Genomic DNA, 57,671 nt, shown 5'->3' on the forward strand with positions numbered 1-57,671 from the left:
TTGCTTGGGCAGTTTCCCAATTATAGTGTCTTCTGACTCCACTATTACGTCTTATCTCACGAGACACTGTACTTGCACTTACATTTATCGCCTTGGCAATATCTTTTTGTTTCGTTCTATTTTGGAGTAGCACAGAAATTGTGTACCTTTGCTCCGAGGTTAATTGTTTGTACATTGCAATGCAAAATTAATTAATCTTTGGGAGACAGAGGTCTCCCTTTCTTATTTTTATGCATTGCTTGTTGATTTTCTTCTCATGGGGGCTTCTCGCCCCCAAACCCCTCGGTGTTTTCAGGTATAGATTATTAAGCTACACCAGCACTTGGGATTGCAGTTCTATGTTGAACTTGCGTACCTTGTATTTACCCAATATCTTACCTTATTAGCAATCAAAAACTTTATCTACTCCCCCCCTATTCCACCATCTTTTACCATCGTATTGATGCCTAACACCAATGGTGTTAACGCCTAACACCAATGGTGCGAACCATGAGCACGCGATGTGCGGAGGGCTAAACACCAAAGAAGTCATCATATAAAGAAGTGTCCTATGACGTTAGAAAAAACATATAAAACAAAAAGTAAGTCTACTTAATGTGATAAGAAGACTTACTTTCTCAAGGTTTATACACCGCTAAATATAGGATATTACATAGAAAAATGTATGCTTTTCTCTTTTTATATGATAGCTTTACTTACTTTACAACTATCTTCTTGCCAGCATGGATATAAACGCCACGCTGTGAAGGCTTACCTGTGAGTCGCTGACCAGAGAGTGTGTAATAATACTTATCGCCCCTGCTCTGTTTAGTATCAACCTCAACTCCCTCAATACCAAGAACTTCGCTCGTCACGTTATTGACTACATACTTACCATTCTCCTTTGTTGATGAGATAACAAGGTAAGACGTTTTCTTCACGCGCTCGATGTCTAAACTTTGATTACCACTGGCATTTGAAGCCGTACCAATACTAAACACAAAGTTCACATAGTCATCTGCTTTTGTGAGCGTATAATCCTTATAGAACCAAGTCTTACCATTCAGGATTGTCTTTGAAGTAACCTTATCACCCGGCCATGACGTTGCTGTGTGCGTACCACCCCATGAATGATAATTCACGTATGCCTTCCAATTCACCTGATCAGCATTCACATAGACACGAATCGTCTCTGGTGTGAAGGGGACTGGAGCCGTAACCTGATAGCTGCGAGTGATAACCTTGCCCACTACACCACCTGCCAACAATGCCACCTTCAAGGTTGTTTCACCCTCAGGGAGAGTTATCTCCGTTCCAGAAGCCACCTGCGCACTCCTTGCCGTTGGTTCTTTACCATCCGTTGTATAAACAAGTTTAGCTCCCGCATTGGCAGACACCGCAGTTAGTTTAACCTTTAAGTTCTCTACTTCATACTGACCACTCGCCTTATCAACCCAAGGCATCTCTGCATCATTAGCCAAATAATAAGCATAGTGATAACCACTCAACAACTTAGTATAACGTGAAGTAGGAACTATTAGTTGGTTAGCATTGTTACCCACAACGACCAAGAGTTTTCCATTCGTACCTGTCACAACATTGGCATAATAATCTTTTGAAGAGCGATAGACCTGATAACTACTCGTATTCGTTACCCCAGCTAACTTACGAGCATCGATCATTGACTTTATTTCCTTTGGATAAGCAAGATAATGAGTATAGAAAACACAAGGTGTTCCAGGCATTGCCAAGAGATAAGCATTGGCTGCTAACGTATCTTTACGGATAGGATCTGGGCTGTAACCGCTCGTCGTACCCCTGTCTTGAACATCATGATTTTCAACAAAGGTAACAGCATATTGCTTATAAGAACCATTATCAATATTAAGCCCCGTAGGTCTTGTATCACTAAGAACACGCCAATCATTCTGATTGATAGCATCACGAACAGCATAGCGGAAAGCAAAGTCGAAGGCTGCACTACGTTTTCCTGTGGCATCAATCCATGCCTTTACCGTATTCGCATTGCCGTCCCAATACTCACCTACAGAGTACTTTACGTTTGCTGCTGTATTATAATCACCAACATGAGAAGCACCAAATCCCTTCACCATATCATATCGGAAACCAGCATATCCGAGGTCGTTAAGCAAATAGTTTTCGTATGCCTTAACAATCTTCTGTACGTTACCACTCCTGTGATCAAGGTCGCGCATACCGCCCCAACCTTCTCCTTCGTCATTGTTCTGACTAAGTTGAGTGCCCGTTTTTCTCGCTTCTGTAGCAGCCGCTCCACCGTCATCATCAGCACAAACATCCGTAGAAAGGTTTTGATAAGTTACTCCCTTATAAACTTCTGCAGGGAAACCAAACCATCCATTATTCGTTCCATGGTGATTGATAACCACATCGGCAATCGTACCAATCTGCTTGTTCTTAAAGGTAGTAATCATACTCCTCAACTCCGCCTCCGTACCGAACGATGAGTTCTGATTGAAGTAATAGAGTGGATCATAACCCATCGACTTCGTTGCAGCAGCCTTACCACTCTGCGGAACCCATACAAGGTCGAAGTAACCCGATAGGTCGTCGGCTTTCTTTTCAAGCACTGTCCACTGCGAATCGTCGAACGAATCCCAATAAAAACCTTGTAACATCACACCGCCATAACTGCTTGGCCAACCTTGTGCCATCGCACAGATGCAACATAAAGAGGCACATAAACTTGTCAAAATACGTTTCATATAGATTTCGATTTTAGTTATCTCTTATTGATAAATACAAAGTTAGTGATTTTCAATACATAATATTGCCACCCACCACACGTCTTTCATTATTTTTCATGCAATCGTTTGCACTTTAAACATAGGTTTATTAAGTAAAGAACTAACATCAGGTTCTCACCCTCATCATCAACCATTTCTGCATAAAACATGCTTAACTTTGATTAAAAAAATAACATTCCAATTCATTACAAAAGGCTTGTAACACCCTTACCGAAGGCTTATAATATAGATAACAACTGCTATGCCTTAAACGAACAATGTATACTAATAACGAAAAAGACTACCATTGAAGAGAGAAGATAAGTCATAATGATATACAAACAGCGTACTTTAACGTTTTTCTTGATAGTAAACAGCTTATTAAAGTATAATCGTTACCTTTGTAATCTAATACAATAAAAATCATTGTTAAGCTTTACATTTCCACCTTCTGAGCTGTAAGAATAGTGTATGATACATGAAAATACTGACATAGAAAGGCTTTTCAAGCGTTATTACCAACCGATGTATCGGGTGGCAAAAGGGATTCTCTACGATCAAGATGAATGTAAAGACGTGGTGAGTGGCGTGTTTGCCAAGGTCTTTGAAGAGGGTATAATACTGCTTCCAGAGACGGAGGAAGGCTATTTGATAAGGGCTGTTCGCAATCGTTGCCTGAATATTATTGCACATAAAGACATACGAGAAAGGACCTCAAAACTACTTTTGAATGATGCAGAGACTATTCTCTCCGAACATGACGAAACCCTACTTGACCGCCTAATGCTACTCATTGAACATTTAGAGCCACCTATTCGTCGTCAGATTCTGCGCCTACGTCATGTGCAAGGACTACCCTTTCAGCGTATTGCCGATGACTTAGGAGTGAGCAGAGTAACTGTGTATCACCATCTTTCAGAGGCTATTAACATCATTAAAAGGCAACTTAACCAAGCAAGACAATGAACAACAAGCAATCAGAAGAGAAACAAAGGATATTCCTCAACATGCTGGATCATCCTGAGAAATACACCACGAAAGAGATAGAAGCACTGCTTGCGGATGAGGAGATAAGCTCGTTTGCATCCAATCTGGCTATGACTAAACGTGCTATGAAACGTCATGAGGAGGAGGACATAGACGTTAATGCCGAGTGGGAACGCTTTTCGATAGAACATTCTATACCACAAAGACGTAACTGGAAGCGGGTTGCGGCATCTACTATCGGTATCATCTTCATATCAGGATTAGCGTTTGCTGCTACAGTTCAGTTGGGTATTCTGCCTTTCTTTGGTAGTAAAGAGGAGGTTGAAACACACCCAAAAACTCCTCATATAACGGCTACAGACTCTATAAAGAAGGCGCAGGCAGAACGCAAAGCAGTTTCAGACAGCCTTAACCGAGTACTCCTTCACAAGACAGATAGTATTCCTCCGCAACCAGTTGTGTTTGAGGATACATCCTTGAAGACTATCGTTGATGCTATGGCAGCATATTATCATGTCGACGTGAAAGTGCTAAATCCAGTATCAACACACATCCGTCTCTACTTCAAATGGGATAGACAGTGTAGCCTTCAACAGAATATAGAACTGCTGAATGCCTTTGACCGCGTAAAAGTTAGCTATTCTGATAACACATTAACAATAGAGTAAAGCTATGGAAAAGTTTCTTATTATTCTGCTACTCCTCATCGGCTCGCATGGAGTATCAGCCCAACGTATCAGTCGACAATATAATAATGTATCCATGGCACAGGCGTTGAAGGAGTTAAACCAACTGCAAAACCGATACACCGTGAACTTCATTTACAACGACTTAGAGGATTTCCGCATCACCACTAACATCAAGAACAAGAGTGTTCCAGATGCTATTGAACAACTCATAGGCTTCTATCCCATCCGAATGACACGTCGCGGAGACGTTATCATGGTGGAATGCACACACAAGACAAGGCGACATCTGACAGGAAAGGTCATTGATGAGACTGGACATCCAGTGCCTTACGCTAATGTTCTACTATTGTCTGTTGTCGACTCCACTACTATATCAGGTGGAGTTAGTAATGAGAGTGGTATCTTCGTAGTACCATTCGAGCCATCAAAGGTCATCGCCCGCATTAGTTACGTGGGTTATAAACCTGTTTATCGTACCTTTTCTACAGAGCAAGCAGGTATCATTCAGCTTCAACCCGATGCCCTAAAGCTGAAGGAAGTGACCATTAAAACGTCCCATCCACTATACAAACAGACCAGTGGAGGGATGAGTATCAACGTCGAAAATTCCCTTTTATCGAAATTAGGAACAGCTATGGATGTCTTAGGACAGCTCCCTCGTGTCACAACCAATGGTGATAATGTGCAGGTGTTTGCCAAGGGTACACCGCTTATATACGTCAATAATCGCAGAATAAGCGACATGAAAGAACTCACGGAACTAAAGTCTGACAACATAAAGAGCGTAGAAGTCATTACAAGTCCCGGCGCGCAATACGATGCACAAGTACAGTCTGTCATCCGAATCAAAACTATTCGTAGGCAAGCTGACGGTCTTAGCTTTCGCAATGATACTCGGATAGAATACAATGGAAAGTGGACAGGTTCGGAGGCAACCAAGTTTACCTATCGAACTAAGCACTGGGAGCTTTTCAATAACCTCACTTGGATGAACTATAAAGACCAAGAGAAGAATTATCTCTGCTCTCAAATACATACCAGTAGAGAGGATATTGAGGCGCAACAACATATCAGATACAAGGCTAACCATAATATCTTTTCCGAAAATATTGGTGCTTCTTACTTGATAAATGATAGCAATACCATCGGTGGAACTTATCGTTATTACACCGACTATCACATGGATGGGTCTATAGATAACAACCAAAACATCTATAAGAATGGTACTTTAAAAGGAACAATAGCACAGAAAGGAGACGTGGAAGTGCGTGTTCCTGCTCGACATCAAGCAGACTTGTATTATGTGGGACGGCTTGAAAAACTTAGCATAGACTTCAATGCTTCTTACATGAGTATAGGCACAAAAGAAAGACATGCCCAATCGGAACACTCCAACGAGTTCCCTAACCGTGAAGTACACTCCACGGGTAATCAACACAGCAACCTCTGGGCAGGGAAACTGGTTCTTAGTCACCCGTTATGGGGCGGAAATATATACTGGGGAACGGAACTTTCCAGCACAAACTCACGTGGAGATTTCAATAACAAAGAGCAGATTGTAGCGGCATCAGAGACCAATATCAAGGAGAGGTATCATGCGCTATTCACTGAATATACCCATTCTTTCGGCAATTTCACACTTAACACAGGACTAAGATATGAGCATGTAACCTCCAACTATTACTCTTTTGGAGTGAAACAAGACGATGCCAGTAAACATTACAGCAATCTCTTCCCTTCCTTTTCCCTATCATGGAATCACGAGAAGTGGAGCTTTCAACTCAATTATAACAGTAAAATCCATCGTCCAAGCTACCGTACTCTGCGCAACTTCATACAGTATAACAATCGTTATGCCTATGAAGGGGGTAATCCGGAACTGCATCCTGAACAGATACACAACGTAGAAATAAACGGGATATATCGTTGGTTGAGTCTCTCGATAGGCTATAAGTACTACAAAGACGTGATGTTCTGGACTCATAAACTATACAATAATCAGGCTATCTCATTCTCTTCAACCTACAACTACGACCATTCTGAGAACCTTTATGCAAGTATCTCAGCTTCTCCTAAGTTCGGGTTATATCATCCAACAGCACAGTTTCATTACATGCAGCAGTGTTTCCACGCACCATCAGACGATGGAACATTAGTGAAGAACAGCCCTTGTTTCATCTTCTCATTAAACAACACGTTTGCTTTCAGTAAGTCTTTCATAGCAAGCATATACTTCAGAGCACGCACGAAGCTGTACGATGGATTCCAAACCATCAATGGATTCGCAAAGACCAATATATTTCTTCGCAAGTCATTCTGCAACGAAAAACTCATATTCACAATCTCGGCTGACGATATCTTCAAGTCCGAACGTGAGCGATGGACGCTTCATGGCTATGGAACAACATTAGACAAAGATTGCTACAACTACTCCCGCGCTGTCTCACTGACCGTCACTTACAACTTTAATGCTAAGCGAAGTAAATACAAAGGTACGGGTGCTGGCAATGCAGAGAAGTCCAGACTGTAACCAAGCAGAACTCATATAACGACATTACCAGCGCATGGTAATGAGAGTTTCAAGACTTGAGACTGTGTGTTTCAGAGCCTGAAACTCTGTGTCTCAAAGCCTGAAACTGTGGGTCTCATGGCTTGAGACAATGCGTTTCATATATTGAAACCCTGCGTTCCATGTATTGAAACCCTGCGTTCCATGTACTGAAACCCTGCGTTCCATGTATTGAAACCCTGCGTTCCATGTACTGAAACCCTGCGTTCCATGTATTGAAACCCTGCGTTCCATGTACTGAAACCCTGCGTTCCATGTATTGAAACCCTGCGTTCCATGTACTGAAACCCTGCGTTCCATGTACTGAAACCCTGCGTTTCATGTACTGAGACGATGAGTTTCATAGACTGAAACAGGAATGAAACATATCTGATACGAGGGCAGATATACACAAGGAGCATGAAAAAAGTGCGTTGGTTAACAACGAACCAACGCACCTTAAATATATAATTAGAAATTCAGAGTCTATGGAACAAGCTCCATTGTGCAGTGTGACTTGCTGTCACAAGAGAGATACAACTTGATGTTGTACTTGCCAGCTGTTACGTTGATATTACCGCCCTTAAAGGTGATATTATCCAAAGAACCACCCCAGTCTAACACCCAATCACTATTCGCACGGAACTTCAACTCACCTGTTGTCAGGGTTACGTTATCAAGTTCCCAGCACTTTTGAGCCGCATTGTAAGTCATTGCTGCATCAGAACTCCAACCATTAGGAGTGGCAGAACCAATGAGACCAACACTATTGATTGCGGTGTAAGTAATGGTTTGTGAGGTCAGATCAAGGTCTACCTTATAGAAACCAGCAGGCTCAGTCATTACGATGTTAGCACCCTTTTCTACAAGATCCTGACCATAGTCAGTACCATTCCAATCCTGTTGGGTAGCAAACTTAAAGCCGTTCTGATTGAGATACATAAAGCCAGTGTACTTGCCATCGGCAGCTGGACTATAGAGCGGATTGCTGAATGACCAACCATTAGCGTCGCCCGACATATAGAGATACTGGGTGAAGGCAGGAGCAACACAAGTGACCTTTGCCTTTACATTCTGCGACAGACTATAGCCCTCGCCACGCTGTAATTTAATCTTATTGGTCACCGCCATGGCAACTTCATGCTGGTCGCCATTCTTACCATACAGGTTCTCTATGGCAGAAACCAGTTCTGTACTCTTCACCTTTCCCGCTTCGCTAACATTCAAGGTTGCCGTCTTATTGTTGTTAGAAAGTACGGCAGTCAAGGTCTGTTCAGCAATAGCATCAGTTGAAACAACTGATGGAGTAAAGAGCAGAACAGAGTCGGCAGTCACCGTATTGAAGTCGATTGCGGGTGCTTCAGCTACAGTGAACTTCACAGAGTTAGCTGTCTCCTCAGCATTAGACTGTGGCTTAGCCCACTCTTCATATTCATTGCTACCACAAGAAGCAAGGAGCAGTGCAGTACTTGCTAAGACTAATATCTTCTTCATATCAATTCTTGTTATTAAGAAGAAGGTGTGCCCTAAGGTTATGCCCATAGGCACACACCCTCTAAAAGGTATCTTTTATTTATTATTGTTTTACGAAAGAATACTGACCAGTGATATCGTTGAAGTAAACTGTGTACGTTCCCTTCAAGTTACGAACGTTCTTGCCACCCTTAGTTGCAACACCGTATGGGAAGTTTTCAGCACCCCAATTTACGTCCCATGTGCCATTGGCAGCAAACTTACAGCCTTCGCCATCAGCACCAGTAGACTTCTCTGTGAATGTCACTGTAGCCTTCCAATCGTGGTTCTCAACAACAGAAGTCTCTGCTGTCATTGGTGTACCACCTGCAACAGTCCAGCCATCGTGCTTGCCTGGCAATGCCATTGAAGTATAGACAGTAGGTGCAGCACCAGTGTAAGGTACAATCTTTAACTTAGGATTCTTTGTATCGAATGTAATCGTATAGTAGCCTGCTGTTGGCACTTTAATATCTGATGAGCCGCCATCGTTATATTTGAAATCACCAAAGCTTGCGCCCTGACCAACCTGACCATCATCCCAACTTGCAGGGTTCTTCTTCAACTTGAAGCCTGCTGTTGACAGATAACCAGTCCAAGAGATAACGCCCTTACCCGTCTTCTTGTCATACTCCTGACCTTCCTGTGGGAGCAATGGTACAACCTGACTATTGCCCCATGACCCATCACCGAAGCTACCACCAACGAGATACCAGGTCTCAACAGGAGCATCAGATAGCTCAACATAATAAGGAGCAACGTTCACTTTAACGGCATTTGAATAGATGGTATCGCCATTAACGAGTGAGTAAACACGTGCATAGAGGTCTTGACTTGCTGGCACATGACCTTCCTCATAACGCTCCATCTTCTCTATTGCGGTCGCAAGTTCGGCTGCGCTAACCGACGTACTACATGTTCCTGTTGGTGTTCCTACTGGTGCGTAGTCGCCACGTTCAGCATCCATATCAACCACCTTGTCGACTGATTTAGTCCACTTATTGGTAGTTGAGAATTGCATACCATACTCGGCAGCTATTGGAGCACCGTATTCTGGCTGTGACCAAGTGAAGTTCAACTTATCAGCAACCTTTAGGTCAACAGTCTGTGCAGCATAGGTAGGAGTATTCAGCTTAAATGTCTTTGGTGTTTGAAGGGTTGGATTATGATCCAAGTCCTTGTCACAAGCAGAGAACAACGCTACACCTGCACACAATAACAATGATGACTTTATTATTGATTTCATATTAATTATCATTTAATCATTTATGTTCTATTCGATTGTTCAATCTTCTTTCTATCCAATACTTAGCTTCTGGTGTATGCCATCAGCTAAGTATTGGCATATACCTTAATTATATCCTTGGTTCTGAACAAGATTTTCGTTGGCAGTCAAGTCAGATGAAGGAATAGGGAAGAGATTGAGGTGAGTATCAAAGTTACGGCCGTTCTTTACGCCACCCTTCCAACTCCAGTTATAGTTAACATTACCTCCAAAGTAACCGAAACGTATGAGTGTTGTGCGACGGAGACCCTCGAAGTAGAACTCACGGCTCCATTCGTCACAGATCTGACGCAGAGAATAAGCGGTATGAGTGGTAGCGTGCGCACGACGACGTACGTCGTTGATATACTGTGCACCATCAGTTGTTGTCGTTCCACCATTCATACGAGCATCAGCCTCTGCATATATCAGATAAGCTTCAGCAGCACGCATGAGGAAGAAATCGGTATCTGGGAAACTTGAGTTATGGCCAGCAGAACCGTCCGTCTTAAAGTTAGTGAACTTACAAACGGCAAATCCGTTGGTAAACACTTTCACATCAGTTTCATTATTACCATTATCTACGTTTCTTCCATCACCATCGAAGAGCGCACGATCATCATCGGCAGCAGCTGGCATAGCGTATGCACCAATATTAGGAGCGTCATTGTTAGGGAAGAACTTCTGTACTAAGTCTGGGCGCATGCGGTTACCACCCCATCCAGCTGCAGTGTTGTTACCCTTTGTAGTAGCATCCTTTATATGCTCGCTGTTGTCATTTGAGCCAGCCATGAGGTAAAGAGTTGTACCGTATGAGGTAGTTGTCTTACCATCTTGGAGGATTGGGAAGATAGCCTCAACAGATGCTCCACTCTCGCCATTATCGCCCATGAAAAGCTGTTGATAAGCACTCCACTGTCCCTTCTTAGTTGTGTAGAGCTTATAAGGAGAGTCGATGACCTTCTTTGCATATAGCTTAGCATTAGCCCAGTCAGCTGTACCTGTATAAACCTCAGCATTCAGATAAAGACGAGCTAAGAGCATCCATGCAGCAGCCTTATCAACACTACCATAGCCAGCAGTTGCTGATGTCTTTGGTTGTGGTTCGCCTAACTTAGGCTCAACATTGGTCTTTAGTTCATCAACAAGCCACTTGTAAAGATCAGCACGTTCAATACGAGCAGGATTACTAGACGATATTGCAGTCGTAAATGGTACGTTACCGAACTCATCCAAGAGGTAATAATAATTCAAAGCACGGAGGAATCGAGCCTCAGCAGACATCTTTTCGTTATAGTCACCATAGTCAGCAAGATACTGATTACAGTAAGTAATACCTGCGTAAAGACGGCTATAAAAACCCTTCAACATAGGATGTGAGGCATCGTAAGTATTGAAGTTAAAGTTAAGAATACCTTCATCACCACCCCAAGCACAGATGGCTTCGTCGGTTGTAAGCTCTTGTGTATTGAACAACTGACGGATATAACCACTCGTACCACCATCTATACCATCGACATCACTATCACCATTAGCTCCTCCATTACCTGCCATTGCGATGGTGGCATAGCACTTGTTTAAGGCGCTTTCAGCCTTTGTATTAACCTTTGTCTTTAGGTTTGGATCAATTGGATTAACATCCAAATCACCAACACAAGAGGTTAGTCCTACAGACAGCATAAAGGCTGCTGCAGAGAATATATATTTAATGTTATTCATTGTAACTACTCTTTAATATGGATTAGAAATTCAAGTTCAGACCCAAGATGAATGATATTGGACGTGGATAGAGGTTATTGTCAATACCATTGAATACCTCTGGATCAAGTCCCTTATACTTAGTAAGACAGAACACATTGTTCACTGTACCATAAACGCGACCAGAGATACCATTCCATGTACCCTGCTTCATGAGGTTACTAAAGCTATAACCAAGTGTAACATTATCCATCTTTAAGAATGAAGCATTCCGTACCCAGTAATCAGTCTGTATAGACTTTGTCTCTGTTGTCTGCCAGTTGTCTGCCAAGACGTCCGTTGGACGGTTAACAAGATACTTACTCTTTGAGAACAACTCAGAGTTTGACATATTGGCAACACTTGCGAAAGCATCATTGTAAACATAGTTACCAAGACTTGCACGGAGGGCAAAACCGAGGTCCCAGTTACGATACTCAAAGCGAGAAGCAAAGCCCATGGTTACTGGAGCAGCAGGTGCCTTGTAATAATACTTATCTGCATCTGTAATCTTACCATCACCGTTGCGGTCAACAACCACACCTTCTATTGGCTTACCACTCTTATCATATACCTGCTGGAAGACGTGGAATGAGTTGACAGCATTACCTACATGCTGTGCCTGAATATTACCACCTGTACCAGCAGAGATACCACCTGTTGGAACAAAATAGTCTGCATCATTACCACCATTAAGGTTAGTAATCTTATTATAATTATAGGTGAAGTTGTAATCCATTGTCCAATTGAAATCCTTAGCGTTCACTGCTAACCAATGGATACTTGCTTCAACACCCGTGTTATACATCGAACCGATGTTACTCATTACCTGGTTACGGAAGTTTGAACCAGCTGACACTGTTGCACTATTAAGTAGATCGCTTGTCTTACGATAGTACCAATCAACGCTACCAGTAAGGCGCTGCTTAAGAATACCCCAATCCAATCCTACATTATAAGAGGTAGTTGTCTCCCACTTCAGACTTGGGTCGTATGCCTTTGGACGTGCTAACGTACCATCGCCATAGACTGGATAGTAAGACTCGATACCTGTATTCATCTCATATACAGCGAAGTAGTTGTAATCGCCAATACCTTCTTGCTGACCAGTCATACCCCAGCTAAGACGTAACTTGAGGTCAGACAACCAATCAATCTGCTTCAATAGGTTCTCTTCGTTCATACGCCAAGCGAAAGCAAATGATGGGAACAATGCCCAATGATCCTTGAAACGTGAAGAACCATCCTCACGTACGGTTGCTGTTACCATATAACGACCATCCATCAAAGACCAGTTTGCACGACCAAAGAAGGATACGAGGTAGTTCTCTGTCGCATAGTCATACTTGGTGCGGTTGCGTTCTGTACCAGCAAGTGTCGCATCGTTGTTTGTCTTTGGGTAGTAGCTCCAATAAGAGTTATGCGTGTTATGCCAGAAATGAGCCCATTCGTAACCTGCCATAATATCGAAGTGGTTCTTCGCTTTATCATTGAAGTCATGGTAGTATTGAGCGTATGCAGAAAGTTGCATATTGCGCTTCAACTGTGTCTCCCATCCGTATGAACCATAATAGGTTGCCTGTGGAGAAGCTGGGTCTACATCTGTATCTTGACGTCCCTTAGCGATATCTATACCAGCAGTAACATGTAAACGGAGGTCTTCAAAGCCGTGTACTTTATAGTCAACATCGGCACTTCCCAAGAAATCACGGCTGATAGCACGGTCGTTCTTTAGGTTAAGAATAGACACAGGGTTCTTTGTTGCCAACGAATAATAGGTCTGTGGCCATGTAGGGTCATTGAGTGCTGTACCAATATCTAACCATTGGTAATAACCTCCGAAATTATCAAATCCATTAGCACGAACAGGCTGTGTTGGGTCGAACTGGCGTGCAGCCTTAATTGCCTCACCATCAGCATAGCGGTTCTTAGTCCACATTCCCTTTGCATTCAACGTCACCTTCAAGTGGTCGTTCAAAAGTGAAGGGTTCAATGTCAGGGCTCCAGTAAAACGTTCAAAGTTAGAAGTTTTGATGATACCCTGCTGGTTTGTGTATCCAGCACTTACACGATAAGGCAACCAATTAGCTGCCTGACCAGAGATAGCTACGTTATGGTCATGTCCAATAGCTGTACGGAAGATTTCATTCTGCCAGTTAGTATTAGCCTTGCCAAGGCGTGCATAAGCTGTTGGAACTTGATTACCATTAGAATCGAGGGTGTAGAGATCAGTACCGAACTTATTTGCTATGAGACTACGATACTCATCAGCAGACAATACATCAAGGTTCTTTGAATTTGTACTAACCGTGAAGCTACCATTATAAGACACCTGCAAACCACGACGTCCTTTCTTGGTTGTAATGATGATAACACCATTTGAACCACGAGAACCATAGATTGCTGTTGCTGAAGCATCCTTCAAAACGTTGAAAGACTCAATATCCTGTGGGTTTACGAGTGACAGAGGATTGCTAACACCCTTAATACCTGTCTGGTCCATAGCCACACCATCAATCACAATCAATGGATTGTTAGATGCGTTAAGAGACGAACCTCCACGAATGCGGATATTAGAACCGCCACCAGGAGTACCACCATCGCTTGTCACACTCACACCGGCAACTTTACCAGCGAGCATATCCTGCGCATTAACGACAAGACCCTTATTCTTGCTGTCTGGCTTTAACGCTGTTACAGAACCCGTAAGGTCACTCTTCTTAACAGCACCATAACCAATAACAACAACCTCATTCATCTGCTGTGCTTGGTCTTCCTGAAGTGTAATTACCATACCATTGGCTGCAGCCACCTGCTGCTTCTGGAACCCAATGTAGGAGATTGTCAAAGTTGCACCCGGCTGTACATTGACAGAGAAGTTACCATCAAGGTCGGTCACAGTACCATTACTTGTCCCATTGATAAGGACAGAAGCACCAATGATTGGCTCACCAGTAGCATCCTTCACCTGTCCCTTTATCGTAGACTGCGCAAAGGCACTAACTGAAAGGAATAGACTCAATAATAGTGTCACCATCCTAACAGGAAATTTGCATTTTACCTGCTTCATCTTTGTTATTGTTAAAGTAATTTATAAATTGATTAAAGTAATATATTCGTTTAGCTCTATCAAAGTTAGGTTAATAGCCGTTTTATGGGCTTACTCTGCTGCAAAGTTAGTTGAGATTAAGCTACTTTATACTATTTTTGCGTTGAATTTGCAAAATAGTAAGCGCAAACGATTGCACAAACAAATATAAAATAAATAAATTGATATAGGTCAACAGATTTGTAAAAAATGTGTATATTTGCGATATAAAACAATGTGATAGACTAAAAACAAGGCTAAATCGCATGAGTGACTCAACCAACATAACAATGAAAGATATAGCACGCGACCTCGGAGTCTCCGTTGCTACAGTCTCTCGTGCGCTCAAAGACAGCCCTCGAATATCTGCTGAAAAGAGAGAGGAAATAAAGAAGTATGCACAAGAACATAACTTCTATCCTAACATCCTTGCAGAGAGTCTGCGCAAGAGTAAGGTACAGCCGATGAAAATTATCGGTGTTATCGTCCCTCAACTCGCCCATTTCTATTTCTCATCTATCCTCTCTGGCATAGAAGAAGAGGCTTCCTCACGTGGCTATCGACTTATGGTTGCACAGAGCAAAGAGAACTATGAGAACGAAGTTAAGATTTGTCGGGCTTTCTCAGAGAGTAAGGTATGTGGCATCATCGTCTCTCAAGCGAAGAATACTACTAAGTATGACCATTTCCAAACACTCTTAGAGAAAGGTGTACCACTGGTCTTCTACGATCGTATCAGTACGGGCGTCAATGCCAGCCGAGTGGTTGTTGACGATTATATGGGTGCCTTCACGGCTGTCACACACCTTATTAATATAGGCTGCAAGCGTATTGCTTATTATGGTACTTCGTTAACAATGGAAATAGCAAAGAACCGCTATAACGGATACTGCGATGCCCTACTAAAGAATGGGATGCATCCTGATGAGCAACTGATAAGGAACTGCGACAATAGAGCAGATGCCGAGCTTATTACTCCAGACGTTATGCAACTTCCTCAACCACCAGATGCGTTCTTTGCAGTCAACGACGACACAGCTATCGGTATTCTCTATTCCTGTAAACGATTAGGGTTTCGTGTGCCTGAAGACGTCTCTATCTGTGGTTTTACTAATGGTCAACGTGCCATTGCCTGCGATCCTATGCTGACAACTGTCGAACAACGGGGAGTACGCGTGGGTGAAGAAGCTGCAAGTATTCTCATCGATCAAGTGGAGGGAAGACTTCCTAAGAATCGTGTGGAGAGACGAGTGGTGAGGACAAGACTCATCCTTAGAGGGACAACAAGGTGAGGGAATCTCTCCCAACCCCTCCGAAGGAGGGGAGTGCTGAGGACTTTATTGGGCATATTAGCCCTATAGGCCTTATAAGCCTAATAGTCCTCTCTTCAAAAGAAAACAAACAACACAAGCTTCGTACACCCTCTTCAGAGGGAGTCAAAGAGGCACAAAAACTAACATAACAATGAAACAAAAACCTAACTTAAGCTTCTGGCAACTTTGGAATCTCAGCTTTGGATTCTTTGGAGTGCAAATTGCCTACGCACTACAGAGCGCCAACATCTCTCGTATCTTTGCAACTTTAGGTGCTGACCCTCATAATCTTAGCTACTTCTGGATACTCCCGCCTCTAATGGGTATCGTCGTGCAACCGATTGTTGGAACACTCTCTGATATGACGTGGACACGCTTCGGACGCCGCATCCCTTTCCTCTTCGTAGGTGCAGCCGTTGCTGTTCTTGTGATGTGCCTTTTGCCGAATGCGGGTTCTTTAGGTATGGCTGTCTCTACGGCTATGATATTTGGTCTCGTCTCATTGATGTTCCTTGACACAAGTATCAACATGGCTATGCAGCCATTTAAGATGTTAGTAGGCGACATGGTCAACGAGAAACAAAAAACGCTCGCCTACTCTATTCAGAGCTTCCTCTGCAACGCTGGCTCTATAGCAGGCTATGTTTTCCCATTCTTCTTCACTTTCTTAGGTATCTCCAACCAGGCTCCATCGGGTGTAGTACCTGACTCTGTGGTCTATTCTTTCTATATCGGTGCAGCCATCCTCATCCTCTGTGTTATCTATACCACAGCCAAGGTAAAGGAGATGCCACCAAAGGTTTATGCCGAATACCATACCGTTGAGAAGAAAGAAGAGACTTCAAAGTCTAATGTCTTCACCTTATTAAAGTTTGCACCATCGACCTTCTGGAAGGTAGGTTTGGTACAGTTCTTCAGCTGGTTTGCCTTTATGTATATGTGGACATACACGAATGGAACCGTAGCAGCCAACTGTTGGGGTGTTGATATGCTTGCACATGATGCGACAATGACAAAGGGTTATCAGGAAGCAGGCAACTGGGTAGGTATTCTCTTTGCCATTCAGGCTATAGGATCAGTAGTCTGGGCAATGGTTCTTCCACAGTTCAAGAATACCAAACTCGCATACTCCTTCTCGCTTATCTTAGGTGCTGCAGGTTTTGTTCTCGCAGCTTTCGTACATGATCAGTACATGATGTTCATTCCATTCCTCCTCATCGGATGTGCATGGGCAGCTATCTTGGCAATGCCATTCACCTTCGTCACCAATGCACTTGAGGGTTATGGGCACATGGGAGCTTACCTCGGACTGTTCAACGGAACTATCTGTATACCACAGATTATCGCCGCTGCTATTGGCGGAGTGATACTTCAGATGGTTGGTTCCGTACAAAGTAATATGATGATTGTAGCAGGTGTTTCCCTCTTCCTCGGTGCACTCTCCGTTGGAATTATCAAGGTGAAGCGGCCTGCATAACAAGGGTAACAATAACTTTTTTATAATCTCTCTGAATTTTAAGGTGTGCTGAAATGCGTTTCAGCACACCTTTCCTTTTGCTTGCCATCGGTTTTCTTTCACCTTATCGGCCCTAAACTGAAATCTAAAGTAGTGTCTAAGCGTTGCCTACATTTAGTTTTCTATCATCTTACCGACGCTAAACAGAAACTTAGGATAGCGTGTAAGACTTGTTTACAGTTAGTTTTCTATCGCCTTATCAATCAACGAGAAAAACATACCCATTAGTATTCTTCATCCCAATCCACCTCTCTTCTTCGAATTATTTTCATGAAAAAAAATATTTTTCTTCATGAAAAAAAATATTTCTTTTCACGTAAATAAATATTTCTCTTCATGAAAAGAAATCATAAAAGACAATGGGTTCGGTAGGAAATAGACGTTATAACTGTCGTAAATCATCATGTATAACCATCAAATAAACATCTTCCTATACGTTCACCAACCATCGTTTACAAGTATTATAGTCCTTATAACAAAGTTTATTCCTCGTTATTCAACCAAGATGCCACAATCCAACTCGAGTTATGTTTGGGCTAAACAACAACGATAAAGACTACCGACACACAAGGGAAAGTTTGTTAGAAAACCGTGAAAACCAAGCTTTATCCATCCTCATAGAGCGACAGTTCATTAGCCATGAATTATCACCAATCTGTCACTATGCAAACGATTGCATATAAATTGATATAAATCATGTGTGTAGGTGTTGCTTTTTCTAATTAATATTATTATCTTTGAAGCAAAATAACTACCCAACTCTATGAACATACAGTTTCACATAGACTACCAGACCTATTACGGTCAAGACCTTGTCTTAAACATCATTACAGGTCATCATAACGGGGCTGTTGAGGCCTCACAGTACAGAATGCGCACGTCAGACGGCTACCACTGGGAGGTAGAAGTGAAGAAGGACGCTAAGCCTGGAACGCATATCGAGTATTACTACAGCATTCTCTGTGGTGATAACGAGCTGCGGAAAGAATGGGGCGTACTCCATCATAAATTAGACTTCGACACAGAACGCAGTCTGACCTATCGTGTTTACGACCATTGGAGTGACATTCCTGACAACGCTTACCTCTACACCTCTGCCATCACCGATTGTGTTGTTGGTAAGAAGGTGGCTAAGTGTAAGCTTAATAACTATAACAAGGCTGTCACACTGAAGGTACGTGCACCACAGTTAGGAGCTACCGACGATCTCTATCTCGTAGGTGCTGAGCCTGCATTAGGTGCTTGGAATGTGAAGAAAGCACTGAAGATGGTACAGCATAACATCAACGAATGGAGTTATACCTTAGATGCTTCGAAACTCGTTGGAGACCAGATTGAGATAAAGTTCCTCATTAAGAACAATGGTAATAATGAGAATATTGTATGGGAATACAGCGACAATCGCACCTTGACATTGCCTACAATGGAGGAAGGCGACGTTCTTGTATATGAGTTGGCAGAAGCAGCTTTCCCACTCCCAGCCGTTCGCGTTGCAGGAACATTGGTCCCTCTCTTCTCTCTCCGTTCGCAGACAAGCTTCGGTATTGGAGACTTTGGCGACTTAAAGAAGATGATTGACTGGGTGAGTATGACCCATCAGCGGGCTTTGCAAATTCTTCCTATCAACGATACAACTATCACACACACTTGGACAGACTCCTATCCTTATAGCTGTATCTCTATCTTTGCCCTCCATCCTCAGTATGCTGACCTTACCGCACTACCTGAGTTGAAGGATAAGGAGCAGCGTGAGAAGTTTGAGAAACTGCGTAAGGAGCTTAACGCTCTACCACAGATTGACTACGAGCGAGTGAACGATGCGAAGACAGAATACCTCCGTCTGCTCTTTGAACAGGAAGGAGAAAAGGTGCTCGAAAGTAGTGCTTTCAAGACTTTCTTTGCTGAGACAGAGAGCTGGCTCGTACCTTACGCACAGTATTCATACATGAGAGACAAGTTTGGCACAGCCGATTTCTCTCACTGGCCAGACCATAAACAATGGGACGAGGCCGACCGTAAGGCGCTGTCTAACCCTAAGGACAAAGCATATAAAGAGGTGGCTTTCTTCTATTACGTACAGTTCGTGCTGAGTAGTCAGCTTAAAGCAGTACACGAATACGCACAGGCTCACAAGATTATCCTTAAGGGTGACATCCCTATTGGCGTCAATCGCTATGGCTGTGACGTATGGACAGAACCACGCTACTTCAACCTTAACGGTCAAGCTGGTGCTCCACCTGATGATTTCTCAGTAAATGGCCAGAACTGGGGGTTCCCTACTTACAACTGGGATGAGATGATTAAAGACGGTTGTCAATGGTGGGTAAGACGCTTCCAGAATATGGCGAAATACTTTGATGCTTACCGCATCGACCACGTCCTCGGCTTCTTCCGCATTTGGGAGATACCTATCCATTCGGTACATGGCCTACTTGGTCAGTTCTCTCCAGCACTCGGTATGAGCCGTGAAGAGGTGGAAGGCTACGGTCTACACTGGCAGGAGGAACTGTTCACAGAACCATTTATAACAGACTGGGTGCTCGACCGTGTTTTCCGTGAGCATGCAGAGGAGGTGAAACAAAAGTATGTTGAACACGTATGGGGCGACAGATACAAGATGCGTCCAGCCTTTGATACGCAGCGAAAGGTGGAGAAAGCATTTGCTGGTAAGACCTCTGATGTAGATATCTGGTTGCGTGATGGACTCTACGCTTTGATTAGTGACGTTCTCTTCGTTCGTGATCACAAGGATCCAAACCGCTTCCATCCACGCATCAGCGTACAGTTCGATTTCATTTACGAAACACTCTACGATAGTGATAAGGCTATCTTTAATAAGCTCTACAACGACTACTACTATCGTCGTAACAACCAGTTCTGGTATCAAGAGGCAATGAAGAAACTACCTAAGTTGGTCAATGCAACTCGTATGCTTGTCTGTGCAGAAGACTTAGGAATGGTTCCTGATTGCGTGGCATGGGTGATGAACGAGCTTCGTATCCTCAGTCTTGAGATTCAAAGTATGCCTAAGAACCCGAAGGTGCGCTTTGGCTATCTCAGTGAGAACCCTTACCGCAGCGTTAGCACCATCTCTACTCACGACATGGCTACCCTACGTCAGTGGTGGGATGAAGACTGGGAACGTACGCAAAACTACTTCAACAGCATGCTACATCGTGGTGGTCCTGCTCCTCACCCATTACCAGGTTGGTTGGCAAGAGATATCGTTAGCCGTCACCTGACATCCCCAAGTCTACTCTGCATCCTCGGTATTCAAGACTGGATGAGCATTGATGAGGAATTGCGTCTGGCTGACCCTAATGCCGAGCGCATCAATGTCCCGTCTAATCCAAAGCATTACTGGCGTTATCGTATGCACGTTAGTATTGAAGACTTGATGAAGAACAAGACATTCAATGAGCAGATAACAGACCTAATCTATCAGGCTGCTCGCTAAAAAGAATAGGTGATGATAGTCGTTATAAGTCCTTATAACGATCCATCATCACCCATCATTAAACACCCAACACCCAATGAAACTCAAATATAACATAGCGGCTTCTGTGGCCGCTTTTATACTCTCACAGAGCGTTGCTGCACAACAACGCTTTAACGAGATGACGTATTCTCCTAACGAAACGACCTTCCGCCTTAACGCTCCCAACAAACCAACGCTTCGCCTTTATGAGTCAGGAAGAGGTGGAAAAGCCTACAAGAAGATTAAACTTACACAGAGTGGCGATAACACATGGACTACTACTGTGAAGGGAGACCTCAAAGGTAAGTTCTATACCTTTGATATCGGACATGGCGAAACACCTGGTGTCTTTGCCAAGGCCGTAGGCTGTAATGGTGGACGTGGTGCCGTTGTCGATATGAAGGAGACGAACCCAACAGGCTGGGAGACCGACCGTCGTGTACCAACTAAGAGTCCGGCAGACCTTATCATCTATGAGTTGCATCACCGTGATTTCTCTATTGACCCCTCATCGGGCTTGATGCACAAGGGTAAATACCTTGCTCTAACTGAGAAAAAGGCTATTGACTATTTGAAGACGTTGGGTATCAACGCTGTACATATCCTCCCTTCGTTCGACTTTGCTTCGATAGATGAGTCCAAGCCTGACGTCCCACAGTATAATTGGGGGTATGACCCATTGAACTATAACGTACCAGAAGGTATCTACTCATACGATGCTAACCTGCCGACACGCCGCATATTGGAGTTTAAACAGATGGTACAAGCATTGCACAAGGCGGGTATCAGGGTGATCCTCGACGTTGTTTATAATCATACCTTCGACCTTGCGAACAGCAACTTCGAGCGTACCTATCCTAAAGCCTACTATCGATACAAAGCTGATGGTACTCCTTCTGATGGCACGGGATGCGGCAATGAGACGGCAAGTGAGCGCCCTTTGATGCGTGAGTATATGTTGGAATCAATGAAGTATTGGGTGAATGAGTATCATATCGATGGCTTCCGCATTGACCTTATGGGTGTGCATGACATTGAGACGATGAATGATATACGTCGTGAACTCAATGCTATCGACCCAGAGATATTTGTCTATGGAGAGGGATGGAGCGCTGGTACGTGTGCTTACCCACATGAGAAGTTGGCAATGAAGGCAGCTATTCCACAGATGCCGGGTATTGCAGCCTTCTCTGATGACATCCGTGATGCCTTGCGTGGACCCTTCTCAGACGACCACAAGCCCGGTTTCCTTGGTGGTGTCACAGGCTTAGAAGAGAGCTTGAAGGCGGGTATCGCTGGTATGATTGAGCACCCACAGGTAGACTACTCGAAGGTAAACTATTCTAAGAAACCATACGCCCTTGAGCCAACTCAGATGATTTCTTATGTTAGCTGCCACGACGACATGTGTCTTGTCGACCGCCTGAAAGCGTCTATTCCAGAGGCTGAATATGACGAGAATGAGCTGATTCGTCTGAATGAACTTGCCCAAACGGCTATCTTCACATCGCAGGGTGTACCATTTATGCTCTCTGGTGAGGAGATGCTACGTGATAAGAAAGGGGTGCATAACTCGTATAATTCACCCGATAGTATCAATCATCTCGATTGGAATAACCTCAAGACTTATCCACAGGTGTTCAACTATTACAGTGGACTCATCAGTCTTCGCAAAGCACATCCAGCCTTCCGATTGGGCAAAGCCGACCTCGTTCGCAAGTATCTTGAGTTCCTCCCTGTACAGGACTGCTTGGTTGCCTTCCGTCTAAAAGACCATGCTGGTGGGGATAAATGGAAGGATATATACGTCATCCTCAATGCTAACAAGGAGCTTCGCACCGTCAATATCCCTAAGGGACAGTACACTATTGTGTGCGCTAATGGCGAGGTGAATGAGGCTGGCTTAGGTCAGATGGAAGGTGGCGAGGTAATGGTTGATGGCCAGTCTGCCCTTATCCTCCACAACTAAGAAGCTGACCTCTCTCCCACTCCTCCCACGAAAGGAGGAGCGCTGACCATTCAGCAGATTATTAATAGCTGTTAGGAATATTGGCCTTATTGGATCTATTAGACTAATAAGGCCAATAAGCTCAATCCAACAGCAGAACAAATCACCTATTATAAACCTCTAACAAATGACGAACTATCCTACTCTTTCACACTTTCAAAAGATTTGGAAAACGCTTTTATTCTTACTTCTTTTATCAACCTCTATGACCGCTCAGAATAGTACGGCAGCTCCTAAGAAAGCCAACAACCGCACAGCTTCACCCGACGTAACCCGCATTGACCCTACCAACTGGTTTGCTGATATGCAGGACCCGACGCTGCAGCTGATGGTGTATGGCAAGGACATTAAGTTTGCAGACGTTACAACAGACTATCCTAATGTAAAGATTGACTCGCTCGTACGCCTCGACTCACCTAATTATCTCCTTGTTTATCTCAACTTAAAAGGTGCGAAACCGGGTGAGATAAACCTCACCTTCTCTAATAAGAATGGTAAGAAGACTATTAGGAAGTACCAATTAAAGGCACGAGAGATGGCTGGTGCTAATCGTAAAGGCTTCGATATATCGGATGTTCTGTATATGATGATGCCCGATCGTTTCGCTAATGGTAACCCAAAGAACGATGTAATCAAAGGGATGGAAGACCAGCTCTGCAACCGCAATGAGCCAAGTCTTCGACACGGAGGCGACCTTGAAGGACTCCGCCAACACCTCGATTATTTCACCGACCTTGGTGTTACTGCCCTCTGGCTCACCCCTGTATTGGAGAATGATCGCCCTGCCGATAATGGTAAAAACAGTACTTACCATGGCTACGCTACAACCGACTACTATCGTGTTGACCCTCGCTTCGGTACGAATGAGGAGTATAAAGCGCTCGTAAACGAATGTCATAAGAAGGGACTAAAGGTAGTCATGGATATGATCTTCAACCATTGTGGAGACTATCACCCATGGGCTAAGCATACACGCATTGATGAAAACGGCAAGACAATCAAAGACTATCCATCAAAGGATTGGTTTAACAGTCCTAACTATGGGCTTCAGACAAGTTATAAACTCACTCCTGTTCTCGACCCATACGCCAGCAAAGTAGATATGGCAGAAACTGTCGACGGATGGTTTGTACCCTCTATGCCTGACCTCAACCAGCGTAATCCGCACGTTATTAAGTATCTGATTCAGAACTCTATTTGGTGGATTGAGACCGTAGGTATCGATGGAATCCGTATGGATACTTATCCTTACGCAGACCGACAAGCCATGGCTGATTGGATGAAAGTTCTCAACAAGGAATATCCTAACTTCAACACCGTTGGCGAAACATGGGTAACAGAACCAGCTTATACGGCAGCTTGGCAGAAAGACAGCAAACTCTCTGACATTAACAGCAATCTAAAAACGGTGATGGACTTCGCCTTCTTCGATCGTCTTTCGCAGGCAAAGAACGAGGAAACAGATGATTGGTGGAAGGGATGGAACCGCATTTACAACTCTCTCTGCTATGATTACCTCTATACTGAGCCATCTTCTGTGATGGCATTCATTGAGAATCACGATACTGACCGCTACCTTGGCAACGGCAAGGACTCAACAGCTTTAAAGCAGGCGTACGCTCTCTTGCTGACAATGAAGCGTATTCCACAGCTCTATTATGGTACGGAGATTCTGATGAACGGTACGAAAACGGAAACAGATGGCAATGTACGACAAGATTTCCCAGGTGGTTTCCCAGGCGATAAGGTCAACAAGTTCACACATGAAGGCCGTACCAAAGCCGAGAATGCTATGTTTGATTGGACCAGTCGCCTACTCCATTGGCGACAGAACAACGATGTTATCAACAAAGGAACACAAACACAATTCATCCCTCACCATGGTGTTTACGTACTCGCCCGACAATATAATGGGAAAACAGTCCTCACCATCCTCAATGGTAAGAAAGCTGACAACCAAGTCGATGTAACCCGCTATGCCGAAGTGATAGGCTCACATACAACTGCAACCGATGTCCTTACAGGTGCTACTGTAGACCTCACAAAGAACATACCTTTGACACAACGACAAGCAATGGTGCTCAGTTTCTAAATCCTCCTGCAAGTTAGAAGGATTACTTAATTGTTGCTTACGTATTAGACAATAGCACAAAAACTTTTCATACACACAATATATAGGCAATAGCTACCTACTATCTTTGGTGGCTATTGCCTTTATTTTTCTTTCTTATCGAGTAAATATAGCCTTCAAACATACCAAGAACTTATTACAAACACTATCAATTTTAGGCACAAATAAGAGAAGAACAAAAAAGAAATGACCTATTAATAAAAAGGCTACCGACTTGTATTATTCATAAGAAAAGATTATCTTTGCATCGAATGGTAAAACATTTATATATCATAGCAGGATGTAATGGGGCTGGAAAGACAACAGCTTCTATGACAATATTACCAAAAACTCTTTTGGTAAAGGAGTTTGTCAATGCTGATGAAATAGCAAAAGGATTGTCACCACTCAACCCTGAAGGTGCAGCCATTGAAGCAGGAAGGTTGATGCTTCAACGAATAGATTACCTCTTAAGCAAAGATGAGTCATTTTCTATTGAAACAACACTTGCCACTCGATCTTATATTAAACTCATAGAGAAGGCACATCAAAGAGGATTCATAGTCAATCTCTTATTCTTTTGGCTACCATCACCAGAGCTTGCAAGCATACGTGTAACAGAAAGAGTAAGAAATGGCGGACACAACATTCCTAAAGACACAATATACAGAAGATATGTATTGGGAATATCAAACCTATTTAACTTGTTTATGAATAAGGTTGATATATGGTCAATATATGATAATAGCATACAGCCTAAAGAGCGTATTGCTTTTGGAGGAAATAGTATAAGAACCAGAATTAGTAATGAAGTAAAATTTAGAAAGATAAGAAGTTATGTCAAATAAAGAAATAGAAGCCTATTTAAAAACGATTGAAGAAGGGTTTATTGAGTCAGAACGAATCTTGTTAAAAGAGAAAGCTGCCAAAAATGAACCTGTCATCAATTGTGATGAAAACGGTAATATTGTTAGCATTCCAGCGAAAGACATTATTGCCAGACACCGTCAGTATCAATAAAAAGACTATTATCATCCAATAAAGGCTATCGGAGTTTCCGATAGCCTTTATTGTTTATTTACACACGAACTTCACTACTCTGACATTTAAATCATCACAAAACAATAGTGGATAAAATACTTTAAAACGTAACAGTCAGACCTACAGAGAGAGCTGTTTTGCCTTGATAGATGCGTCCATGTTCCACATCATCGCCAAAAGTCTTGAAGAGATTCTGCCGTACCTGCCCATAAAGTCCGAACGTCTCACTGAAGTTATAGCGCACACCTGCCTGCAAACCAACTGTTCGTAAGCCGACGGAAGCACCACTATAAATATCCAGTACGGATGGTAGTTTCAGTACTTCAGCCCAATGATAGTTACCCGTCAGACTGAAGTCATACCCCATAAAGCCTCTATCACGTCCCTCGTCATAGTCCTTCACATTGACATAAGTTAGCTGTCCACCTACTGAAACGAAGTCGCTAAGCGCATAATCACTGCCTAACTCTATACCAGACCGTCCTCCAATATTGGCATAACCTGCATAAACCTTAATATCTCCTTCTCCGTCCCACGCCTGTGCCTGTGCGCTATGCGGAACACAAAGCAGACAACCAAGCAGTAAAAGCCATTGAAAGAGACGGAATTTATCAATATTTCTCATCATCTTCATAACTCGATTACTTTATTGTATACTTTGTAACAGCAAACACTTTACGGCGTTCACCAGTCTTAGAATTCTTCACCACCTGCGTTCCATAGACGAGGAAGTTATCTCCATACCAGTGCTGAGAATTAGAGTAACGCATCTTCTTAACATCTTCGTCTTCGTTATCCGTTTCTATAATCTCCGACGTACGGTCTTGAATCACATTTCCATCCGCATTTCTAAAGAGCTTTGATACCAGTCTGTTCTTATCAGTAAAGAGAAGATTCACATTGTTACCCTGCATACTTGCAGAAACAAAATGCTTCACATACATCGGCATGAGGCGTGGTTCCATAGGGAAGCATTCGTCCCAAAGCAGATTACCTGCAACATCAAACTTTGCAAGAACAGCGTGTGTATAGTTATAACCAGCGAAGGTTGTAATCATTGTATTACCAACCCAGGTTGTACGATAAACTGGATAGTAAGCCTCACCAAGATAGAAGTAATCCTTACCATCCGTCATAATACGATGAGAAGCCATCAGATACTTCAGCGAATACTCCTTACCAGCCTTCTCTGCCTTTTCCTTTCTGCGTTCAATCTTTGCTTGCTTACGGTCGCTCATATACTCCGTAAAGTTCTTCAACTTTAAGAAGTTATAGAACTTAATATTATTAAACTTATCGTCTTTCAGCTCTGAGAAGAAGATACCTTCAGCCCCACCTTTCTTCGACTTAGAGTAAGTTCCTGTGACAAAGAACCTATTTCCAGCCTTTGAGACTGATGCCGAGATGATTCGTTCAGCAATATCAGCAGTGAGATTGTTTGCTCCTAACTGATTACCCTGCATATCTAAACGAAGCAGATAGACATCGGTCTCTACTCCTACCAACGCATAGATAGTATTGTCTATCACGGTATTTTCAAGCACAAAGATATTCTTATCCTTCACTTTTGGGAAGTGAATATCAGTAAATCGACAGTTACCCGTCTTCAAATCAATGATACCAATGCGGTCTAATTTCTTCTGTGTTGAACTGAAAACGACTGATCCATTCGCAATAACAAGATTTCTCATCGACCCTTTACGGGTATATTCACCATCCGTTGTGGTTATTTTATGTGTTGCAGGATTGAAAGCAACGATCATAAACGAACCATCCTTCTGGCGCAGAACAGTATAAAGCACACCACTCTCAACCACATCTGAATAGAAATACATACCCTTATCAATCAATATTGAATCGGTACTTATCAGCTTCATTGCGGTTGAATAAAATTCTGTCTTGAAGTAACGCTTACCCTCTTTGCTGTCCTTAGCAAACGACTGAATGACCAGTCCCTTGTCATCCACAGGCAACACGACCTGATCTTCATAGTCGGCACGGTGAGGATACTCTATTCTTCCTGTCACCTGAGCAGTCATACTCATCACCTGAGAGCACAACGCAATAACACATAATAGCAGAGTTCTCATAATTACTTTATCGTTAATAGTTAATGATTAAGATTGTCTTTATATTTAAAAAAGCGATCTAAAAGTTCGTTACACTACATAATTTTAGGCTCTCTTCATCCTCCTTTTAGAGTTTTAACTTACTGAACACAAAAGTACATTTTTTATTGGATAGTTACAAATAAATCAAAGAAACTTTCACTACCTCCCATTATTTTCATCCAAATTAACCTAATCTATTGACCATAAAGAGGTTTTGAAAGATTATTGCATACAACTTATTCACCCCTTAAAAAAGTTTTTTAATAGATATACAAGGTTCTCCAGAGCCATGTAATGATAAAGGCTCTCTAATAATAGATACTTATTCAAAGTATACAAGAATAAGTTTTATTTTTGTTTGCTGTCACATTTAACATTTCATGTAAGCCTACTGTAAACTAAACAGTTAGATGATGACTTTGAATGACAGCAGTGACAGCAACTTTTGTTTTAGATAAAAAGAAATCATATCGAATACAGACTCAGCGCATTGGCAGAGTCCTCAATTTCCATGAACATTTCAAGCTGTTTAGGGAGCAACGAAAGACAGAAATAATAAAGTAGAATGACCATGCCAAATGAGAAGTCGGATAACTCATCTATAAACACAACAGAGAGGCAGTACAAACGCTCTTCTCGCTGCTTTTATACATCCTTCTCCCTATTCAACATCATACACCTTTAACAGTTTCATGAGTTTCTTGAACTCGGAGGAGTATTTTACTCCGGTCTGTCCCCAGTCATATTGATATTGAACACTCTTTCCCGGATAATAGAAATAGATGTAGAGTCCACCCATATCACTGCAATGGTTGTTATCTACTACAGCCACAATGTCCTTTGCAGTACCCTTGACGTATATATCGTCAATAAGATATTTCACTCGACGACCATTGGCGTCACTAAAACGAACAGTTCTGACAGTGTCTTTACCATCGTCAGATGCAAATACAGATCGCGTACATTTCGTTACAGTTCCATTCTTATATAACATCCAATAATCCTCCGTAAGATGTCTACTAAAGCCGGGATCACGTCCAATAAGAACGGAGTCATACGTGCTGAGTGTATCCTTTTCCTTGATACTACCTCGATTACCTTCTGTACAACTGACGACTGCGAAGGCAATTATTCCACATAACCATAATAATTTATTCATTCTTCCTAAGATTAAAAAGTCAGACGTTATCAATCTATCTTACCAACAATATCGAAGAGTAAGACGCAGTGAACCCGTGCGACTATCGGCCGTAACCTACCCTTCATATATCTTTCACAAAAGTAAGCATTAATATTCTTGTTTCCAAACATTGCTCAACAAAAACCTTTCTGACCCGTCTTTTCTCTATCTACCAACACGACTTCAGCCTTTCAATAAGCGTCGACTTAGATAGGACGTCGCCCTCATTATGAGCCTTTCTCCTCGTCTTCTACTGTGGTAAAAAACCATCTTTTCTTACTCTCCTACAAACGACTACCCCACTACTTCACTGCGCTTTCGAAATTATTTTCATGAAGAAAAATATTTATTTACGTGAGAAGAAATATTTTTCTTCATGAAAAAAAATATTTCTTCTCATGAAAAAAAATCGAGAGATCCAATGTTCAAGGTATAAAAAGGTAGAAGGCTGCCCTCATTAGGACAGCCTTCTGTATCATATTTAAGATTTGCTTACAATCTAATTAGCCTATGACTGGAAGACAATATTAACTGTTGTCTTGCTCTTAACAGGCCTACCATTCTGCATAGCAGGGTTCCACTTAGGCATATTGTTAGTAAGACGAACAGCCTGTTCTTTGTAGTATTCAACGCAGTTGTCCAATACTCGCTTCTGTTTCTCAGCCTCCATCTTCATGAAATGCTTGCTTGTTCCCTTCACGTTCTTCACCTCTACGACGCGAGCACCAGTGACTGTGCCATCCATCTCAACGTTGAAGACGACAGTCATCTCGGCATGCACCTTTGAACGGAGCGACTGAATGCTACGCCGCTGACTCTGTGCAAAATAGTTATTAATAGCTTCCTGACCACCTTCAAAGGTTGGGAGCACTTCAGTCTTACTAACCTGTGGAGTCAGAGAAAGGGACTCTAACTTCGCTTTCAGCTTACTTATCTCCACCGTACCCATAACTATTTTACCCTCTGGGTCGATGAGATACATTGAAGGAATCCAATCTATCTTATACAACTTGTCGATAACTGTGTTCTTCCTAAACTTCTTCAGCTCGCTCACCTGTGTCCAGTGCATCTGATACTTACCCCAGTAAGTCTGCGCCCAAACCTCACGATCGGTGTCAAAAGAGATACCAATAAACTGCACTCCATAGTCACGGAACTGCTCGTAAAGCGCCTTCATTGCCGGAATATCACGTCGACAGTCTGGACACCAGCTTGCCCAGAAATCCAATACCACGTAGCTACCACGATACTGGCTCAACTTTATGTCCTTAGCATCGTATGTCTTCAAGTTAAACTCAGGCGCACGTGTGCCCGGCTTGAGCATATTCGTGGCATACTTAGCATCTAAATCCTTAGTCTGTTCGACGTTTGTTGTCTGCGCAAAAGCCATTGGTGCTGACATAAGAAACGCACTAACAATGGCTAAAAGAATTCTTTTCATATCTAATCTGATTCTGTTTTCTTTTTCTATCTACCAATAATAACAATGGACTTTACAGTTTTTAGTACTCCTCTCAGCTTTCAGTAGTGTTGCAAATATACGACCTTATTTTGAATAACGCAAGTACATTATTGTATTTTTTCTATGGTTAATGTCTGGTCACAATAGTCTACTACAGCCGGACGGTGGGTGATGAATATCACTGTCTTATCATGATTAGAGAGGATATTACCCAAGAGTTCACGCTCAGTATGCGGGTCTAAGGCCGATGTAGCCTCATCGAATATCATGATACTACGGTCGCGTAACAACGAGCGGGCTATGGCGATGCGTTGTGCCTGTCCTTCACTGAGTCCTCCTCCCTGCTCTGAACAGAGGGTGTCGAGGCCCAAGGGGAGGTGAAAGACAAAGTCAGCACAACTCTTCTTTAGTACTTCTATCATCTCTTCCTCCGTTGCATCGACCTTGCCAAGGAGTAGGTTCTCACGGATAGTACCGCTAAGAAGCGTGTTACCCTGTGGGACATAGACGAAATTAGTACGCATTAATGGTGTCAACTCCTTGCTCTCTTTGTCATTGTAAATCTCCACAGAGCCTGTATTAGGCTTCAACAAAGCAAGGAGCATACGTACAAGGGTCGTCTTACCAGCCCCCGTCTCGCCAAGAATAGCCGTACAAGAGCCTGGATAGAAATCGAAGTCAAGATTCTTTAATATCTCCCGTTCGCCATCATCATACCGATAACTAACCTGACGAAGACGGATGCCACAAGGGCCAACAACCTCTATAGGGTCTCCTTGTTGCTCTAATGGGTTCTCTTCAAGTTCCATGAGTCGCTCTGAGGCGGTGAACACTGAGACGAAAGCAGGAACCAGTTTCGTGAGCTGACGAGCAGGACTTTGGATTTTATTTACTAATTGTAAGAAGGCCGTCATACCGCCAAATGTCAACGAATGAGCCGACATTCGGAGGGCTGCCCACGTAAAAGCAACAAGATAACCAAAGGCAAAACCAAAGTTCAAAACGAGGTTTGAGAATACAGAAAACTTCGTTCTTCGCACTACCTTACGGCGCAACTCGTGTTGAGTTCCCTCTAACTTACCAACGATAATATCGTCACTTTCAAGTGTCTTGATGAGCATTCGGTGTTGAATAGTTTCTTGTAAGACACTCTGAACCTTGGAGTCTGAGTCGCGAACCTCGCGTGTCAACCGTCGCATCTGGCGTACATAGACCTTACTAATAAGAACAAACAGCGGTATCATAACAACGATGATGATGGCAAGACGCCAATCCATCGACATCAGATAGAAGAAGGCTCCGAGGAACATCGCCAATGTTGAGATTGAATTAGGGATAGTCTCTGTGAGGAAGCTCACCACGTTAGCAACGTCAATCTCCAGTCGGTTGAGCACGTCACCACTGTGATGACGCTCCTTTCCGTGCCACTCAGAGCGTAGAATACGGTCGAGCATGCGCTGTTGCATACGGTTCTGTGCCTTGATACCTAATAGGTTTCTCACCCAAACAGAGGCTATATTCAATGCGAAATCACATAGTATTAAAGCCCCCATAATGCTCACTGCCACATAGATGCTGCCTTCTCTGGCATGAGAAGCCACGTCAATGGCATGCTGAACAGCCCATACAGTAGCCAAGGAGACGCCTACGCTGAGAATACCTATCACTGCATTCAATACAGCCTGCTTACGATTACCACGCCAGGCATTCCACAACCAGCGGAATATCTGCTTACTTGTGTAATGCGTTTCAGGGATTTGAAAGAGTTTCTTTATCTTGTTTAGCATTATTGTTTCTTATCTTTAATTTTATTGATAGCCTTGAATAAATAGCCTTACTAGCCTCTCTAGGATAACTAGGGAAACTAGGATAGCTAAGAAAACCAGCCTAACTAAAAAGCCATTCACCGCCTTTTCTCACTAACAACCAGCCTTCCTAAAACTGGCGTGTATCCGCTCCCCACATCAACTTCTCGCGTAGTGTTGAGAAGAAACGCTGCCCATAGACCTTCACGATACGCACCTTATGGGGCGCTTTCCTTATCTTCAGCGTCACACCCTCGCTGAGTTTCTCTGACCGACCGTCCACAGCTGCAAGGAAATTATGGCTTCGGCTCTGTACTTCCAACTTTATCTCAGCCTCATCACTGATAACGATTGGACGAATATTCAGACTATGTGGGGCTACAGGAGTCATACTTAAAATACCCGATTGAGGTACGATAATCGGACCACCAACCGACAATGAGTAAGCTGTTGAGCCTGTTGGCGTACTGATAACAAGTCCGTCTGCCAAATAAGTTACCAAAAATTCGCCATTAACACTTGCCTTTATCGATATCATCGCAGCATTATCACGTTTCAAAATTGCAATATCGTTCAAGGCAAAAGGGCAGTTCTCGAGAGCTTTCCCGTCTGCTTCAAGTTGGATAACAGCACGCTCCTCGATCTCATATCTTCCTTCAAAGACATTATTAAGTACGTCTTTAATTTCTTCTGGAGCAACATTTGCGAGGAAACCTAACCGTCCCATATTCACGCCAATGATAGGTATTTGCTTGGGACCAACCTTACTTGCTGCCTTTAGAAAAGTACCATCGCCACCTAAGGAGATGACATAATCGACATCAAAGTTTACCCCCTCGAATACACCCGCTATAGAAATCGACTTCTTAAGTTCTTTTTGTAGGCTATTATAAAAGTTCTGTTCAATATATACATCAGCCTCATGCGCCCCCAGATAACCTAAGATTTCAGTTATCTGATGCGAGTCAAAAGCCTTGGAAGCATTGCCGAAGACAGCAAAACTAAGTTTCCTTTCTGCCATAAAACGGTATCTTTTTTAATTCTTTTAGTCTTACAAGCCACACAATACCATGATTATTTAGTATATTTGCAGACACTATTCATTTGCAAAAGTAAAGATTTTAATTGGATTTATTACTTAAAAACAAAATAATTATGGCTAAGGTATATGAGTTTCTGGCTAATGGTTTCGAAGAAGTAGAGGCTTTAGCGCCTGTTGACATCCTACGTCGTGGAGGCATAGAGGTTAAGATGGTTAGCGTGACAGGCAGTAATCTCGTTGAATCATCACATGGTGTTGTCGTTAAAGCCGACCTCCTTTTTGAGAACATAACCGACTTCTCGGATGCAGACTTACTGATGTTGCCTGGCGGTATGCCTGGTTCAAAGAACTTGAACGAGCACGAAGGCGTACGCAATGCCCTCAAAGAGCAGTTTGAGAAGGGTAAGCGCGTTGCTGCTATCTGTGCTGCTCCATTGGTGTTAGCATCTGTTGGCTTGTTAAAAGGTAAGAAGGCAACCATCTATCCAGGTATGGAAAGCTACTTAGGTGAGGACGCTGAGTACACAGGAGCACTTGTTCAGGAGGACGGAAACGTGACAACTGGCGCAGGTCCTGCCGCTTCCTTCCCTTACGGATATAAACTTCTAAGCTATTTCCTACCTGCTGAGAAGGTGGAAGAGATAAAGAAGGGTATGATTTACGACCGTCTTCTTAATTCATAAACCATATTTTATAGCGTAGAACAGTGGCTCATATTACGTCAAAATATGCCATCATCGTTGCTGGCGGAAAGGGCTTACGAATGGGGGCAGACATCCCTAAACAGTTTCTTCCTGTGGGTGGAAAGCCTGTCCTCATGCACACCATTAGCCGCTTCCATGCCTACGACAAGGACCTAAAGGTTATCCTCGTCCTACCGAAAACACAACAAGCTTACTGGCAGGAGTTGTGCGAACAGTATCATTTCGACGAGGACTATCAGTTAGCTGATGGTGGTGCAAGTCGCTTTCAGTCGTGTAAGAACGGCATATCAATGATTCCTACCGATGCTGTTGGCCTTGTTGCCATCCACGACGGAGTGCGTCCTTTCGTCTCCTGTGATACCATCTCACGCTGCTTCGATACTGCTGAGACAGCCAAAGCGGTTATCCCAGTGCTGCCCGTTACGGACACCTTGCGTTTTATCGGTGACTCTCTTAGCGGAAGAAATGTACAGCGTAGCGATTATAAGACGGTACAAACGCCACAGGTCTTTGATATCCAACTTATCAAAAAAGCATACGAACAAGAAGAAAGTACCGATTTCACCGATGATGCGAGCGTTGTTGAACGACTCGGACAAGTGGTGACAATGGTGGAAGGCAATCGCGAGAATATTAAAATAACTACTCCGTTCGACTTGAAAGTGGCTGAGGTTCTTTTAGAGCTATAGGCGTTATACTATGTTCATAACCTCGGATAGAAATTGAAGAGTGGCTACTAACGGACGAAAAAGACAAGTGGGTGGAGGCGTAAGAAGGATGTTTTATCCTGATAGACAGTATTATAAAAGGACAAGGGATATGGGAGTAAGACGAGTGAAAGGCTCTACGGCCGAATTATCTTCATGAAAAAAAGAAATTATTATCATGAAAAAAAATATTTCTTGTCGTGAAAAAAAATATTTCTTGTCATGAAAATAATTCGCAATAAGCAAAGGACTATATAAAAACCAGGACTGAACAACGGTTTTATTCACTCATCTCGCTACCCAAAGAGAAGACTTTATCCCTCCGCAGAGAGGCCGATTAACAAGTTTACCCATTGTTGGTTGCTATAGAAAAAACAAACATCAAGAATCCTAAACACGGATTCTAATACCCCAATTCAGAGTAAAACGAATGGATATACTATCGCAAGACATAATGTATTTACCCGGTGTAGGACCGCACCGAAAGGAGATTCTGGGCAAAGAACTTGGTATTCATACCTATAGAGATTTGTTAGAATACTTCCCATACAAATATGTTGACCGTACAAAACTTTATCTTATATCAGAGCTTTCACAGGATATGCCATTCGTACAAATCAAAGGGAAGATCCTTAGTTACGAAGAGGTTGAGATGGGGAAACGCAAGAAACGAATCGTTGCACACGTCACTGATGGCCATGGAGTAGTTGATATTGTGTGGTTTAACGGTACGAAATATATCTATCAAAACTATCAAATAAACAAAGAGTACATCATCTTTGGGAAGCCTAACTACTTCAATGGTAGGTTCCAATTCACGCACCCTGACATCGATGATGCGGGTCAGTTGCAACTCAACGACATGGGTTTACAACCTTTCTACATCACAACAGAGAGGATGAAGAAGGCTGGTATCACCTCACGTGCAGTAGAGAGAATGACGAAGATGCTTATCAGTAAGCTCACAGAACCATTAGAAGAGACACTCCCACCCTTCATCACCTCGCATCTACATCTTATCTCTCGGGATGCTGCCCTGCGCAAGATTCATTACCCAAAGTCGGTTGATGACACCCAGCGTGCCCGTGTTCGCTTGAAGTTCGAAGAGCTTTTCTACGTACAACTAAATATCCTCCGCTATGCCAGCGACCATCGACGCAAGTACCGAGGCTATATCTTCAATCGCATTGGAGCACAGTTTAATTGGTTCTACACCCATAACCTGCCCTTTGAACTTACTGGTGCACAGAAGAGAGTGATGCATGAGATACGCGCAGATATGGCAAGTGGGCGACAGATGAACCGTCTGTTGCAAGGTGATGTAGGCTCTGGAAAGACGCTCGTTGCCCTGATGTCCATGCTGATAGCCATTGACAACGGTTATCAGGCATGTATGATGGCCCCTACGGAGATACTGGCAGAGCAACACCTACAGACTATCAAGGAGTTTCTTAAAGGCATGAACCTCCGCATAGAACTGCTGACAGGTATCGTGAAGGGTAAGAAGCGGAAGGAAGTATTGGATGGTCTCTTGGACGGATCAATAAATATTATTGTAGGGACACACGCTATCATTGAGGATAAAGTGCAATTCCAACACCTCGGAATGGCTGTCGTTGACGAACAACACCGCTTTGGTGTGGAGCAACGAGCTAAGCTATGGAGCAAGAGCGAGAACCCTCCTCACGTGTTGGTCATGACTGCCACGCCTATACCCCGTACCCTTGCAATGACCATCTATGGCGACCTTGACGTCTCAATCATCGACGAGTTGCCACCAGGACGTAAACCTATACAAACGATCCACAAGTATGATGACCAGATGGCAAGCCTCTATAGCGGTATAAGACAGCAGATACAGCTGGGCCGACAAGTCTATATTGTCTATCCACTCATCAAAGAAAGCGAGCGAATGGACCTCAAGAACCTTGAAGATGGGTTTGAGTTTATGCGCAACGTCTTCCCAGAGTTCGAGCTAAGTAAGATTCATGGAAAGATGAAAGACAAGGAGAAAGAGGTGGAGATGCAGAAGTTTGTCAGTGGACAAACGCAGATTCTCGTTGCTACAACAGTGATAGAAGTAGGTGTAAACGTGCCCAATGCAAGTGTTATGGTTATCCTTGATGCCCAGCGTTTCGGCCTGTCTCAGCTCCATCAGTTGCGTGGCCGCGTTGGTCGTGGGGCCGACCAAAGCTATTGCATACTTGTCACAAACCACAAGCTCACCAAGGAGACACGAAAACGCATTGATATTATGTGTGATACAAATGATGGGTTTGAGATAGCAGAGGCCGATCTCAAGCTACGTGGACCAGGTGATTTGGAGGGTACACAACAAAGTGGTATCGCTTTCGACCTCAAGATTGCCGACATAGCTCGTGATGGTCAGATTGTACAAATGGCAAGAGAAGAAGCGCAGAAAATTATTGATGACGACCCAACCTGCCAAAAGATAGAGTATAACCTACTATGGGAGAGGCTCAAAGCGTTAAGAAAGTCTAATATTAACTGGGCCGCTATTTCATAAAAAATAACACCCCCAAATAGGCCTCAAATGCCCTGTTTTAGCGACTTGACATAAATCATGTGCAGGCAAAAATACGTAGTATTCCTTTGTTAAACAGGCTAAAAAAATGGGCAAACTGCAATTTATTCTATATTTTTTCGTTATCTTTGCGAAGTCTTTCGGTAAAAAGTTACCTTCTTGTTAAGGTCCTTCAATGACTTTACCGATAGAAAGGGATATGAAAATCTGTCCCGTGCCGCAAGGCATCCGAGTATAGAAATAAAATAACTTGATTATGACTTTTAAGAAAATAGTTAGGACTTTCGCACTAACAACACTCTTAACTTTGACAGCAAACTCAGCAAACGCCCAAGACCTACTTGCCCGTCAGGCACCTATCGACCGCCGTGCAAAGGCATTAGACACAATGGTCATCAACCGTCTTCGCGAAGCTGAAGAGATTGAAGAACCATCATCAGAACTCTACAACGATTGGAATAACAACTATGCACATCGTGGAGGTAACCTCCCTGATGTCTATAAGATAGACTTACGTGGCTTCCACATGCCTACTCCAAGTCGTGTTATCACAAGTAACTTCGGCCGCCGCTGGGGTCGTCGCCACCAAGGATTAGATATCAAGGTATATATTGGTGATACTATTCGCGCAGCCTTTTCTGGTAAGGTTCGTGTAGTTAAATACGATGGAAACGGATATGGTAAGTATATTGTTATACGCCATAATAATGGTCTTGAAACCATTTATGGTCACCTTTCTAAGCAAATCGTATCTCCTAACCAGACAGTTCGTGCAGGCCAACCTATCGGCTTGGGTGGTAATACAGGTCGTTCAACAGGTTCTCACCTACATTTTGAGACACGCTTGGCAGGTGTTGCCTTAAATCCAGCACTCTTCTTTGACTTTGCTAATCAGGACGTAACAGGCGACTACTACGTATTCCATCGCAATACAGTGGCACAAGAGTCAGAACGTGCAACGGCTGCTCGTGGTACATCATCAAGCCTCGGCTATTCTCGTGAGAACATTCAAGGCAAAGGCTACCAAAGCCATAGTACACGCCAAGAGAGGACTTACAACACGGATTTCTCTAATTATACACCACGTACAGAGCCTACATCTGATAACGGAAAGATATTCTATCACAAGGTTCTCAACGGTGAAACGTTAGAGACAATAGCCAAACAACATGGTATCAGTATCGAACAGTTGTGTCGTCAGAACCGCTTAGGCAGATTTACAAGAGTCTCGGAAGGACAACTACTATCGATTACGAAGTAAACACTCCATACCTTATACAAACAGCTCCGATGGACATTGTCTATCGGAGCTGTTGCTGTTTATATATCTTACTTACCGTTAACGCAAAAACAGAGGTAAGCAAACATTCATCTCTTATAAGCTCAGTAAGAAGCTACCTACCGAACACTTGGTTCATTACATTAGCTGGTGGACGTTGGTTCTCAAGCTCGTTTTTCATAAAGTCCATGTAAGGTGCTACATGCTCGAAGAACTGATAATACCCTTTACAGAGGTAGTTAAGGCCCGTGTTGCCGTACTTATCACGTATAAAACGGTTCTTAGGGCACTCTCCATGACATGCAAACTGATACTTACACTCCCTACACTGTTGCGGAAGTAACCTATACTTCATCTTTGAGAACTCCTTTTGTCGGTCGCTGTTCATCATCTCATAGATGGTTTTAGACGTCAAGTTCCCAAGTTTATATTCTGGGTAAACGAAGTGATCGCACGAGTAGACGTCACCATTATACTCCATTACACCAGCATGACCACACTCTTTTGCCATCGTACAGATACCTGGTGCGACTCCAACCCAATTAGCCAGAGTGGCATCGAAGAGCTGTATGTAATATTCGCCAACATCATGATGTACCCACTCATCGAAGATGGTACAGAGGAAAGATCCCCATTGTTCGGCCGTTACAGAGAAGTCTGTTAGCTCGCCTCCTTCCTGCATTCCAGGGGCTAAGGTCAGCCCGTCTGTACGCTTAACAATACGCTCTACGATAGGTGTAAACTGTATATAACGACAACCAATATCCTTGAAAAAGTGATAGAAATCCAACGGATAGTCTGCATTAAAGTCATTGACAACAGCAAGCGCATTCCATTCTACACCGTACTTATTTAATAAGTCGATACCTTTCATCACTTGTCTAAAGGACGGTTTGCCCGTTGCTGTACGCCTATACTCGTCATGGAACTCCTGTGGACCATCTATTGAGACCCCGACAAGGAAGTTGTTTTCCTTGAAGAAGCGGCACCACTCGTCGTTTAAGAGTATGCCATTCGTCTGAATACTATTGTCTATCTGACGCCCACGAGCGTAATATCGTTGCAGTTCTAAGGCTCGACGATAGAAAGAGATAGGCCGCATAAGGGTCTCACCACCATGCCATGTGAAGAGAACTTGTGGTGTTGTCTGTGCCTCGATGTATTCTTTAATGAATTTCTCAAGCAATGCATCGGTTATCACATGGTTCTTATTATCGTCATATAGCTTACTCTTCTCCAAGTAATAACAGTACTTACACCGCAGGTTACAAAGCGAACCAGCAGGCTTAAGCATGATATACATGGGATGACTAAAGGGTACTATGGTATTCATAATAATCTTGTTTCGGACAACAAAGGTAGCTAATTATTTACTAATGACAAAACTTTACAGATTACTTATAAGGCTCTTTTCATTCTATTCGAGCCTGATCTCTTTTCTAATAACAACTGATTTCGAGCCAATCCTACCATAGATTACAGTCGACAGAAGGCTCTACTCTATCTGTCCGGAGCCTCCAGACAAAGTGTCCGAGGCCTCCGGACAACTTGTCCGAAGCGTCCGGACAAAGTGTACAAAACATCCGGACGACTTGTCCGAAACCTCCGAACAACTGCTAAGAAGGGTAAAAAAGAATTGTAAAGGACGTTTTTATGGGTCGAGAACACCATGATTAACATGCGCAAAGGGCTGTTAATCATACCGTATAAACATAAAAAAAACGTGTTACAAGACTATCCATAATATATGATTTTAGCCTTGGAACACGTTTTATAAAGTATGAAACGACAACTACTTGGTCGTTGTTGAGTCTGGCTTAAAGGAGTCTGAGATGTCTTTACCAAGCTTCTTAAAGAACTTCTTACTGCCATTGCCAATCCTACGAGTTACTTCTCCTACTGACTTAGCTTCCCGTTTAAAGACCTTACTCACGCCACGTGAGAGTGTCTTAAAGCCCTCTTTCACCTCTGTTTCACCAGCTTCATTGTTATTAGACTGCGGTGCATAGTTATCGTTCTTACTATTCACTTTACCCTCATTTGCCGTCTTAGGCTTCGAAGCGGTAGCCGTAGTAGCTGGCTTACTACTATGATTAGCCTGCTTATTAGCAGCCTGCTTCGCTGCTCTCACCAACCTTGGAGAGGCTCCAGCAATACCACTATACTCTGTCTGGGCCGTTGCCGAGAGGCATAAAAACAACAGAGCAACTAACATCTTAATCCTAATTCTTTCCATAATCGTAAGTTTTAGTCGTTGAGAGGGACGCTCAAAGTCCTTCTTTGGCTTATCCTCTCAATAAATACAATCTGTGTATAAAACGAAGGAACAGCATGGAAATTGTATCCCTTAACAATCAATAGGACGTATTAAGGGCCTTTAAGCCACACTGTTTATCCTACTTTATGATGCTTCGCACTACGAACCAAGCATGTAGGAAAAGTGTCTGTATCAAGCCATAGTGCTTACACATCACATTAAAACGCTCTCGAAGCGACTCTTTATGATGAAGAGTTGTCTGCCCTTCCTGCACATAATCGGCCACTACAGCATGTATATTGCGCAAGAGGAGATGCTGACGTTCGCCCTCCTTCATGACCCGGATGCACCAATCAACGTCTGCTGAATAACGATAACTGGTATCAAAGAGTAACGAGCGAGCTATATCCAAACGAGCATAAAACGCCTGATGGCAAACCAACATACCATAACGGAACGAACGCCACGTAAGCCTCTCGGACGGACTAAGCCTACGATGACAAAGGAAATTACCCTTCTCATCAATAATGTCAGTATCACCATAAAGGACAGCGGGATGCTCCTCTCCATCGCCAACAACCGCAGCAAGTACCACTTTGTCTAATGTGTCAGCCTTTGGGAAACGGTCGCCAGCATTCAGAAAGACAATATAATCGCCTGTTGCCTGCTGTAGTCCCTTGTTCATAGCGTCGTAGAGTCCATCGTCAGGTTCGCTTTGTATGCGTACTATATGCTCATTCTCAGCCTCATCAGAACGCTGCTGATAAGCCTTAGCAATGGCAACAGTGTCGTCTGTTGACGCCCCATCAATGATGATATGTTCCACATGTGGATAGTTCTGCATGAGCACGCTGTCAAGTGTCGGTGCCAGAACAGAGGCCGCATTATAGGTTATTGTGACTATAGAAAATGTGATCATAATCGGAAATTCTTATAGGCAAGCGCCTCATTATATACTTCAAGATATCGCATAGCTACACTTCTCTGCGAATAACAACGCAGAACTTTCCCCACTGAAGCCTCTGAAAGAGCTGCATAATCAGCCTCGTCAAGTATCCAACGGATACCCCTTGCGAGGTCGTCTGCACTACGTTCTGCAGCGACATAACCATTCACTCGATGGTCTATCATCTCTGGTATGCCTCCAACCTTAAACCCTATCGAAGGTACACCACATGCCATTGCCTCCATAATAGTATTAGGGAGGTTCTCTGACAAGGATGGTAAGACAAACACATCACAAGCATTATAGACATCAACTATCTGTTGGGTGTCATTGACATAACCCAACTCACAGACCTCGAAGTCGAACTCTTCTCTTAAATCCTCTGCATGTCCTCCGAGTATGGCCACGGCAGTGTTGTCCACCATCTCTGGGTATTTCGTAGCCAATTGGTGGCATGCTTCGACAAGAAAAGAGATACCCTTATTCACATTCGTTACTCGTTGTGAGGCGAAAAGGATAATCTTCTTATTCAAGGGGAGCCCTGTCTTGATACGAGCCTGCTTGCTATCGGCTGGATGGAAAACGTGTGTATCAATGGGATTAGGGATAGAACGCACCTGTTGACCAGCGAGGATAGCACTCTTGCGTGCCTCTTTCTCAAGCCACTTGCTACATGTAACAAACATGACATTACGACCTTCAAGCATCCTCTTCTTACGTTCTAAGACCCGATGAGATAGGTCGTTTGTAGAGCCACCATTGGGTAACAAGCGGCAATTACCACATGCTGACTGATAGCGCAGACAGTTTAATGTAATGTGACAAATGCCTGTTGCGGGCCAAATATCATGCATTGTCCACACGACAGGCTTCCCACTATCAAGAATCTTACGGATACCTTTCAGCGAGAGCATGCCCTGATTAATCCAAGACAAGTGTATGATGTCAGCCTCCTTAAACTCACGTAGCTTCGTAATGTCCGTTCCGGTGTTTGCTAAGTCTATCTCAAAGAGATGGTTCCGAGAGAAGTTAAGGTTCCAATATACGCAGAAACGCTCCCATAACAAGTTCCATTGGTTATGCCATTCATGCCCAAGACTGACCACAGTGATGTCATCTGTCAGTTTATCTCGTACTAACATCTTTGCCTTAACTCCGTTGTTATTCAGAGCATCTTTGAGTCGGTTGGCTGCAACAGCAGCCCCACCCGTTTTCTCACTGGTATTTACAATCAGAATTCTCATTAACTTTTCCTTTGCAGCAAAGTTACAAGAAAACCGAGAAAAAGCCAAGAAAAGTAGCTAAATATTGATTGTTTGCGCACACAAAGAGTTGATATGAATCAAGAAAAGGTTGTTTTTAATATAAAAGACCATCGAACAGTTGCACAGAAGACGAAAACCTTCTACCTTTGCATCGTCAAAAGGTTAATAGATTGTTTAGGTTAGTAGTAATAGATTTAGGTTTTTAGTTATTTTATTAAGGTAAAAGTTTAACGATTAATCTGGATGACAAAGGCAACCGTGAGGTTCCCTTTCATTGAGAAAAGATTTCTTAGTTAAACATACTGATAGCGCCGAAGCTCGTTGAGAGTCTCGGCGTTTTTTTGTTTAGTAGTGTCTTATCATGCTACTTTGAGAAGCTACCTTTCACCCTTGACCATTGTTATAAGGCCGTTAGGCACTGAACTTTACCAACTTAGCTTGCGTCTGTCAGTACAGAGCTTATGCCTTAGAGACATTAAAAGATAAGTATTCAAAGGCCTAAGCCCTACCCTTTAAGCACCAAGAACAAAAGAGAGAAGAGCCGACACTCGCAATGAGTATCGGCTCTTCTACGTTAGTATGTTATGAAAAATTTGAGAGAATTGAGACTTCTCAGCCTCGAGTTGTTTTACTTAAAATGATTATTTATATAGAGAAAGCATAGAAATTGTCTACTTTGTAATCGTTGACACAGGGGGCTGTATCTTATGTTGAAGGGTATCACTCAGCACTGAGTCGGCCTTAGCAACTGATAGTCCTTCCTGCGGTTTATCGATAGACGCACCACTTGTCTTTACCTGATGAGCATCCTCATCAGACACAGCAACCTGCATGGCATTGCCTAACGTGAGGAAGATAGCAACCACAGCAGCAGCCTTGAAGAGTGGCATAAGCCGATGACGCATGGTTATCACGCGTGCTCTTACTGGTTCGTCCTCCTGTATTTGTCCAAGGACTCTTTGGTCAAAGTCATCGCCCAAGACATCTATCTCCTTCTCGCTCTGTTCATAAACGAACAGGTCACGATAAGGTAGCAGCGTAGCTGGGATGTCCTCCTGGGAGAAGAACATACGCAAGATTTCCTCTTCTTGGAGCGAAGTCTCACATTTCCAGTAACGTTCTAATAGTTGTTCGATGTACTTATAATCCATAATTATCTAATTTCAAATACCTTTGTTTGACCGTCTGGCGTGCTCTGAAGATGTTAACCTTTACTTGTTCTTCAGCGATCTCGAGTATTTCAGCAATCTCTTTGTACGTCTTTCCTTCAAAATCTCTTAGCTGTATGCAGCTTCGTTGCTTCTCTGGAAGGCCATCGATAATCTGTTTTACAAGATTAAACTTGTCCTCTGCGATCATACGGTCTTGTGGATTAGATGAGGAAAGAGGCTCCGCTATCTTCACATCTTCTAAGGAATCATTCGTGTTCTCCTTTTTCTTGATGCGATCGAGCGACAGATTCCGACATACAGTGAGGCTGAATGCTTCGATGGACTCGATGTTCTCCCACTCAAATCGGCGGTTCCAAACCTTTATCAGTGTGTCCTGAACGATGTCCTCAGCCTCAGCTCTGTTGAGCGTGATACGGAGTGCAAGTCGAAAAAGCTCGTTCTTCAACGGCAACACATCGTTACGGAAACTGACTTTCTTCATCTTCTCTCTGCTTAAATGACGTTTAACTATGGGGGAAAGTTACATGCTTGGGGGCAAAAATGCCGTTATTTAACTTTCATTAAGATGTTAACTATTATCATTACGCTGCTTTATACAGCTATTGAACTTGATTTTTACTCTGTAAGAAGTTCCTCAACTCCGAATTATCTTCACGAGGAGAAATATTTTTTTTCACGATAAAAAATATTTTTCTTCATGATAATAAATATTTTTTTCATGAAAATAAATTCGCAAGGAGAGGTTTTCTATTTCGGAAAAAAGGAGTTTTACTATATAATGGAACTACTGAATGACTAATAAAAACAAGCTCGTTTATACTATCTCTATCCGTGACTTGGGGATATATTAGGCATATTCTCTACCGCTTCTCATGTGACCTTAGTTTGCAGGACATACCTTACACCCCATCAAAGAAATTCCCCTTCTCTATCAACAGACTACTATTAACACAGAAGGGGAATAAGTTTCTACTCCAAATAGGTGTAGCCGTAGAGTCCACTGCGATAGTTGCTCAAGAACTCTTTACCCTCTTCAAGTGATATCTTACCTTGCTTTACGCTCTTTGTCACCCATATTTCAAGTTGACGAACAAGCTTCTTAGGATTGTACTGAACATACTCCAATACCTCTTCAACCGTCTCTCCATCGAAGATCTGATCGATATGATAGCTGCCATCCTTTACTGAAACATGCACTGCATTAGTATCTCCAAAGAGATTATGCATGTCGCCTAATATCTCTTGATAGGCTCCAACGAGGAAGACACCGAGGTAATAAGACTCGTTCTTCTTTAAGGGGTGGATAGGAAGAACATGACTGCTACGCCCCATAGCGACGAAGTTTGAAATCTTACCATCGCTATCACAGGTGATATCCTGTAATGTTGCATTGCGCGAAGGACGCTCATTCAGTCGTTGGATAGGCATTACTGGGAAGAGTTGGTCAATCGCCCAGCTATCTGGAAGAGACTGGAAGAGCGAAAAGTTACAGAAGTATTTGTCGGCAAGAAGCTTATCCATATTACGCAACTCGTCTGGTACATGCTTCATATTCTTTGCCAGATTGTTGATTTCATGGCATACGCTCCAATACATCGCTTCAATCTCTGCACGCGTCTTGAGGTCGACCAAGCCGTGAGAGAACAACTCTAACGCCTCCTCACGTATCTGTTCGGCATCGTGCCAATCCTCCAACATATTACGAGAATCAAGGTTATCCCATATATCATAGAGGTCTTTCACCAACTGATGGTCGGTATCCTTGGCCTCAAAATCCTCTGACATCTCTGGCAGAGAAGCCGTCTCAAGGACGTCAATCACGAGGACAGAATGGTGAGCAGAAAGACTTCTACCACTCTCAGTGATAATATTTGGATGTGGAATATTGTTCTTATTGGCTGCATCCACAAAGGTGTAGACACAGTCGTTGACGTACTCTTGAATACTATAGTTGACAGAGCTCTCACTACTTGCAGAACGAGTGCCATCGTAGTCGACGCCTAAACCACCGCCACAGTCAACGAAGTCAACGTTATATCCCATCTTTCTAAGATTCACATAATACTGTGCTGCCTCATTAAGGGCCGTCTGAATACGACGAATCTTCGTTATTTGTGAACCAATATGGAAGTGGATAAGATGCAAACAATCGTGCAACCCCTTACTATCAAGCGTCTCTAACGCCTGCAGAAGTTCAGAGGAAGTAAGGCCGAACTTAGATGCGTCGCCACCACTATCAGCCCATTTACCAGAGCCACTGGACGCCAGTTTGATACGAATACCAAGGTTTGGCTTAACGTTCAGCTTCTTTGCTGCACGTGCGATAAGCTCTATCTCGTTCAGTTTCTCCACTACAATAAAGATACGCTTACCCATCTTTTGGGCCAACAAGGCTAATTCGATATAGCTCTGGTCCTTATATCCATTGCAGACAATGAGCGAGTCACTCTGGCACTGTACGGCTATCACCGCATGTAACTCAGGCTTAGAACCAGCTTCCAAACCCAAGTTGAACTTACGTCCGTGGGAGATAATCTCCTCAACCACAGGTTGCATCTGGTTGACCTTGATAGGATAGATGATGAAGTTCTCGCCTTTGAAATCGTATTCCTTCCTTGCCTTCTCAAAACAAGAGGATGTTTTCTCGATACGATTATCGAGGATGTCGGGGAAACGAAGCAACACTGGAGGTGTCACATCACGCAGGGCAAGCTCGTCCATAACGTCACGTAAGTCAATTTGTGTATTGTCCTTACAAGGTGTTACGTACACATCACCTGCGTCGTTAATACCAAAGTAAGATGTACCCCACCCTGAGATGTTGTACAACTCTTGAGAATCTTCAATCGTCCACTTTTTCATTTTTATTCTTCTATCCCTATATGTAATCTTGATTTAATCAATTGCTTGTCTTGAAAAACTTACGTTTTATTAATGAGTATCAGCCATCCTACTACTGATTATCAGCATTTTCCAACTTTAGAAGCTTACAAAGCTGACTAACCGAGACGTGTATCTTATCGTAACTATCCATCAGACTCACGTCAAGGATATGCTTTGCTTTTGTGTAGAAAACCTCCCGCTCGGCCAGATGCTCAGCGATAAACTGGTTGACTTCATCCTCTGTTTTATTGAGCAGAAGCGGTCGGACAGACTTTCCCATCAGCAGGTGCTTATGAAGAACATCTGTCTCCGCCCTCAAATAGACGGTTTCGCCCTGTTCGTTCATATATTCCATATTATCAAAGAAACAAGGAGTTCCACCGCCACAAGAGATGATAACATTCTCAAACTCGGCCACTTCGTGGAGCATAGCCCGCTCAATAAGACGAAAGCCATCCTCGCCCTTCTCATCAAAGAGCTGCTTTACCGTCTTGCGCATACGGTTAGAGATATACCAATCTAAGTCGTAGAAAGGTATATTCAATTCCTTTGATAAAGCCCTACCAACGGTCGTCTTCCCAGCTCCCATATATCCTATTAGGATAATGCGGAGTGGCTTGTAATCCTTTGTATGTGCTGTCATACTCACGTTTTATCTATTATCCACCTTATAGTTAACGATGATTAAGCCACAAGGTGGACACCCTCCTTTCTCTAATTGGTGAGCATAAAGCCCTTTACTTCTTACGTTTAGGCTCCGGCGCATTCCTTACGATGTCCATACACTGGTCGTATGTAAGTTCTGCAGCCTTATCATGAAGCGCCTTAGGCATACGATAGTTCTTACCATCATACGCAATATAAGGACCGTAGCGACCATTCATCACCTCCATCTTAGCATCTTCCTCGAAAGTCTTTAAGTGACGTTGTGCATCCTGCAGACGTTTCTTTTGAATAAGGTTGATAGCAGCATCGAGACTAATCGTGAGTGGGTCTTCCTCCTTAGGAAGCGAGGTGTATTTCTTATCATGCAGTACGTATGGTCCAAAACGACCAGCACCAATCACGACATCTGTCCCTTCAAACTGACCAAGGTTACGTGGTAACTTAAACAACTCCAAAGCCTCATCAAGTGTAATCGTCTCCATACTCTTATCAGAAGGGAGTTGAGAGAAACGTGGTTTGTCATCATCATCAGCACTACCTATCTGTACCACAGGTCCGAAACGACCAATCTTAACAAACACAGGCTTGCCTGACTTAGGGTCAACACCCAGTTCTCTTTCACCAGCCTTATGCTCAGAGCGAGCATTCATAACCTTCTCCACCTCTGGCTCAAAGCCTTGATAGAAGGTCTTCATCTCCTTATTCCACTCTGCTTTCCCCTCTGCTATCTTATCGAATTCCAGCTCTACTTTAGCCGTAAAGTTATAGTCCATGATCTCAGGGAAATTCTCCATAAGGAAGTCATTGACCACAATACCGATGTCGGTTGGGATTAACTTACCCTTATCAGCACCAGCCATCTCCTTCTTAGTCTTGGACGTTATCTTCAAGCCCAACAATGAGTCAACAGCATACTTACGCTCTTCACCCTTGCGATCGCCCTTCTGCACGTATTCACGTTGCTGTATGGTCGAGATGGTTGGAGCGTATGTAGATGGGCGCCCGATACCGAGCTCTTCCAGTTTACGCACAAGGCTTGCTTCTGTATAACGGTTAGGTCCTTGAGAGTAACGCTCTGTTGAGGTTATCTCACGACGCTCTAATGCTTCGCCTTCATGCATCACAGGGAGTGCATGAGAGTAGTCCTCGCTATTCTCTTCATCGTCAGTTGACTCATGATATACCTTTAAGAAACCCTCAAAAGCAACTATCTCTCCATTGGCAACGAACTGTAAGTCAGTGGTACTCTGACCTTCTTCTGATTCAAGCGAGATGTTTACAGTAGTCTTCTCTATCTGTGCATCAGCCATCTGAGAGGCAATGGTACGCTTCCAGATAAGGTCATACAAGCGCTTTTCCTGACTGGTTCCATCAATAGAAACATTATCGATATAAGTAGGACGAATAGCCTCGTGCGCTTCCTGAGCACCTTTGCTATGTGTCTGATATTTCCTTACTTTACCATAGTCTGCGCCATAGAGACGTTCAATCTCTTCTTTACAGGTGTTAATAGCCAGTGTTGAGAGGTTCACACTATCGGTACGCATATAAGTGATACGTCCTGCCTCATATAGTCGTTGGGCTACCATCATCGTCTGACTAACGGTGAAACCGAGTTTTCTTGCGGCTTCCTGTTGTAGTGTAGAGGTAGTAAAAGGAGGAGCAGGAGTACGTTTCAAAGGCTTCTTCGCAATCGATGATACCTTAAAAGTCGATGTCTTACACAACTCAAGGAACGCTAAAGCCTCATCATGAGACTTGAATCTTTTATTCAATTCAGCCTTCACTTCATGCTTTGAGCCGTCCTCACCCTCAACAGCAAAGACTGCATTCAAACGGTAGTAAGGCTCTGAATTAAAGTTCTGTATCTCACGCTCGCGTTCAACTATCAGTCTTACAGCAACACTCTGAACACGTCCTGCACTCAAAGCAGGCTTAACCTTGCGCCATAATACAGGCGAAAGGCGGAAGCCAACAAGGCGATCAAGCACACGGCGAGCCTGTTGTGCGTTCACAAGATTCATATCCAAACGACGCGGAGTCTCGATAGCCTTTAATATAGCAGGCTTGGTAATCTCATGAAAAACAATACGATTTGTCTTATCCTCATCCAATCCCAATACTTCGCAAAGGTGCCAACTGATAGCCTCTCCCTCGCGGTCTTCATCGGAAGCCAGCCAAATCTTCTCAGCAGCTTTAGCACTCTTCTTCAGTTCACTGACCACTTTCTTCTTCTCATCAGGGATTTCGTAGTCAGGAGTTAACGTGTCGAGATCAATGCTAAGTTCCTTTTTCTTTAAGTCACGGATATGTCCATAAGACGACATCACCTTATAGTCCTTACCGAGAAACTTCTCAATTGTCTTAGCTTTGGCCGGACTCTCTACTATTACCAAGTTTTCTTGCATAATCAATCTTGTACATTTTTTCAAGGACGCAAAAGTACTTAAACTTTTTGCTTACACCTTATATAATAGGCAAAATTTCTACTTTTTTAAGTTTTCGAGCTCTCTTTGCAGGAAATCATGGAGTGCTTGTCGGATAGAACGGAGCCCAAACTGCTCAGTATGAACCTCTGACAAAGGCGTCCAGATAGCCTCTTCCACATCATCAGCAGCCTTAAGAGCCGTCTCGTCCACCACCTTACAGACAAAGAAGGCATCGAGTGTTGGGATATCAAAGTCGCTGTATCGATACTTATTCGGTAGTGAACAGAAGTAGTGTTTCTCCTTAATATCGAGGTTGGTCTCCTCCTTCACCTCACGTATCAATGCTTCGCCAATAGTTTCACCAATATCGCAGAACCCACCAGGAAGGTCTAACGTGCCACGACCTGGCTCGTATTTCCTACGTGTTACAAGCAGTTCACCTTCCTTATTGAGGATAAACGCAGCAACAGCAGAGCTTGGATTTAAGAAATACTCAAAGCCACAACTCTCGCAACGTTTGCTTTTTTCATTCTGTACCACAAAGTGTTTACTTCCACAAACAGGGCAATATCGAAACTTATCTAATACGTGCATCTTGAGATTGTATATTATTCTTATGTACTGAGATTACTCTTTCAACAACGAGCCAAAAAGGATTTGTTAACAGTAATACGAAATCATTAAAATTCGTTTACGCCTATCTCCTTTTATCATTTCTGCTTGCAAATATACTAAAAACTCTAAACATCTACTATTGAAATCGTATCTTTTTGTTAACTTTGCATCTATACGTTCAAAATCACACGCTTTATTCCTCTTCCAACTCACTGCAACGTGCTGTTTTCTGTCACTCATCTACCGTGCAGAACAGCATAGAAAGGGAGAGAATAAACGAACAAAACAAATAAACAGAGTATAGTAATGAATTTAAGAAAACTTTTTCTCGTAATTGGGTTGACTACTGCTACGATGACAATGTCTGCTCAGAGCGTCTTTGACATTAAACTCTATAATGGTAGGCCACCCTACAATAACGGTGACGAAAGCGACTCTGCAAAGGTACGTGTGTTCCTTCCAGCTGAGAAACAGGCTACTGGCCGTGCTATCGTCATCTGTCCTGGTGGTGCTTACGAGACCCTTTCCATGGAGAAAGAAGGCTACGATTGGGGCGAGTTCTTCCAAAACCAGGGTATTGCAGCCGTCGTATTGAAGTATCGTATGCCCCATGGTCAGCCAGAGGTACCTATCTCTGATGCCGAACAAGCTATGAAGCTTGTACGCTTGAATGCAACAAGTTGGAAGATCAACCGTAACGACGTCGGTATCATGGGCTTCTCTGCTGGAGGCCACCTTGCGGCAACCATTGCTACAAGGAGTCAAGGTGAGGCTAAGCCAAACTTTCAGATTCTCTTCTATCCAGTCATCACTATGATGGAAGGTTACGGACATGACAGAAGTCGTATGAACTTTCTTGGTAAAAACCCAAGCAAGCGTGACGAGAAGAAATACAGTGCTGACTTGAACGTAAGTCGTGTTACTCCACGCGCTTTCATCGCTCTCAGCGACGACGATGACACTGTTCCACCAGCTAATGGAGTAAACTATTACACCGAGTTATACCGCAACGACGTTCGTGGTTCACTCCATGTTTATCCTGGTGGTGGTCATGGTTGGGGCAGCAAGATAGGCTTCCGCTATCATGAGGAGATGATGATGGACTTGAAGGCATGGTTAAAGAGCTTCTAAGCAGGTTCTAATCTTACCTTTCAGTGGGTTAAACTTTATTTGATTTTGTGGTATCTGAACAGATTACCTACGCTATAACAAAGGGATACACAGTCTGTGTATCCCTTTTTCTTTCCCTATCTTTTCCTACAGAACAGGATAGATACTCGATATACTAATATCTGTCACGCATATTATAAAATCCCAACACGATGGCTATCGTTGGCAGACTCCTTTTGTGAAGTCCCTTACGTCCCAAATAGTCTACAATACAGGAGTTTAGTATTCATCGACTTTCAACTCCTTACGATAGTCGTTCAACCGTTTCATCAACTGCCTTGTGACCTTCTCCGTACCTTTCTTACCATAGATATTATGTAATTCATCGGGGTCACTCTGCAGGTCGTAAAGTTCATAATAACTCACGTCAGGGTCGTCATTGAAGTAGTTTGTAGCATTCAAATACTTCAAGCAATTATACTCACTCGTACCCGGTATCTTCTGATACTTATTCTCCTCCACAGCACGCATACCACCCTTTCCATAGAAATAGATAAGTTTATAACGCTCATTACGTACACCATCGTGTTTACGAACAAGATGATAAGTAGGATAATCATAGTAGTGATAATACAAGTCCTTGCGCCAGTCCTTTGGTTTCTGGCCTGCAAGCAACGGCTGCAGTGGTCTACCAGTCATCTCCTTAGGCTGTTTCACCCCTGCAAAAGCAAGGAAAGTAGGAGCAAAGTCGATGTTCTGTACCATGTCAGCGTTCTCCACTCCCTCTTTTACATGACCTAGATAACTAATAATAAGTGGTGTGTGTAAAGACTCCTCATACATGAAACGCTTATCAAACCATCCATGTTCGCCCATATAAAAGCCCTGATCAGAGGTATAGATAACCACCGTATTCTTATCCAAATCATGTGCCTTAAGGTAATCTAACAGCTGACCAACGCTCTCATCTACCGAAGCAATGACAGCCATATAGTCACGAATATAATTCTGATACTTCCATACAGCGAGTTCTTTTCCCGACAGTTTTGCCTCGATGAAACGGCGGTTTCTTGGCATATAGTACTTATCCCAAGCCATTCTCTGCGCCGCTGTCATACGTCCAAGTTCGCCCATCAGACCAGCGTATGACGCCATACTCTCCACATCCGACGTATCGAGGAGTTCTGGTATCTTAAAGTCTAAGATTAACTCCATATCCTTCTCTATATTCATCTTCTGTGTTCTTGCTGCCGACCCACGGTCATCATAATTGTCCCAGAAGGTTTTAGGCAGTGGGAAGTCTACCCCATCATACATCCCGATATGCTTTGGTTCAGCAAACCAGCTGCGATGTGGAGCCTTATGATGCACCAACAAGCAGAACGGTTTATCCTTCTCACGATTGTCAAGGAACTCTATCGCATGCTTTGTCGTCAGCGAAGTGGCATATCCCATCTCCTGTTCATACTTACCATAGTTACCCGTCTTGCAAAAAGTTGGGTTATAGTATTTGCCCTGACCATCAAGGATATGATAGTAGTCAAAGCCCTTCGGCCTACACATCATGTGCCATTTGCCTACGATACCCGTCTCGTAACCAGCTTTCTGCAGCAGCTCTGGGAAGAAAGTCTTGGTCGTGTCGATACCCTCAGCCAACTGTCTTTGTCCGTTCTGATGGCTGTAGAGTCCTGTCATCAGGCAAGCTCTACTTGGCGTTGAGAGTGAGTTTTCAACAAAGCAGTTGCGGAAGAGCATACCTCGCTTGGCCAAACGGTCTATGTTCGGGGTAGGTGCTAACTTCGAAATAGGACTACCGTATGCGCTGATAGCCTGCATAGCATGGTCGTCACACATAATGTAAAGGATGTTAGGACGTGCCGTATCCTGTGCAAGCATCCTACCTTGAGCACACGACAGTGCCGCCAACGGCAAGATTACCTTTGCGATGTTCTGATTCATATAGAATGGTTTTTAGTTGTATCTGTCTTATTTCTCCCTTTTCATCGGCATTGTTATTGGGAATAGCGGATTATCAACATGCTCCTGATAGATAATCTTCACCATCTCGTCGACTATCTCTGGATATGCTTGTGCCACGTCTTTATCTTCGTGAAGGTCGGTCGCAAGGTTATACAGATGCGGTACTCCACGAATAACAATGAGCTTCCAATCTCCCATACGAACACCTATCTGATTGGTCTCAGCAAACTCCCAATAGAGGTGCGTATGCTGTTTTTGTGCCTTTTCATCGCTCATCAAGGTAGGATAAATAGAGATTCCATCGAAATAATCGACAGTCTTCTTATTATTTGTATAGCGTTTTTGAAAATTGCGTACACCGGCCACATCACAGAAGGTAGGCATGAGGTCATAGAATGCAAACGGCAAGTCGTTGGTCACTCCTTCCTTAATATGTCCTTTCCAACGGGCAATAAACGGAATGCGAATACCTCCTTCGTAACACTGTCGTTTAAGTCCTCGTAGTTTCCCATCACGATTGAAGAAGGCTGGGTCAGCCCCACCCTCCTCATGAGGACCATTATCACTGGTGAAGATGACGAGTGTGTTGTCGGCAAGTCCCTGTTCGTCCAATGTACGAAGAATTTCTCCTACATACGCATCGAGGCGACTTATCATCGCAGCAAACTGCGCATGGGTATGCTCGACGGCGTTATAACGTGAGCCTTCTTGCCCTCCCCACGTCTTGTCCTCAAAGAACTTCTTCTTATAAAAGGCCACAAGCGAGTCGTTGGGTTGTGTCAACTCGGCATGAGGAAGCGTATAAGTGAACACACCAAAAAAGGGTTTACCCTTTTGTTGGTGCTTCAGCCAGTTCAAGGCGTGCTGGTGGATGAGGTCGGCCGAGTAGTCTTTGCGCTGTGCATACTGGTCGCCAAACATCGGATAATCAATATTATTCTGCATCACCACACGTCTTACCGCACTATCTCCACGCTCCCTACTATACTCATTGAGGAAGTTAGGATAATAAAGATGGGCTTGGAACTGACAGATATAACCATAGAAATCATCTACCCCACGCTTGTCAGGCGTAGAGACCGACCCCTCGTAGCCACCAGCCCACTTACCGAACATACCCGTCCGATAGCCGTTGTCTTTCATTATCTCTGGTAGGATAACATGTTCTGGGTCGTAAGGATGTTGCCCAACAACGCTGAAATCGCGGTTTTTCCCATAGTAGATAGGTTTGCTCGGAGCCCAATACTCTTTATTTCCACGCACCTCCGTATGTCCAGAATGTTGTCCTGTCATAAAGCAGGCACGCGATGGAGCACTCACTGGTGCACCCGCATAAGCCTGTGTGAAGCGCATACCTTCCTTTGCCATACGGTCGATATTCGGCGTAAGGATATACTTCTGTCCATAGCAACCAAGGTCGCCATAGCCCATATCATCACACATAATATATATAATGTTAGGCTTTTGTTGTTTTCTCTGTGCCACTGCTTCTGCTTGTCCACAAGCCAATATTGCTATAGGCAGAAATGTTTTTGTTAGATTCAGACTCATAATTAATATTATACTTAGGTATTTTCTTTTCCTTATACTTAGCCTTAGGTTCTGTAAAACTCTAATGAGCATACAAACTTACATAAAAAAACGAATTGACAAACACTAACTTGGTAAATCAAACAAAGTAACTACAAGCGCCTACAAAAACATCTTTTACTTTCTATTGCGTTATCTTTAACACCTGCCTCTGCCATTTTCAAAACAATTGTAGTAACTCTTTTATACTCTATTTAAGTTGATTATCACTACCAACTCACGCCCCTCTCCGAATTATTTTCATGAAGAAAAAGATTTATTTACGTGAGCGGAAATATTTCTTTTCATGAAGAAAAATATTTTTTTTCATGAAAATAATTCGGAGAGAAGAGGAGTACATAGAAAAGAACAGGATAATTTGCTCGTAAATAGTAGGAAGACAAACATACAAAAAAGCCCGAATTAATCGAGAGAAGTTACACTTCACGCAATCAATTCGGACTTACTATTTTATCGAAAAGTCCTTATCACTTTACCTAATGAGATAAGCGCAAGAAAGAGTCATTATCTCACTCGGAAATAGTGTTGGGTTTAGAGACAAGGACAAGCCTACTTTATTCTATCCAACAGCTCCTTTGGTAGCTTTGGCATAGCACCATTCTGTGTGCAAACATACGCACTGAAATCAACACCTAACTTGTGGGCATCGGTGATAGGCATACCTGCAAGGAGGGCAGAAGTAAATGCCCCTGTGAAGGAATCACCAGCGCCAACAGTGTCCGCAACCTCTACTTGTGGCGTCTCATAGAACGACTTGTGTCCTGGAGCAAACACATAAGAGCCATTAACACCGCAGGTTAGCACAAGCATATCGAGGTTGTACTTCCCTAAGATGAGCCAACACTTGTTCTCTATATCAAGACCAGGATAGCCAAAGAGGCGACCGATGGTCACAAGTTCCTCATCATTAATCTTAAGAATATTAGCATGTTGAAGCGAGGACGTGATGACCTCCTTTGAATAGAAGTTCTGTCGAAGATTGATATCGAATATCTTTAGACAGTCTTTGGGTGTTGTCTCAAGGAATTTCTGTATCGTCTGACGACTTACACTACTGCGCTGTGCGAGTGAGCCAAAGCATACCGCACGACAGTTCTTGGCTGCTTCTTCAATCTCAGGAGTAAACGGTATGTTATCCCATGCTACTCCCTCTTTGATGTCATAAGTAGGTATACCTTCACTGTCGAGTTCCACCTGTACCGTTCCAGTCTGATAATCCACCTCTGGCATAAGGTAGTTTACACCCTTTTTATCGAACTCATCGAGTGTTTCCTTACCTAAGGCGTCATTACCAACAGCACTAATAGCCAACGAATCATGCCCAAACTGTCCTGTATGATAAGCAAAGTTTGCAGGTGCACCACCGAGCTTTCTACCTTCAGGAAGACAATCCCACAACGCCTCTCCGAGGCCAACGATTAACTGTTTCATATCCGTATTATTTATTGTTCATTCTTGGTATATAAGTAAAGAGGTAGAGTACGCCCACTGCCATGACGATTACAGCACCGAGCTGTTGCGCCATTGCATCGCTTGCAAAGCCCATGAAGAGCGGGAAGATCGTACCTCCAAAGAGTCCCATTATCATCAGTCCGCTTACTTCGTTCTGCTTGTCAGGCACACTCTGAAGGGCTCTGGCGAATACCATAGAGAATATATTGCTATTGCCATAACCGACAAGTGCGATGGCTACATATACTGCTCCAACACGTGTTCCAACGCCCAACCAGACCATAGCCGCAGCCATCATCAATACCGAAATAGCAAAGAACAGCTTATTGTTCATTACTCGCAAGAAGAATGAACCAGTAAGACATCCAAGCGTGCGAAAGATGAAGTAGAGTGAAGTAGCAAATGCTGCATCATTCAGAGTCATGTTGAATCGCTC

General features: G+C 43.2%; 41 protein-coding genes (1 of these 41 only partly in view). 15 read left to right on the forward strand and 26 right to left on the reverse strand.

Features of this window, described 5'->3' with window-relative positions; all coding sequences use genetic code 11:
* Both HMPREF0666_RS16395 and HMPREF0666_RS03495 read right to left on the reverse strand, forming a co-directional pair.
* A partial coding sequence (locus HMPREF0666_RS16395) for a helix-turn-helix domain-containing protein (protein WP_009010937.1) occupies positions 1-175 on the reverse strand: 175 nt, incomplete at its 3' end.
* A 520-nt stretch (positions 176-695) separates the two neighbouring features.
* The gene (locus HMPREF0666_RS03495; protein ID WP_009010938.1) at positions 696-2,723 is read right to left on the reverse strand and encodes an alpha-amylase family glycosyl hydrolase; all 2,028 of its coding nucleotides are present in this window, start codon (positions 2,721-2,723) and stop codon (positions 696-698) included.
* Positions 2,724-3,215: 492 nt separating this feature from the next.
* On the opposite strand from HMPREF0666_RS03495, the gene HMPREF0666_RS03500 reads away from it, so the two are divergent.
* From HMPREF0666_RS03500 to HMPREF0666_RS03510, 3 genes are read left to right on the forward strand one after another with little or no spacing between them, the layout of a single operon-like run.
* Positions 3,216-3,710 carry a sigma-70 family RNA polymerase sigma factor gene (locus tag HMPREF0666_RS03500; RefSeq protein WP_009010940.1) on the forward strand — a complete coding sequence of 165 codons (495 nt, stop codon included), beginning with the start codon at positions 3,216-3,218 and terminating at the stop codon, positions 3,708-3,710.
* A complete protein-coding gene (locus HMPREF0666_RS03505; RefSeq protein ID WP_009010941.1) occupies positions 3,707-4,399 on the forward strand; it encodes a DUF4974 domain-containing protein in 693 nt (230 codons plus the stop codon). Before HMPREF0666_RS03500 ends, HMPREF0666_RS03505 begins: the two co-directional genes overlap by 4 nt.
* Before the next feature lie 4 nt (positions 4,400-4,403).
* Positions 4,404-6,950 (forward strand): outer membrane beta-barrel family protein, encoded by a 2,547-nt coding sequence (locus tag HMPREF0666_RS03510; RefSeq protein ID WP_009010942.1) that lies wholly within the window; start codon positions 4,404-4,406, stop codon positions 6,948-6,950.
* 504 nt (positions 6,951-7,454) lie between these two features.
* Here the strand turns inward: HMPREF0666_RS03510 and HMPREF0666_RS03515 are convergent.
* The 4 genes from HMPREF0666_RS03515 to HMPREF0666_RS03530 all read right to left on the reverse strand — a co-directional run bounded on the left by HMPREF0666_RS03515 (position 7,455) and on the right by HMPREF0666_RS03530 (position 14,551).
* Positions 7,455-8,462 (reverse strand): DUF5115 domain-containing protein, encoded by a 1,008-nt coding sequence (locus HMPREF0666_RS03515; RefSeq protein ID WP_009010943.1) that lies wholly within the window; start codon positions 8,460-8,462, stop codon positions 7,455-7,457.
* Between the two features lie 82 nt (positions 8,463-8,544).
* Positions 8,545-9,726 carry a SusF/SusE family outer membrane protein gene (locus HMPREF0666_RS03520; RefSeq protein ID WP_009010944.1) on the reverse strand — a complete coding sequence of 394 codons (1,182 nt, stop codon included), beginning with the start codon at positions 9,724-9,726 and terminating at the stop codon, positions 8,545-8,547.
* 105 nt (positions 9,727-9,831) lie between these two features.
* Positions 9,832-11,463 carry a RagB/SusD family nutrient uptake outer membrane protein gene (locus tag HMPREF0666_RS03525; RefSeq protein ID WP_009010945.1) on the reverse strand — a complete coding sequence of 544 codons (1,632 nt, stop codon included), beginning with the start codon at positions 11,461-11,463 and terminating at the stop codon, positions 9,832-9,834.
* 22 nt (positions 11,464-11,485) lie between these two features.
* The gene (locus HMPREF0666_RS03530) at positions 11,486-14,551 is read right to left on the reverse strand and encodes a TonB-dependent receptor (RefSeq protein ID WP_009010946.1); all 3,066 of its coding nucleotides are present in this window, start codon (positions 14,549-14,551) and stop codon (positions 11,486-11,488) included.
* A 284-nt stretch (positions 14,552-14,835) separates the two neighbouring features.
* Here HMPREF0666_RS03530 and HMPREF0666_RS03535 point away from each other — a divergent pair, with 284 nt between their 5' ends.
* The 7 genes from HMPREF0666_RS03535 (at position 14,836) to HMPREF0666_RS03565 (ending at position 26,014) form a co-directional block, all read left to right on the forward strand.
* Positions 14,836-15,861, forward strand: a complete 1,026-nt coding sequence (locus HMPREF0666_RS03535) for a LacI family DNA-binding transcriptional regulator (RefSeq protein WP_009010947.1) — start codon at positions 14,836-14,838, stop codon at positions 15,859-15,861.
* Between the two features lie 172 nt (positions 15,862-16,033).
* Complete coding sequence (locus HMPREF0666_RS03540; protein WP_009010948.1) at positions 16,034-17,359, forward strand: MFS transporter; 1,326 nt, start codon at positions 16,034-16,036, stop codon at positions 17,357-17,359.
* 802 nt (positions 17,360-18,161) lie between these two features.
* Positions 18,162-20,855 (forward strand): 4-alpha-glucanotransferase, encoded by a 2,694-nt coding sequence (locus tag HMPREF0666_RS03545; protein ID WP_009010949.1) that lies wholly within the window; start codon positions 18,162-18,164, stop codon positions 20,853-20,855.
* A 76-nt stretch (positions 20,856-20,931) separates the two neighbouring features.
* Positions 20,932-22,845 (forward strand): type I pullulanase, encoded by a 1,914-nt coding sequence (pulA, locus tag HMPREF0666_RS03550; RefSeq protein ID WP_009010950.1) that lies wholly within the window; start codon positions 20,932-20,934, stop codon positions 22,843-22,845.
* Positions 22,846-23,089: 244 nt separating this feature from the next.
* On the forward strand, positions 23,090-24,976 hold the full coding sequence (locus HMPREF0666_RS03555) for a glycoside hydrolase family 13 protein (protein ID WP_157600233.1): 1,887 nt from the start codon (positions 23,090-23,092) through the stop codon (positions 24,974-24,976).
* A 290-nt stretch (positions 24,977-25,266) separates the two neighbouring features.
* Positions 25,267-25,842 carry a zeta toxin family protein gene (locus HMPREF0666_RS03560; RefSeq protein ID WP_009010952.1) on the forward strand — a complete coding sequence of 192 codons (576 nt, stop codon included), beginning with the start codon at positions 25,267-25,269 and terminating at the stop codon, positions 25,840-25,842.
* Positions 25,832-26,014 (forward strand): hypothetical protein, encoded by a 183-nt coding sequence (locus tag HMPREF0666_RS03565; protein ID WP_004358753.1) that lies wholly within the window; start codon positions 25,832-25,834, stop codon positions 26,012-26,014. The genes HMPREF0666_RS03560 and HMPREF0666_RS03565 overlap by 11 nt, the downstream gene beginning before the upstream one ends.
* A gap of 121 nt (positions 26,015-26,135) precedes the next feature.
* On the opposite strand, the gene HMPREF0666_RS03570 is transcribed toward HMPREF0666_RS03565, so the two are convergent.
* The 6 genes from HMPREF0666_RS03570 to HMPREF0666_RS03595 all read right to left on the reverse strand — a co-directional run bounded on the left by HMPREF0666_RS03570 (position 26,136) and on the right by HMPREF0666_RS03595 (position 33,614).
* The gene (locus HMPREF0666_RS03570) at positions 26,136-26,663 is read right to left on the reverse strand and encodes a DUF6646 family protein (protein ID WP_042855979.1); all 528 of its coding nucleotides are present in this window, start codon (positions 26,661-26,663) and stop codon (positions 26,136-26,138) included.
* A 13-nt stretch (positions 26,664-26,676) separates the two neighbouring features.
* Positions 26,677-28,125: a hypothetical protein gene (locus HMPREF0666_RS03575; protein WP_009010954.1), complete on the reverse strand. Its 1,449-nt coding sequence runs from the start codon at positions 28,123-28,125 to the stop codon at positions 26,677-26,679.
* A 682-nt stretch (positions 28,126-28,807) separates the two neighbouring features.
* Positions 28,808-29,305, reverse strand: coding sequence for a hypothetical protein (locus tag HMPREF0666_RS03580; RefSeq protein WP_009010955.1), 498 nt, complete (start codon positions 29,303-29,305; stop codon positions 28,808-28,810).
* 529 nt (positions 29,306-29,834) lie between these two features.
* Positions 29,835-30,767, reverse strand: a complete 933-nt coding sequence (locus HMPREF0666_RS03585) for a redoxin domain-containing protein (RefSeq protein WP_009010956.1) — start codon at positions 30,765-30,767, stop codon at positions 29,835-29,837.
* Positions 30,768-30,895: 128 nt separating this feature from the next.
* Positions 30,896-32,575, reverse strand: coding sequence for an ABC transporter ATP-binding protein (locus HMPREF0666_RS03590; protein WP_009010957.1), 1,680 nt, complete (start codon positions 32,573-32,575; stop codon positions 30,896-30,898).
* A 148-nt stretch (positions 32,576-32,723) separates the two neighbouring features.
* The gene (locus HMPREF0666_RS03595; RefSeq protein WP_009010958.1) at positions 32,724-33,614 is read right to left on the reverse strand and encodes an NAD kinase; all 891 of its coding nucleotides are present in this window, start codon (positions 33,612-33,614) and stop codon (positions 32,724-32,726) included.
* 134 nt (positions 33,615-33,748) lie between these two features.
* Between HMPREF0666_RS03595 and HMPREF0666_RS03600 the strand changes: the two genes are divergently transcribed.
* The 4 genes from HMPREF0666_RS03600 (at position 33,749) to HMPREF0666_RS03615 (ending at position 38,852) form a co-directional block, all read left to right on the forward strand.
* Positions 33,749-34,318: a DJ-1 family glyoxalase III gene (locus tag HMPREF0666_RS03600; RefSeq protein ID WP_009010959.1), complete on the forward strand. Its 570-nt coding sequence runs from the start codon at positions 33,749-33,751 to the stop codon at positions 34,316-34,318.
* Between the two features lie 23 nt (positions 34,319-34,341).
* Entirely contained in the window at positions 34,342-35,028 is a 687-nt protein-coding gene (locus tag HMPREF0666_RS03605) for a 2-C-methyl-D-erythritol 4-phosphate cytidylyltransferase (RefSeq protein WP_009010960.1), read from the forward strand.
* 448 nt (positions 35,029-35,476) lie between these two features.
* Entirely contained in the window at positions 35,477-37,573 is a 2,097-nt protein-coding gene (recG, locus tag HMPREF0666_RS03610) for an ATP-dependent DNA helicase RecG (RefSeq protein ID WP_009010961.1), read from the forward strand.
* A gap of 274 nt (positions 37,574-37,847) precedes the next feature.
* Entirely contained in the window at positions 37,848-38,852 is a 1,005-nt protein-coding gene (locus HMPREF0666_RS03615; RefSeq protein WP_009010962.1) for a M23 family metallopeptidase, read from the forward strand.
* A gap of 133 nt (positions 38,853-38,985) precedes the next feature.
* On the opposite strand, the gene HMPREF0666_RS03620 is transcribed toward HMPREF0666_RS03615, so the two are convergent.
* From HMPREF0666_RS03620 to HMPREF0666_RS03665, 10 genes are all read right to left on the reverse strand, one after another.
* Positions 38,986-40,203: an anaerobic sulfatase-maturation protein gene (locus HMPREF0666_RS03620; protein ID WP_009010963.1), complete on the reverse strand. Its 1,218-nt coding sequence runs from the start codon at positions 40,201-40,203 to the stop codon at positions 38,986-38,988.
* A 459-nt stretch (positions 40,204-40,662) separates the two neighbouring features.
* Complete coding sequence (locus tag HMPREF0666_RS03625) at positions 40,663-41,106, reverse strand: hypothetical protein (protein WP_009010964.1); 444 nt, start codon at positions 41,104-41,106, stop codon at positions 40,663-40,665.
* 160 nt (positions 41,107-41,266) lie between these two features.
* Positions 41,267-42,046 carry a glycosyltransferase family 2 protein gene (locus HMPREF0666_RS03630; RefSeq protein ID WP_009010965.1) on the reverse strand — a complete coding sequence of 260 codons (780 nt, stop codon included), beginning with the start codon at positions 42,044-42,046 and terminating at the stop codon, positions 41,267-41,269.
* Positions 42,043-43,317 (reverse strand): glycosyltransferase family 4 protein, encoded by a 1,275-nt coding sequence (locus HMPREF0666_RS03635; RefSeq protein ID WP_009010966.1) that lies wholly within the window; start codon positions 43,315-43,317, stop codon positions 42,043-42,045. The genes HMPREF0666_RS03630 and HMPREF0666_RS03635 overlap by 4 nt, the downstream gene beginning before the upstream one ends.
* Before the next feature lie 692 nt (positions 43,318-44,009).
* Positions 44,010-44,489: a hypothetical protein gene (locus HMPREF0666_RS03640; RefSeq protein WP_009010967.1), complete on the reverse strand. Its 480-nt coding sequence runs from the start codon at positions 44,487-44,489 to the stop codon at positions 44,010-44,012.
* Positions 44,479-44,991 carry an RNA polymerase sigma factor gene (locus tag HMPREF0666_RS03645; RefSeq protein ID WP_009010968.1) on the reverse strand — a complete coding sequence of 171 codons (513 nt, stop codon included), beginning with the start codon at positions 44,989-44,991 and terminating at the stop codon, positions 44,479-44,481. Before HMPREF0666_RS03645 ends, HMPREF0666_RS03640 begins: the two co-directional genes overlap by 11 nt.
* 488 nt (positions 44,992-45,479) lie before the next feature.
* A complete protein-coding gene (gene speA, locus HMPREF0666_RS03650) occupies positions 45,480-47,372 on the reverse strand; it encodes a biosynthetic arginine decarboxylase (protein ID WP_009010970.1) in 1,893 nt (630 codons plus the stop codon).
* A gap of 91 nt (positions 47,373-47,463) precedes the next feature.
* The gene (locus HMPREF0666_RS03655; protein ID WP_009010971.1) at positions 47,464-48,036 is read right to left on the reverse strand and encodes a shikimate kinase; all 573 of its coding nucleotides are present in this window, start codon (positions 48,034-48,036) and stop codon (positions 47,464-47,466) included.
* A gap of 94 nt (positions 48,037-48,130) precedes the next feature.
* On the reverse strand, positions 48,131-50,467 hold the full coding sequence (gene topA, locus HMPREF0666_RS03660; RefSeq protein ID WP_009010972.1) for a type I DNA topoisomerase: 2,337 nt from the start codon (positions 50,465-50,467) through the stop codon (positions 48,131-48,133).
* Positions 50,468-50,545: 78 nt separating this feature from the next.
* Positions 50,546-51,082, reverse strand: coding sequence for an NUDIX domain-containing protein (locus HMPREF0666_RS03665; protein WP_009010973.1), 537 nt, complete (start codon positions 51,080-51,082; stop codon positions 50,546-50,548).
* 327 nt (positions 51,083-51,409) lie between these two features.
* Between HMPREF0666_RS03665 and HMPREF0666_RS03670 the strand changes: the two genes are divergently transcribed.
* Positions 51,410-52,234, forward strand: a complete 825-nt coding sequence (locus HMPREF0666_RS03670) for an alpha/beta hydrolase (protein WP_009010974.1) — start codon at positions 51,410-51,412, stop codon at positions 52,232-52,234.
* Positions 52,235-52,492: 258 nt separating this feature from the next.
* Here HMPREF0666_RS03670 and HMPREF0666_RS03675 read toward each other — a convergent pair whose 3' ends face one another.
* The 4 genes from HMPREF0666_RS03675 to HMPREF0666_RS03690 form a co-directional block, all read right to left on the reverse strand.
* Positions 52,493-54,172 (reverse strand): sulfatase, encoded by a 1,680-nt coding sequence (locus HMPREF0666_RS03675; RefSeq protein WP_009010975.1) that lies wholly within the window; start codon positions 54,170-54,172, stop codon positions 52,493-52,495.
* Positions 54,173-54,199: 27 nt separating this feature from the next.
* Positions 54,200-55,744: an arylsulfatase gene (locus tag HMPREF0666_RS03680; RefSeq protein ID WP_009010976.1), complete on the reverse strand. Its 1,545-nt coding sequence runs from the start codon at positions 55,742-55,744 to the stop codon at positions 54,200-54,202.
* A gap of 588 nt (positions 55,745-56,332) precedes the next feature.
* A complete protein-coding gene (locus HMPREF0666_RS03685) occupies positions 56,333-57,214 on the reverse strand; it encodes a carbohydrate kinase (protein WP_009010977.1) in 882 nt (293 codons plus the stop codon).
* A 7-nt stretch (positions 57,215-57,221) separates the two neighbouring features.
* Positions 57,222-57,671 carry the final stretch of an MFS transporter gene (locus HMPREF0666_RS03690; RefSeq protein ID WP_009010978.1) on the reverse strand. 714 nt of this gene lie beyond the right edge of the window, so the window shows 450 of its 1,164 coding nt (coding positions 715-1,164); its start codon lies beyond the right edge, outside the window; its stop codon occupies positions 57,222-57,224.

This window comes from Prevotella sp. C561 (assembly GCF_000224595.1).
GTDB classification, from domain to species: domain Bacteria; phylum Bacteroidota; class Bacteroidia; order Bacteroidales; family Bacteroidaceae; genus Prevotella; species Prevotella jejuni.

Coding starts and splice junctions, on each gene's coding strand:
- HMPREF0666_RS03680 (WP_009010976.1), bottom strand. CDS start 55,744: ATGAGTCTGAATCTAACAAAAACATTTCTGCCTATAGCAATATTGGCT.
- HMPREF0666_RS03590 (WP_009010957.1), bottom strand. CDS start 32,575: ATGCTAAACAAGATAAAGAAACTCTTTCAAATCCCTGAAACGCATTAC.
- HMPREF0666_RS03505 (WP_009010941.1), top strand. CDS start 3,707: ATGAACAACAAGCAATCAGAAGAGAAACAAAGGATATTCCTCAACATG.
- HMPREF0666_RS03525 (WP_009010945.1), bottom strand. CDS start 11,463: ATGAATAACATTAAATATATATTCTCTGCAGCAGCCTTTATGCTGTCT.
- HMPREF0666_RS03600 (WP_009010959.1), top strand. CDS start 33,749: ATGGCTAAGGTATATGAGTTTCTGGCTAATGGTTTCGAAGAAGTAGAG.
- HMPREF0666_RS03675 (WP_009010975.1), bottom strand. CDS start 54,172: ATGAATCAGAACATCGCAAAGGTAATCTTGCCGTTGGCGGCACTGTCG.
- HMPREF0666_RS03575 (WP_009010954.1), bottom strand. CDS start 28,125: ATGAGAACTCTGCTATTATGTGTTATTGCGTTGTGCTCTCAGGTGATG.
- HMPREF0666_RS03645 (WP_009010968.1), bottom strand. CDS start 44,991: ATGAAGAAAGTCAGTTTCCGTAACGATGTGTTGCCGTTGAAGAACGAG.
- HMPREF0666_RS03495 (WP_009010938.1), bottom strand. CDS start 2,723: ATGAAACGTATTTTGACAAGTTTATGTGCCTCTTTATGTTGCATCTGT.
- HMPREF0666_RS03530 (WP_009010946.1), bottom strand. CDS start 14,551: ATGAAGCAGGTAAAATGCAAATTTCCTGTTAGGATGGTGACACTATTA.
- recG (WP_009010961.1), top strand. CDS start 35,477: ATGGATATACTATCGCAAGACATAATGTATTTACCCGGTGTAGGACCG.
- HMPREF0666_RS03565 (WP_004358753.1), top strand. CDS start 25,832: ATGTCAAATAAAGAAATAGAAGCCTATTTAAAAACGATTGAAGAAGGG.
- HMPREF0666_RS03620 (WP_009010963.1), bottom strand. CDS start 40,203: ATGAATACCATAGTACCCTTTAGTCATCCCATGTATATCATGCTTAAG.
- speA (WP_009010970.1), bottom strand. CDS start 47,372: ATGAAAAAGTGGACGATTGAAGATTCTCAAGAGTTGTACAACATCTCA.
- HMPREF0666_RS03685 (WP_009010977.1), bottom strand. CDS start 57,214: ATGAAACAGTTAATCGTTGGCCTCGGAGAGGCGTTGTGGGATTGTCTT.
- HMPREF0666_RS03535 (WP_009010947.1), top strand. CDS start 14,836: ATGAGTGACTCAACCAACATAACAATGAAAGATATAGCACGCGACCTC.
- HMPREF0666_RS03625 (WP_009010964.1), bottom strand. CDS start 41,106: ATGGAAAGAATTAGGATTAAGATGTTAGTTGCTCTGTTGTTTTTATGC.
- HMPREF0666_RS03580 (WP_009010955.1), bottom strand. CDS start 29,305: ATGAATAAATTATTATGGTTATGTGGAATAATTGCCTTCGCAGTCGTC.
- HMPREF0666_RS03520 (WP_009010944.1), bottom strand. CDS start 9,726: ATGAAATCAATAATAAAGTCATCATTGTTATTGTGTGCAGGTGTAGCG.
- HMPREF0666_RS03560 (WP_009010952.1), top strand. CDS start 25,267: ATGGTAAAACATTTATATATCATAGCAGGATGTAATGGGGCTGGAAAG.
- HMPREF0666_RS03570 (WP_042855979.1), bottom strand. CDS start 26,663: ATGATGAGAAATATTGATAAATTCCGTCTCTTTCAATGGCTTTTACTG.
- HMPREF0666_RS03665 (WP_009010973.1), bottom strand. CDS start 51,082: ATGCACGTATTAGATAAGTTTCGATATTGCCCTGTTTGTGGAAGTAAA.
- HMPREF0666_RS03630 (WP_009010965.1), bottom strand. CDS start 42,046: ATGATCACATTTTCTATAGTCACAATAACCTATAATGCGGCCTCTGTT.
- topA (WP_009010972.1), bottom strand. CDS start 50,467: ATGCAAGAAAACTTGGTAATAGTAGAGAGTCCGGCCAAAGCTAAGACA.
- HMPREF0666_RS03640 (WP_009010967.1), bottom strand. CDS start 44,489: ATGGATTATAAGTACATCGAACAACTATTAGAACGTTACTGGAAATGT.
- HMPREF0666_RS03515 (WP_009010943.1), bottom strand. CDS start 8,462: ATGAAGAAGATATTAGTCTTAGCAAGTACTGCACTGCTCCTTGCTTCT.
- HMPREF0666_RS03540 (WP_009010948.1), top strand. CDS start 16,034: ATGAAACAAAAACCTAACTTAAGCTTCTGGCAACTTTGGAATCTCAGC.
- pulA (WP_009010950.1), top strand. CDS start 20,932: ATGAAACTCAAATATAACATAGCGGCTTCTGTGGCCGCTTTTATACTC.
- HMPREF0666_RS03635 (WP_009010966.1), bottom strand. CDS start 43,317: ATGAGAATTCTGATTGTAAATACCAGTGAGAAAACGGGTGGGGCTGCT.
- HMPREF0666_RS03500 (WP_009010940.1), top strand. CDS start 3,216: ATGATACATGAAAATACTGACATAGAAAGGCTTTTCAAGCGTTATTAC.
- HMPREF0666_RS03615 (WP_009010962.1), top strand. CDS start 37,848: ATGACTTTTAAGAAAATAGTTAGGACTTTCGCACTAACAACACTCTTA.
- HMPREF0666_RS03595 (WP_009010958.1), bottom strand. CDS start 33,614: ATGGCAGAAAGGAAACTTAGTTTTGCTGTCTTCGGCAATGCTTCCAAG.
- HMPREF0666_RS03655 (WP_009010971.1), bottom strand. CDS start 48,036: ATGACAGCACATACAAAGGATTACAAGCCACTCCGCATTATCCTAATA.
- HMPREF0666_RS03670 (WP_009010974.1), top strand. CDS start 51,410: ATGAATTTAAGAAAACTTTTTCTCGTAATTGGGTTGACTACTGCTACG.
- HMPREF0666_RS03545 (WP_009010949.1), top strand. CDS start 18,162: ATGAACATACAGTTTCACATAGACTACCAGACCTATTACGGTCAAGAC.
- HMPREF0666_RS03555 (WP_157600233.1), top strand. CDS start 23,090: ATGACCGCTCAGAATAGTACGGCAGCTCCTAAGAAAGCCAACAACCGC.
- HMPREF0666_RS03585 (WP_009010956.1), bottom strand. CDS start 30,767: ATGAAAAGAATTCTTTTAGCCATTGTTAGTGCGTTTCTTATGTCAGCA.
- HMPREF0666_RS03510 (WP_009010942.1), top strand. CDS start 4,404: ATGGAAAAGTTTCTTATTATTCTGCTACTCCTCATCGGCTCGCATGGA.